This window comes from Halosimplex halophilum, from assembly GCF_004698125.1.
Lineage (GTDB): Archaea > Halobacteriota > Halobacteria > Halobacteriales > Haloarculaceae > Halosimplex > Halosimplex halophilum.
In genome coordinates this window covers 1,759,599-1,814,625 of record NZ_ML214297.1, presented here as the reverse complement: position 1 = coordinate 1,814,625, position 55,027 = coordinate 1,759,599, and the positions used below count along the sequence as shown (strand labels likewise).

The 55,027-nt window shown below is 70.8% G+C and carries 56 protein-coding genes (2 of these 56 only partly in view); 38 read left to right on the top strand and 18 right to left on the bottom strand.

The window, feature by feature from the left end; genetic code table 11:
- From E3328_RS09135 to E3328_RS09110, 6 genes are all read left to right on the top strand, one after another.
- A protein-coding gene (locus tag E3328_RS09135; RefSeq protein WP_135364259.1) for a HEAT repeat domain-containing protein crosses the window boundary here: on the top strand, window positions 1-613 show its 3' portion. It extends 422 nt beyond the left edge of the window; 613 of the gene's 1,035 nt are visible here — the last part of the coding sequence; its start codon lies off the left edge, out of view; it ends in the stop codon at window positions 611-613.
- 64 nt (window positions 614-677) lie between these two features.
- Entirely contained in the window at window positions 678-1,967 is a 1,290-nt protein-coding gene (locus E3328_RS09130; protein ID WP_135364258.1) for an ABC transporter substrate-binding protein, read from the top strand.
- 148 nt (window positions 1,968-2,115) lie between these two features.
- The gene (locus E3328_RS09125; RefSeq protein WP_135364257.1) at window positions 2,116-3,348 is read left to right on the top strand and encodes an ABC transporter substrate-binding protein; all 1,233 of its coding nucleotides are present in this window, start codon (window positions 2,116-2,118) and stop codon (window positions 3,346-3,348) included.
- Entirely contained in the window at window positions 3,345-4,586 is a 1,242-nt protein-coding gene (locus E3328_RS09120) for an ABC transporter substrate-binding protein (RefSeq protein WP_135364256.1), read from the top strand. The genes E3328_RS09125 and E3328_RS09120 overlap by 4 nt, the downstream gene beginning before the upstream one ends.
- Before the next feature lie 2 nt (window positions 4,587-4,588).
- Window positions 4,589-5,878, top strand: coding sequence for an ABC transporter substrate-binding protein (locus tag E3328_RS09115; RefSeq protein WP_135364255.1), 1,290 nt, complete (start codon window positions 4,589-4,591; stop codon window positions 5,876-5,878).
- A gap of 101 nt (window positions 5,879-5,979) precedes the next feature.
- Window positions 5,980-6,279, top strand: coding sequence for an amphi-Trp domain-containing protein (locus E3328_RS09110; RefSeq protein ID WP_135364254.1), 300 nt, complete (start codon window positions 5,980-5,982; stop codon window positions 6,277-6,279).
- 17 nt (window positions 6,280-6,296) lie between these two features.
- On the opposite strand, the gene E3328_RS09105 is transcribed toward E3328_RS09110, so the two are convergent.
- Window positions 6,297-7,667: a cytochrome P450 gene (locus tag E3328_RS09105; protein WP_135364253.1), complete on the bottom strand. Its 1,371-nt coding sequence runs from the start codon at window positions 7,665-7,667 to the stop codon at window positions 6,297-6,299.
- Between the two features lie 164 nt (window positions 7,668-7,831).
- Between E3328_RS09105 and E3328_RS09100 the strand changes: the two genes are divergently transcribed.
- From E3328_RS09100 to E3328_RS09090, 3 genes are all read left to right on the top strand, one after another.
- Window positions 7,832-8,521, top strand: coding sequence for an O-methyltransferase (locus E3328_RS09100; RefSeq protein ID WP_135364252.1), 690 nt, complete (start codon window positions 7,832-7,834; stop codon window positions 8,519-8,521).
- A 124-nt stretch (window positions 8,522-8,645) separates the two neighbouring features.
- Window positions 8,646-9,248, top strand: a complete 603-nt coding sequence (locus E3328_RS09095) for a chemotaxis protein CheC (protein ID WP_135364251.1) — start codon at window positions 8,646-8,648, stop codon at window positions 9,246-9,248.
- Between the two features lie 113 nt (window positions 9,249-9,361).
- Complete coding sequence (locus E3328_RS09090) at window positions 9,362-10,297, top strand: calcium/sodium antiporter (protein ID WP_135364250.1); 936 nt, start codon at window positions 9,362-9,364, stop codon at window positions 10,295-10,297.
- A gap of 59 nt (window positions 10,298-10,356) precedes the next feature.
- Here E3328_RS09090 and E3328_RS09085 read toward each other — a convergent pair whose 3' ends face one another.
- Window positions 10,357-11,313, bottom strand: coding sequence for a hypothetical protein (locus E3328_RS09085; RefSeq protein ID WP_135364249.1), 957 nt, complete (start codon window positions 11,311-11,313; stop codon window positions 10,357-10,359).
- A 157-nt stretch (window positions 11,314-11,470) separates the two neighbouring features.
- Here E3328_RS09085 and E3328_RS09080 point away from each other — a divergent pair, with 157 nt between their 5' ends.
- Complete coding sequence (locus E3328_RS09080) at window positions 11,471-12,625, top strand: acyl-CoA dehydrogenase family protein (protein WP_135364248.1); 1,155 nt, start codon at window positions 11,471-11,473, stop codon at window positions 12,623-12,625.
- Between the two features lie 48 nt (window positions 12,626-12,673).
- On the opposite strand, the gene E3328_RS09075 is transcribed toward E3328_RS09080, so the two are convergent.
- Complete coding sequence (locus tag E3328_RS09075) at window positions 12,674-13,807, bottom strand: sensor histidine kinase (RefSeq protein WP_167837348.1); 1,134 nt, start codon at window positions 13,805-13,807, stop codon at window positions 12,674-12,676.
- A 316-nt stretch (window positions 13,808-14,123) separates the two neighbouring features.
- Here E3328_RS09075 and E3328_RS09070 point away from each other — a divergent pair, with 316 nt between their 5' ends.
- The 5 genes from E3328_RS09070 to E3328_RS09050 all read left to right on the top strand — a co-directional run bounded on the left by E3328_RS09070 (window position 14,124) and on the right by E3328_RS09050 (window position 20,088).
- On the top strand, window positions 14,124-16,025 hold the full coding sequence (locus E3328_RS09070; RefSeq protein WP_135364246.1) for a 2-oxoacid:acceptor oxidoreductase subunit alpha: 1,902 nt from the start codon (window positions 14,124-14,126) through the stop codon (window positions 16,023-16,025).
- A gap of 3 nt (window positions 16,026-16,028) precedes the next feature.
- Window positions 16,029-16,967, top strand: coding sequence for a thiamine pyrophosphate-dependent enzyme (locus E3328_RS09065; protein WP_135364245.1), 939 nt, complete (start codon window positions 16,029-16,031; stop codon window positions 16,965-16,967).
- 125 nt (window positions 16,968-17,092) lie between these two features.
- Window positions 17,093-17,521 carry an HTH-type transcriptional regulator LrpA1 gene (gene lrpA1, locus E3328_RS09060; protein ID WP_135364244.1) on the top strand — a complete coding sequence of 143 codons (429 nt, stop codon included), beginning with the start codon at window positions 17,093-17,095 and terminating at the stop codon, window positions 17,519-17,521.
- A 127-nt stretch (window positions 17,522-17,648) separates the two neighbouring features.
- On the top strand, window positions 17,649-19,244 hold the full coding sequence (locus E3328_RS09055) for a DHH family phosphoesterase (protein ID WP_135364243.1): 1,596 nt from the start codon (window positions 17,649-17,651) through the stop codon (window positions 19,242-19,244).
- Between the two features lie 52 nt (window positions 19,245-19,296).
- A complete protein-coding gene (locus E3328_RS09050) occupies window positions 19,297-20,088 on the top strand; it encodes a CBS domain-containing protein (protein WP_135364242.1) in 792 nt (263 codons plus the stop codon).
- Window positions 20,089-20,105: 17 nt separating this feature from the next.
- Here the strand turns inward: E3328_RS09050 and E3328_RS09045 are convergent, their stop codons facing one another.
- Window positions 20,106-21,098 carry a winged helix-turn-helix domain-containing protein gene (locus E3328_RS09045; RefSeq protein WP_135364241.1) on the bottom strand — a complete coding sequence of 331 codons (993 nt, stop codon included), beginning with the start codon at window positions 21,096-21,098 and terminating at the stop codon, window positions 20,106-20,108.
- A gap of 108 nt (window positions 21,099-21,206) precedes the next feature.
- Here E3328_RS09045 and E3328_RS09040 point away from each other — a divergent pair, with 108 nt between their 5' ends.
- On the top strand, window positions 21,207-22,349 hold the full coding sequence (locus E3328_RS09040; protein ID WP_135364240.1) for an ABC transporter ATP-binding protein: 1,143 nt from the start codon (window positions 21,207-21,209) through the stop codon (window positions 22,347-22,349).
- Window positions 22,346-23,194, top strand: a complete 849-nt coding sequence (locus E3328_RS09035) for an ABC transporter permease (RefSeq protein ID WP_246022941.1) — start codon at window positions 22,346-22,348, stop codon at window positions 23,192-23,194. Before E3328_RS09040 ends, E3328_RS09035 begins: the two co-directional genes overlap by 4 nt.
- A 12-nt stretch (window positions 23,195-23,206) precedes the next feature.
- Here the strand turns inward: E3328_RS09035 and E3328_RS09030 are convergent, their stop codons facing one another.
- Window positions 23,207-23,980 carry a hypothetical protein gene (locus E3328_RS09030; RefSeq protein WP_135364239.1) on the bottom strand — a complete coding sequence of 258 codons (774 nt, stop codon included), beginning with the start codon at window positions 23,978-23,980 and terminating at the stop codon, window positions 23,207-23,209.
- Window positions 23,981-24,141: 161 nt separating this feature from the next.
- Between E3328_RS09030 and E3328_RS09025 the strand changes: the two genes are divergently transcribed.
- From E3328_RS09025 to E3328_RS08990, 8 genes are all read left to right on the top strand, one after another.
- Complete coding sequence (locus E3328_RS09025; RefSeq protein WP_135364238.1) at window positions 24,142-24,807, top strand: DsbA family oxidoreductase; 666 nt, start codon at window positions 24,142-24,144, stop codon at window positions 24,805-24,807.
- Window positions 24,808-24,903: 96 nt separating this feature from the next.
- The gene (locus E3328_RS09020; RefSeq protein ID WP_135364237.1) at window positions 24,904-25,938 is read left to right on the top strand and encodes a ferredoxin--NADP reductase; all 1,035 of its coding nucleotides are present in this window, start codon (window positions 24,904-24,906) and stop codon (window positions 25,936-25,938) included.
- Window positions 25,939-26,020: 82 nt separating this feature from the next.
- On the top strand, window positions 26,021-26,338 hold the full coding sequence (locus tag E3328_RS09015; RefSeq protein WP_135364236.1) for a hypothetical protein: 318 nt from the start codon (window positions 26,021-26,023) through the stop codon (window positions 26,336-26,338).
- 76 nt (window positions 26,339-26,414) lie between these two features.
- Window positions 26,415-26,774, top strand: a complete 360-nt coding sequence (locus E3328_RS09010) for a winged helix-turn-helix domain-containing protein (RefSeq protein ID WP_135364235.1) — start codon at window positions 26,415-26,417, stop codon at window positions 26,772-26,774.
- Window positions 26,771-27,133, top strand: coding sequence for a DUF7521 family protein (locus E3328_RS09005; RefSeq protein WP_135364234.1), 363 nt, complete (start codon window positions 26,771-26,773; stop codon window positions 27,131-27,133). The genes E3328_RS09010 and E3328_RS09005 overlap by 4 nt, the downstream gene beginning before the upstream one ends.
- Before the next feature lie 64 nt (window positions 27,134-27,197).
- The gene (locus tag E3328_RS09000; protein ID WP_246022940.1) at window positions 27,198-27,545 is read left to right on the top strand and encodes a DUF7521 family protein; all 348 of its coding nucleotides are present in this window, start codon (window positions 27,198-27,200) and stop codon (window positions 27,543-27,545) included.
- 109 nt (window positions 27,546-27,654) lie between these two features.
- Window positions 27,655-28,425, top strand: coding sequence for a sensor domain-containing protein (locus tag E3328_RS08995; protein WP_135364233.1), 771 nt, complete (start codon window positions 27,655-27,657; stop codon window positions 28,423-28,425).
- 83 nt (window positions 28,426-28,508) lie between these two features.
- Window positions 28,509-30,539: an ATP-binding protein gene (locus E3328_RS08990; RefSeq protein WP_135364232.1), complete on the top strand. Its 2,031-nt coding sequence runs from the start codon at window positions 28,509-28,511 to the stop codon at window positions 30,537-30,539.
- 51 nt (window positions 30,540-30,590) lie between these two features.
- Here E3328_RS08990 and E3328_RS08985 read toward each other — a convergent pair whose 3' ends face one another.
- Window positions 30,591-30,923 (bottom strand): thioredoxin family protein, encoded by a 333-nt coding sequence (locus tag E3328_RS08985; RefSeq protein ID WP_135364231.1) that lies wholly within the window; start codon window positions 30,921-30,923, stop codon window positions 30,591-30,593.
- Between the two features lie 542 nt (window positions 30,924-31,465).
- Between E3328_RS08985 and mutS the strand changes: the two genes are divergently transcribed.
- Window positions 31,466-34,252, top strand: coding sequence for a DNA mismatch repair protein MutS (gene mutS, locus E3328_RS08980; RefSeq protein ID WP_135364230.1), 2,787 nt, complete (start codon window positions 31,466-31,468; stop codon window positions 34,250-34,252).
- 54 nt (window positions 34,253-34,306) lie between these two features.
- Here mutS and nucS read toward each other — a convergent pair whose 3' ends face one another.
- The 7 genes from nucS to sucC form a co-directional block, all read right to left on the bottom strand.
- Window positions 34,307-35,065 (bottom strand): endonuclease NucS, encoded by a 759-nt coding sequence (nucS, locus tag E3328_RS08975; RefSeq protein ID WP_135364229.1) that lies wholly within the window; start codon window positions 35,063-35,065, stop codon window positions 34,307-34,309.
- Window positions 35,066-35,114: 49 nt separating this feature from the next.
- Window positions 35,115-35,672, bottom strand: coding sequence for a DUF6735 family protein (locus E3328_RS08970; protein ID WP_135364228.1), 558 nt, complete (start codon window positions 35,670-35,672; stop codon window positions 35,115-35,117).
- A gap of 96 nt (window positions 35,673-35,768) precedes the next feature.
- Window positions 35,769-35,951: a hypothetical protein gene (locus E3328_RS08965; protein ID WP_135364227.1), complete on the bottom strand. Its 183-nt coding sequence runs from the start codon at window positions 35,949-35,951 to the stop codon at window positions 35,769-35,771.
- 63 nt (window positions 35,952-36,014) lie between these two features.
- A complete protein-coding gene (locus tag E3328_RS08960) occupies window positions 36,015-36,872 on the bottom strand; it encodes a DUF3891 family protein (RefSeq protein WP_135364226.1) in 858 nt (285 codons plus the stop codon).
- Between the two features lie 85 nt (window positions 36,873-36,957).
- On the bottom strand, window positions 36,958-39,084 hold the full coding sequence (locus tag E3328_RS08955; RefSeq protein ID WP_135364225.1) for a CHAT domain-containing protein: 2,127 nt from the start codon (window positions 39,082-39,084) through the stop codon (window positions 36,958-36,960).
- A gap of 260 nt (window positions 39,085-39,344) precedes the next feature.
- Entirely contained in the window at window positions 39,345-40,217 is an 873-nt protein-coding gene (gene sucD / locus E3328_RS08950) for a succinate--CoA ligase subunit alpha (RefSeq protein ID WP_135364224.1), read from the bottom strand.
- Window positions 40,214-41,365: an ADP-forming succinate--CoA ligase subunit beta gene (gene sucC / locus E3328_RS08945; RefSeq protein ID WP_135364223.1), complete on the bottom strand. Its 1,152-nt coding sequence runs from the start codon at window positions 41,363-41,365 to the stop codon at window positions 40,214-40,216. The genes sucD and sucC overlap by 4 nt, the downstream gene beginning before the upstream one ends.
- 333 nt (window positions 41,366-41,698) lie before the next feature.
- Between sucC and E3328_RS08940 the strand changes: the two genes are divergently transcribed.
- Window positions 41,699-42,529, top strand: a complete 831-nt coding sequence (locus E3328_RS08940; protein WP_135364222.1) for an SIR2 family NAD-dependent protein deacylase — start codon at window positions 41,699-41,701, stop codon at window positions 42,527-42,529.
- Between the two features lie 63 nt (window positions 42,530-42,592).
- Here the strand turns inward: E3328_RS08940 and E3328_RS08935 are convergent, their stop codons facing one another.
- On the bottom strand, window positions 42,593-43,048 hold the full coding sequence (locus tag E3328_RS08935; protein ID WP_135364221.1) for a DUF5793 family protein: 456 nt from the start codon (window positions 43,046-43,048) through the stop codon (window positions 42,593-42,595).
- A gap of 150 nt (window positions 43,049-43,198) precedes the next feature.
- Between E3328_RS08935 and E3328_RS08930 the strand changes: the two genes are divergently transcribed.
- The 3 genes from E3328_RS08930 (at window position 43,199) to E3328_RS08920 (ending at window position 45,353) form a co-directional block, all read left to right on the top strand.
- Window positions 43,199-43,795, top strand: coding sequence for a DUF7549 family protein (locus E3328_RS08930; RefSeq protein WP_135364220.1), 597 nt, complete (start codon window positions 43,199-43,201; stop codon window positions 43,793-43,795).
- Between the two features lie 286 nt (window positions 43,796-44,081).
- Entirely contained in the window at window positions 44,082-45,056 is a 975-nt protein-coding gene (locus tag E3328_RS08925) for a transcription initiation factor IIB (RefSeq protein WP_135364219.1), read from the top strand.
- Window positions 45,057-45,173: 117 nt separating this feature from the next.
- The gene (locus E3328_RS08920) at window positions 45,174-45,353 is read left to right on the top strand and encodes a DUF7836 family putative zinc-binding protein (RefSeq protein ID WP_135364218.1); all 180 of its coding nucleotides are present in this window, start codon (window positions 45,174-45,176) and stop codon (window positions 45,351-45,353) included.
- Here E3328_RS08920 and E3328_RS08915 read toward each other — a convergent pair.
- A complete protein-coding gene (locus E3328_RS08915) occupies window positions 45,350-45,754 on the bottom strand; it encodes a translation initiation factor IF-2 subunit beta (protein ID WP_135364217.1) in 405 nt (134 codons plus the stop codon). The genes E3328_RS08920 and E3328_RS08915 overlap by 4 nt on opposite strands.
- A gap of 256 nt (window positions 45,755-46,010) precedes the next feature.
- Here E3328_RS08915 and E3328_RS08910 point away from each other — a divergent pair, with 256 nt between their 5' ends.
- Window positions 46,011-46,247 (top strand): UPF0058 family protein, encoded by a 237-nt coding sequence (locus tag E3328_RS08910; protein WP_135364216.1) that lies wholly within the window; start codon window positions 46,011-46,013, stop codon window positions 46,245-46,247.
- Window positions 46,248-46,382: 135 nt separating this feature from the next.
- On the opposite strand, the gene E3328_RS08905 is transcribed toward E3328_RS08910, so the two are convergent.
- Window positions 46,383-46,898, bottom strand: coding sequence for a DUF555 domain-containing protein (locus E3328_RS08905; protein ID WP_135364215.1), 516 nt, complete (start codon window positions 46,896-46,898; stop codon window positions 46,383-46,385).
- Window positions 46,899-47,137: 239 nt separating this feature from the next.
- On the opposite strand from E3328_RS08905, the gene E3328_RS08900 reads away from it, so the two are divergent.
- Complete coding sequence (locus tag E3328_RS08900; protein ID WP_135364214.1) at window positions 47,138-48,034, top strand: DNA-3-methyladenine glycosylase family protein; 897 nt, start codon at window positions 47,138-47,140, stop codon at window positions 48,032-48,034.
- A gap of 42 nt (window positions 48,035-48,076) precedes the next feature.
- Here E3328_RS08900 and E3328_RS08895 read toward each other — a convergent pair whose 3' ends face one another.
- Window positions 48,077-49,210 (bottom strand): citrate synthase/methylcitrate synthase, encoded by a 1,134-nt coding sequence (locus E3328_RS08895; protein WP_135364213.1) that lies wholly within the window; start codon window positions 49,208-49,210, stop codon window positions 48,077-48,079.
- A gap of 243 nt (window positions 49,211-49,453) precedes the next feature.
- Between E3328_RS08895 and E3328_RS08890 the strand changes: the two genes are divergently transcribed.
- The 6 genes from E3328_RS08890 to E3328_RS08865 all read left to right on the top strand — a co-directional run bounded on the left by E3328_RS08890 (window position 49,454) and on the right by E3328_RS08865 (window position 54,179).
- Entirely contained in the window at window positions 49,454-49,732 is a 279-nt protein-coding gene (locus E3328_RS08890; protein WP_135364212.1) for an acylphosphatase, read from the top strand.
- Window positions 49,733-49,820: 88 nt separating this feature from the next.
- Window positions 49,821-51,269, top strand: coding sequence for an NAD(P)H-hydrate dehydratase (locus E3328_RS08885; protein WP_135364211.1), 1,449 nt, complete (start codon window positions 49,821-49,823; stop codon window positions 51,267-51,269).
- Window positions 51,270-51,340: 71 nt separating this feature from the next.
- Window positions 51,341-51,775 (top strand): cyclic pyranopterin monophosphate synthase MoaC, encoded by a 435-nt coding sequence (gene moaC, locus E3328_RS08880; RefSeq protein ID WP_246022992.1) that lies wholly within the window; start codon window positions 51,341-51,343, stop codon window positions 51,773-51,775.
- A gap of 238 nt (window positions 51,776-52,013) precedes the next feature.
- Complete coding sequence (locus tag E3328_RS08875) at window positions 52,014-53,060, top strand: zinc-dependent alcohol dehydrogenase family protein (protein WP_135364209.1); 1,047 nt, start codon at window positions 52,014-52,016, stop codon at window positions 53,058-53,060.
- Between the two features lie 74 nt (window positions 53,061-53,134).
- Window positions 53,135-53,638 carry a hypothetical protein gene (locus tag E3328_RS08870; RefSeq protein ID WP_209452145.1) on the top strand — a complete coding sequence of 168 codons (504 nt, stop codon included), beginning with the start codon at window positions 53,135-53,137 and terminating at the stop codon, window positions 53,636-53,638.
- Window positions 53,639-53,729: 91 nt separating this feature from the next.
- Window positions 53,730-54,179, top strand: coding sequence for an acyl-CoA thioesterase (locus E3328_RS08865; protein ID WP_135364208.1), 450 nt, complete (start codon window positions 53,730-53,732; stop codon window positions 54,177-54,179).
- 30 nt (window positions 54,180-54,209) lie between these two features.
- Here the strand turns inward: E3328_RS08865 and hflX are convergent, their stop codons facing one another.
- Window positions 54,210-55,027 carry the 3' portion of a GTPase HflX gene (hflX, locus tag E3328_RS08860; protein ID WP_135364207.1) on the bottom strand. It continues 493 nt past the right edge of the window, so only the last 818 of its 1,311 coding nucleotides appear in the window; the start codon falls outside the window, past its right edge — the gene reads right to left on this strand; its stop codon occupies window positions 54,210-54,212.

Below are 55,027 nucleotides of genomic sequence, written 5' to 3'. Positions count from 1 at the left end.
GCGGGTCGGCCTGACCTTCGACGAGCCGGAGGTCTCCGAGAAACTCGCGAAGGCGCTGGCGTTCGTGGCGCTGGGCGACCCCGACCGGCTCCGCCACCTGGTCGACCGACTGGCCGAACACCTCGACGACGACAGCGAGTTCGTCAGGTTCCACGTCTGTACGGCACTGGCCGCCGTCGGCTCGGCTCACCCGGGACGGCTGGCCGAGGCGGTCGACCCCCTCGTCGCGCGACTCGACGACGGGAACCCGCACGTTCGCGGGCGGGCGGCCGAGGCGCTGGCCGCCCCGGCGCGAGCGGGTCCCGACCCGGCCCTCCCCGTCGACCGCGTCGCCGAACTGACCGACAGCGACGAGGCGTTCGTCGCCGACCGCGCCCGCCTCCTCTCGGCCCGTCTCGACGGCGACGGGTCACGGACGGACGACGGCGACCGTTCGACCGAGGACGAGGCCGAACGCGCGCCGCTCGGTTCGCTCGAATCGATCCGGCGGTCGACCGAGCGGGCGGTCGAGGCGATGCGGTCGCCGGACGCCGAGGGCGAGTGCCCCCACTGCGGGCTCGCTCTCCGCGATACCGGGCCGCCGATGTGCCCGCGCTGTGGTGCCCCGCGATGAGTGTCACCGTCCTGCCAACCTGCGATCCGGAATCCATAAATGTGGTTTTGGCTAGCCTAAAACCATGGTGAACGACGCGGACGACGCGGACGCACCGACGCGGCGCGAGTACGTGAAGTACGGCGGAGCGATCATCGGCGGCGGCCTGCTCGCCGGCTGTTCGAGCGACGGCGAGGACTCGACCGCGACGCCCGAGGCGGCGGGCGCGGACACCGCGACGGCGACTCCGACACCCGAGGCTGCGGGGACGGAATCGGCCGCGCCGACGGAGACCGAGACCGCCACGCCGGACGGGCCCTACACCGTCTCGATGGCGCCGGTCGGCGAGGTCGAGCTCGCGAGCGTGCCGACGGACGTGATGGTCTACAGCCTGCTGTACGCGGACATGGCGGTCGCCTACGGCCACGGCGACGCGGTGAACTCGCTGGGCTTCGACGCCGAGGCGGGCGGGAACACACTGGACGCCTACTACGAACGGCTCGACGGCGTCGCGTTCGACCGCGAGGGCCTCGCCCAGCTCAACACGGGCTCGGGCAGCCTCACGGTCGACACGGAGCTGTTCTACGAGCTCGACTCGGACCTGCACCTGGTCGACCCGGCGCTGGTGGCGTCGTTCGACGGGTGGAACCAGCCCGACATCGAGGAGATCGCCGAGACGATCGCACCGTGGTTCGGCAACGCCTTCAGCCGCAACCACGGCCAGCCGCCGGAGGCCTACCGGGACGACTACGAGTACTACACGCTCTGGGAGATCGCCGAGCGAGTCGCCGCGGTCTTCCGGGAGCGCGAGCGCTACGAGCGGCTGGCCGCGGTCCACGCGGACCTGCGCGAGCGGATCCACTCGGACCTGCCGCCCGAGTCCGAGCGCCCGCGGGTCGGCGCGGTCATCTTCGTGGACGGCACGTTCTACCCGTCGACGATCAACACGCCGGGCTTCGCCAACGCGCACGTCCGGCCGCTGGGTGCGACCGACGCCTTCGCCGACGGCGACGTGACCTACGAGAGCACCTACGACTACGAGGAGCTGCTGGAGGTCGACCCCGACGTGTTGCTCCACCAGTTCGGGATCGCCTCCTACTACGACGTGGGGCAGGTCCGGGAGACGCTGGCCGACCACCCCGTCGGGAGCCGGCTGACGGCGGTCGAGGACGACGCCGTCTACCCGAGCGCCAACCCGGTCCAGGGGCCGCTGATGAACCTCTTCCAGCTGGAGATGACCGCCAAACAGCTCTACCCCGGGCGGTTCGGCGAGTGGCCGGGCTACAGCGCCGGCGACCCCTACCCCGAGATCCCCGAGGGCGAACGGCTGTTCGACCGCGAACGCGTCGCCGACATCGTGGCCGGGGACTTCTGAGCGCGAGCGGGACGGGTCGACTCGGGCACCCTCCGCGGTCCGGCGGCGTGACCGCGACCGACTCTCCCCGGTACCACACCGCAGTCGCAATGGTTTCGGCCGGCCTAAAACCGGAACGCTTTTAGATTTTAGGCTGGCCTAAAACAATATGGCAGACGAGACGGAGCGTGAAGCGCCGACGCGGCGCGAGTACGTGAAGTACGGCGGAGCGATCGTGGGTGGCGGCCTGTTCGCCGGCTGTTCCGGCGGGGAGTCGACGCCGACCGACGACGGCGGCGGCGAGCCGACCGGGACGCCCGCCGGGACGCCGACAGCGCCCTCGAACGAGGGGTCGACGGAGAGCGACGCGGCGACGGCGACACCAGCGCGGTCGTATTCGGTGACGATGGAACCCGTCGGAACGGTGGAGTTCGACGAGGTCCCGAAGTCGATCGCGCCGTTCACGGCCGACTACATCGACATGCTGGTGGCGCTGGGGCACGGCGACGCCGTCGAGTCGATCTGGTATCGCGGTCGCTACAAGACCATCCACTACGAGGAACTCCCGGGTGTCTCCGTCGACGTGGAGGGGCTCACCCAGCTGTGGAACGACGGGGTATCGAAGGAACCGTTCTACGAGATGGACGCCGACCTGCACCTGATCGACCCCCACGCGCTGACCGACTGGTTCGGCGTCTGGGACGAGTCGGACCTGACGGAGGTCGGGGACAACGTCGCTCCCTTCCTCGGGAACGTCATCTTCCGGCGGACCGACGACTGGCACGACTACCGCTACTACACGCTGTACGACGCCTTCGAGAAGGTCGCCGAGGTAGTGCAGGAACGCGAGCGTTTCGAGGCGATCCGGTCGATGCACGACGAGCTGGTCGCGACGGTGCAGTCGCGGCTGCCCGCGCCCGACGACCGGCCGAACGCCGCGCTCGTGTTCGCCGGCGAGCAGCCCGAGGAGTTCACCCCCTACCGGCTGTCGGGCAACGGCGCCAACAAGGAGCACTTCCGGACGCTGGGCCTCGCCGACGCCTTCGCGGGGACCGGCGTCGACGGCCTCTCGACCACCGATACCGGCACGATCGACTACGAGACGCTGCTGGAGGTCGACCCCGACTCGCTGCTGTTGCGCTACCACCGGCGCGGCAAGAGCCGCGAGGAGTTCGAGACCTCGGTGCTGGAGTACATGCGCGACCACCCCGTCGGCAGCAAGCTGACCGCCGTCCAGGAGGGTCGGGTGTTCCGCGGCGGCCCCATCTACAGCGGCCCGCTGCACAACCTCTTCATGGTCGAGCGGTACGCGCAGGGCTATTTCCCCGAGGAGTTCGGTGAGGACGAGCTGTTCGACCGCGACCGCCTCGCGCGGATCGTCACCGAGGGGGTCGACGCATGAGCGACGGGAGCGACGGGGCCGGCGACGGCCCGTCGGCCGACGAGCCGACCCGTCGCGATTACCTGAAGCGCGGCGCGGTCGTCGGCGGCGGCCTCCTGGCCGGCTGCGCCGGCGGTCCGGCGACGCCGACCGACGCCGCGAGCGACGGCGATACGGCGACTGCGACGGAGGCGCCGACCGAGCGCGAACCGGCCGCGACCGGGACGACGACCGCGACGGGCGGGGGGTCGTACTCGGTGACGATGGCGCCGGTCGGCGAAGTGACCTTCGACGCGGTGCCCGAAACGTGGCTGCCCTACTGCGGCGAGTACGCCGACATGGGCGTCGCGCTCGGGCGAGGGGACGGGATGGCCGGTATCGGCGGCGCCGACCGGTACTACACGTACGTCTACGACGAGTTGCCCGGCGTGAGTGTCGACACGGAGCCGCTGGAGCAGTACCCGACGGTCCAGACCAGGGAGGCGTTCTACGAGCTGGACAGCGACGTGCACTTCTACGACCCCGGGATGCTGATCAACTGGTTCGACTGGGACCGGTCCGACGTCGAGGAGGTCGCCGAGAACGTCGCGCCGTTCGTCGGCAACCTGATCTTCCGCCGGTCGGACGCCTGGCACGACTACCGCTACTACTCGCTGTACGAGGCCTTCGAGAAGGTCGCCGCCGTGTTCCGGGAGCGCGAGCGCTTCGAGACGATGAAGTCGCTTCACGACGAGTTCCTGGCCCGGATCCAGGCCCGGCTCCCCCCGGCGGGCGAGCGCCCGAACGTGATGCTCACCTTCGAGGGGACGGACGAACCGGAGACGTTCTCGCCGTACCGGCTGACGGACAAGGGGACCAGCAAGAAGCAGTGGCGCGACCTGGGCGTCGGCGACGCGCTCGCGGGCACCGGCATCGAGAACCTCAGCACGGAGAACCGCGGCGAACTCGACTACGAGAACCTGCTCTCGGTCGACCCGGACGTGCTCCTGGTCCGGGGCCACGAGCGCAAGTCGGCGGCGGAGTTCCGCGACACCGTCCTCGCGTACATGGAGGACCACCCCGTCGGCAGCCGGCTGACCGCCGTGCAGAACGGGCGGGTCTATCGCGGCGGCTACCTCCACCAGGGACCGATCCACAACCTGTTCCTGACCGAGCGGGCCGCGAAACAGCTGTTCCCCGACGAGTTCGGGGACGTGACCGGTGACCGGGAGCTGTTCGACCGCCAGCGAGTCGCCGACATCGTCAACGGAGAGATCTGAGTATGGGCGACGACGACACCGAGATGACCGGCGAAACGAGTCGACGAACGTATCTGCGATACGGCGGGGCGCTCGTGGGCGGCGGCCTGCTCGCGGGCTGTTCGAGCGGGGAGGCGACGCCGACCGACGACGGGGAGAGCGGTGCCACCGCAACGGCGACCGAGACGCCGACGGCGACTCCCGGAACCGGCGCCGACACGGCGACGGCGTCGCCGAGCGCGGAGCGGTCGACGGCCACGGCGGCCGGGACGTACGAGGCCTGTATCGAGCCGGTGGGGTGTCTGGCCTTCGACGAGGTGCCGGAGACGTACATCGTCAACAACGGCGAGTGGGCCGACATGGCGTTCGCGCTCGGGCAGCGCGACGGGTTCCTGACGGCCACGAACATGATCCCCGGCTTCCTGTTCGAGCCGTTCGACCTCGACGTGCCCCCCGAGTCCGAGGCGACGGGGCTCTCGGCGACCGACTGGGACAAGGAGGTGTTCTACGAGCAGGACCCGGACGTGATCCTCATGGACCCCAACTACATGCACAAGACGGGGTGGGACGACGCCTGGGACCGGGCGGACACCGCGGAGATCCGCGAGAACGTCGCGCCCTTCTTCGGGAACAACATCCTCCGGCGCCGGGAGTTTCACGACTACAGGCTCTACTCGCTGTACGAGGCGTTCGAGCGGCTGGCCGACCTGTTCCGGGAGCGCGAGCGCTACGAGGCGCTCGCCGCCGTCCACGACGGCCTGCAGGCGGAGATCGACTCGCGGCTGCCGCCCGCGGCGGAACGCCCGGAGATCGGACTCCTCAACAGCGCGTCGAACCCCAGCGAGGGGACGTTCTACCCGATGGACACCCGGGTCGAAGGCGTCGAGATGAAGCCCTACCGCGACCTCGGCGTCGGGAGCGCGTTCCCGGCGGATCTGGTCGAGGCCGGCACCATCGACTACGAGCAACTGCTGGAGGTCGACCCGGAGATCCTCGTCTTCCACTGGGGGATCGGGACGACCGGGGACGGCGAGGGGTTCTCGGCCGAGGCGTTCCGCGAGCGGTACGTCGCGCCGCTGGAGGCGGACTCGGTCGGGCGTCGGCTGACCGCGGTCCGGGAGGGCAACGTCTACCCCGGCGCGTTCGGCTCGCAGGGCCCGCTCGTCAACCTGCTGCAGACGGAGATGGTAGCCCAGCAACTCTACCCCGGGGAGTTCGGCGTGTTCGACGCCGACCGGTTCCCCGACGTTCCCGACGAGCAGCGACTGTTCGACCGCGAGCGGGTCGCCGATATCGTGGCCGGGAACGTCTGAGCGCGCCCGGCGACCGCCCGGCGCGGTCCCGCATCTCGCTCGCCGCCCGCGCCCGGCCGGGATCGCACTGCTTTTTTCGGACGGCCTAAAACAGGTGATCGATGACCGACGACACCGAAGCGACCGACGCCGACGAGCGGACGACCATCAGGACCGGCCGCGACTTCGAGCAGAGCTACCGGCTGGACGCGAGCGAGGCCGGCGCGTTCCTGGTCGACCTGGGCGAACAGCTGCAGGACGGCGACGAGCTGACGATCGCGACCGACGAGTGGGAACTCCCCTTCGCGTTCGGCGAACCCGTCGAGCTGGAGGTCGACTTCGACGGCGTCGACGACCCCGAACTGGAGATCGAGCTGGAGCTGCCGGGCCGTCCCGACGAGGAAGCGCCGGCCGTCGAGTAGGACCGGCGGGGCGGACGCTACCGCTCGACGAGTTTCATCTCCATCGTCTGGCGGGGGTGCATCGTCAGCGAGGGCATGAGTTCCAGCGGCGTCTCCCCCTGGAAGTCGAGTTCGTACTCGGAGACGACGGTGGCGACGATGAGCTTCGCCTCCAGCAGCGAGAGGTGTTTGCCGATACAGTGGCGCGGGCCGCCGCCGAAGGGGAAAAACGAGAAGCGCGGGCGGTCGGCGCGCCGGTCGGGGCTGAACCGCTCGGGGTCGAACGTCTCGGGGTCGTCCCAGTAGCGGGCCGAGCGGTGGACGCCCCACTGCGGGAGCATCAGCGTCGCCCCCGCGGGCACGCGGTAGCCGCCGAGCTCGACCGGCTCGGTCGGCTCGCGGAAGATGGTGAAGACGGGCGGGTACAGCCGCATCGCCTCGTTGATCACCCACTCCAGGTACTCGAACTCCCGGACGTGGTCCATCGCCGGGCGGTCGTCGCCGACCACCTCGTCGACCTCCGCCTGGACGCGCCGCTCGGCCTCCGGGTGTTCCGACAGCAGGAACCACGTGTAGGTCAGCGTCAGCGCCGTGGTGTCGTGGCCGGCCAGCAGCATCGTCATCATCTCGTCGCGCAGCTGCTCGGCCGACTGCTCGCCGCGGTCGCGTGCGCGCAGGAGGACCGACAGGAAGTCCATCGGCGGGTCCGCCCCCTCGGCGGGCGCGTCGACGACCGTCGAGACGCCGCTGACCTCACGACCCCGGCGGGCCGCGACGATGTCGTCGAGGACGGCGTCGAGTTCGGCGACCGCGGACTCGAACTCCTCGTCGCCGGGCATCGGCACCCAGTCGGGCATCGCGAACCTGAGCGGGTCGGGCTCGAAGCGCCGCCCGAGCGGGTCGAGTTGCGCCTGCACGGTGTCGACCCGCGACTCCGAGAGTTCGACGCCCATCATCAGGTCGAGGATGACGTGGAGCGTCACGCGGGCCATCTCCGTCTCCGCGTCGATCGTTTGCCCAGGCTCCCACGAGTCGACCATCGACTCGGCGTGGCCGGCCACCCGGTCGGCCATCCCCATCAGCCGCGACATGCGGAACGCGGGGTTGGCGAGGTCGCGCTGGCGCTCCCAGGTGTCGCCCTCGCTCAGGAGCAGGCCGTCGCCGAGCAGGTCGCCCAGCGCGTCGTTCTGGAAGTCCGGTTTCCGGAAGGCGTCGGCCTCGGAGACGAGGACCCGCTCGATATCCGCGGGGTCGGTGACCATGTACGTCTCCATCGGCCCCATGTCGAAGGTGACCACGTCGTCGTAGGTCGTTTCGAGCGCCGAGATGAACGAGAAGGGGTCCCGGGCGTAGCGCCGGCTGCTCCCGAACAGCGGCTCGCCCTTGGGCCCCGGCGGGGTGTCCGACATGTCCGGAGTTACGGCCGGACCGGCATGAATCTCTCGACGGTCGGGGTCAGCGACGGGGCGATGTCGGGGCCGCGAACCCGGCGATTTGGCGGCGACGACCGCCCGATCCCGGAACGCCTGGCCGGTGCGGCGCAGTTTATCCCGACGGCCGCCGAACCCCGACCATGGCCGACTACGAGGTATCCGAGTTCCTCGAATCGTACGCGACCGCGCTGGGGCCCGAGCCCGACGAGATACTCACGGAGATGGGCGCGCAGGCCCGCGAGGAGGGATTCCCCTACGTCGGGCCGGCCGTGGGCGGGTGGCTGGCGATGCTCGCCCGCCTGACCGACGCCGAGCGGGTCTTCGAGTTCGGGTCGGGGTTCGGCTACTCGGCGTACTGGTTCGCCCGCGAACTCCCCGCCGACGGCGAGGTCGTCCTCACGGAGATCGACGCGGGCGAACTCGACCAGGCCCGCGAGTACATGCGCCGGGGCGGCCTCGCGGACCGGGCGGCGTTCGAACACGGCGACGCCATCGAGACGGTCGACGACTACGAGGGGCCGTTCGACGCGGTGCTGGTCGACTGCCAGAAGGAGCGCTACGCCGAGGCGTTCGAGGCGGTCCGCGACAAGGTCGCGCCGGGCGGGGTCGTGGTCGCGGACAACGTCGTCGCCGGCGGCTCGATCGACGCCGGCGACCTGCGTGCGTACTTCGAGGACGGCGGGCGGGCCGGCGGCGCGGACCGCTCGGGGATGGACGGGATGACTGAAGGGATCGCGGACTACCTCGACGCCGTCGCCGCGGCCGACGCCTTCGAGACGGCGCTGTTGCCGCTCGGCGAGGGCGTCTCGGTCAGCCAGCGGGAGCGGTAAGCGCCCGCCCCGCTCGTCGGGCCGAAGTCGCGGCCCGGCGGCCGCCGAGTCTCGCTCGCGAAAATCGGGGGGGACCGCTTATGTGGGTCGGGTCGAAACGCCTCCCCACCTCGCAGGGTCACCGATGAGTCTGAAGATAGATATCCGGAAGCTCGGGTTGTTCAACAGGATGGCGAAGGAGGGCGGGAACACGGTCGCGGACCACCTCAGCCAGATGACGGGGATGGAGACGGAGATGGAGATCACCAAGATCAACTTCATCGATATCCCGGACATCAAGACCCACGTCGGCCACGCCGAGCAGATCGGCATCAGCATCGAGATGGTCGAACCCCCCCACGGCCACATCCTCTTTCTCCTCGAAGCGGGCAGCGCGAAGGAGCTCGCCCGCGGGATGATCGGCGACATGGGCGAGACCGACCCCAACGCCCGCGGGTTCACGGACATGGAGCGGTCGGCGATCCAGGAGATCGGCAACATCATGACCTCCGGGTTCATCGACGGCTGGGCGAACGTCCTCGACACGACCATCGACATCGGCCCGCCGTCGTTCATCTTCGGCCCCGGGTCCGGGATGGTCGACGACCTCGTCGGCGACCGCGAGAGCGACATGGCGCTGATGTTCGACTCGCACGTCCAGGCGCCCGACTCCAACGTCGACGTGAAGGTCTACACCTTCCCCGAACTGGAGGAGCTGGTCGCGCTCATGCAGCAGATCGAGGTCTGAGTTCTCGACGCCCTCCCTGGTCGAGCCCCGTCGTTTCCCCTCCCGTCGCCCCCGACTCGCAGACCGCACCGGACCACCGGCGTTATCCCGGAGCACTCCGAACCGGCGAGCGGATGGTCGCGGCACTCCTGCGCGACGTCGCCCTGGTAGCGGTCGGCGTGGCCGGCCTGTGGGTCGGCGCCGGCCAGTTCGTCACGGGCGCGAGCCGGCTCGCCGGCCGGCTCGGCGTCTCCGGGCTCGTCATCGGGCTCACCGTGGTCTCGTTCGGGACCTCGGCGCCGGAGCTGGCGGTCACCGTCGACGCGGCGCTGACCGGCGAGGCCGACATCTCGGTCGGCAACGTCGTCGGCTCGAACGTCGTCAACCTCGGCGTCGTCCTCGGCGGGACGGCGCTGGTCCGCCGGCTGCCCGTCGACGCCGACCTGGTGCGCCGGGACGGCGTCCTGATGGTCCTGACGGTGGTCGCCCTGCTCGCGGTCCTCCGCGACCTGACCGTCACCCGGGCCGAGGGCGCCCTGCTGGTCGCCGGGCTCGCCGGCTACGTGCTCCTGCTCGCCCGGACCGACGGGGACGCGGCCGGCCCGGCCGTCGAGCCGGACCCGTTCCGGCGGTCCGACGTGGCGCGACTGCTCGGCGGCCTCGCCGTCGTGGTCGTCGCCGCGCACCTCCTCGTGGTCGGGGCGGTGAGTACCGCGGCGGACCTGGGCGTCTCGGAGTGGGCCATCGGCGCGACGGTGGTCGCGCTTGGCACGTCGACGCCGGAGCTTGTCACCTCCGTCGCGGCCGCCGCCCGCGGGGAGGCGGACCTGGCGGCCGGCAACGTCGTCGGCAGCTGCGTCTTCAACGTGCTCGGGGTGCTCGGAGCGGCGAGCGTCCTCCAGCCGCTGACCGTCGGCCCGGCGGCGTTCACGGGGGCGCTCTGGCTGCTGAGCGTCTCCGTCGTCGCGACCGGCCTGCTGTGGTCGCGCCGCGCCCTCTCCCGGCCGGAGGGCGCCCTGCTGGTCGCGCTGAACGCCGTCGACTGGGTGGTCGCGTTCCTCGGCCGGTGAGCGGGACCCGCGGCCGGCCGATCCCCGACGTGGCCGGCGGTGCCCGACCGCGGTCGCCCTCACCAGAGGGGGACGGCGCGGAACCAGAGGGTCGCCGCCAGCCCGGTCGCGAGGGCGAGACACGCCGCGTAGGTCGCGTAGCCGAGGACGACGGCGGCGACCACGCCGCCGTCGAGGCGCTCGTCGCGGCGGCGGCCGCGGAGCCAGGCGGCACCTACCGTCGCGGCGACCGCGGGGAGGACGTACAGCGCGACCGAGGGGACGCCGAACCGGAACCAGGTGATCGGGCCGAACGGGAAGCCGCCGCGGCCGGTCGCCCGGCCCACCTCCCAGAGCAGCCGGGGGTAGCCGAACCCGAAGACGGTCCCCGCGGCGACGAACAGCGCCGACGCCTCGCCCTCGCGCCCGACCACGCGCCGGACCGCGGCGCGGTAGCGGTCCGTCCCACCGTCCGGGCGGCTCCACTGGTAGGCGCCGAAGCCGAGGACCGATCCCGCGAGCCCGCCGGCCGTCGCGAGGCCGGTGATCGGGTGGGCGGGCCGGCCGACCGCGAGCGAGGCGGCCGCGACCGCCAGCAGGGCCGCGACGATCGCGCCGGCGAGCGGCGTCGGGACGCGCTCGGTCCGCAGGTCGGGGCGCTCCTCGACCGCTCGCCCCAGGAGGCCGAGGCCGAGCACCTGGGCGAGGAAGACGCCGGCCAGGAAGTACCACGGCTTGAACCGGACGTGCCGGCAGGCGGCGAAGCTCTCCCGGCACAGCACCGTCTCGAAGGCGCCGAACGTGAACAGCAACACCCCGAGCGTCGCCGCCAGCGCCGTCCGGGGGCGGCCGCTGGTCGACACCGTCGCGAGGATCCCGCCGACGAACGCCCCGAGCACGAACGCGTGGACCTCCAGCGGTCCGCTGAACATCGTCCCGAACCAGTCCCCGAGGCTCCACGACTGAGCCGGCCACCCGTTCGGGGCCACCTGCGCGGAGGAGTCGACGGCGACGGCGGGACCGGGGCGCGGAGTCACGCCCGGAGGTTTTCGGCCCCTCGCCAAAAGTTCCCGGGGACGGTGTCGCCGTCGGCCCGTCCCGGCGGGCCGCGAGCGCCCCGGCGTCGCCCGGAAACTCCCGGGGCGTTTCCCGCCGTGCCAGGGGGTATATGGGCTCGCGGTCCGTGACGCGGGTATGGAACTGCTGGACGACCGTCCGGTCCCCGAGGAAGCGCACGACGTGAAGCGACAGGCCCGCGAGTTCGCCGCCGAGCACATCGCGCCGAACGCCCAGGCGTACTTCGAGTCGGGCGAGTACCCGCGGGAGGTGCTGGAGGCGGGGATGGACGCCGGGCTGGTCGCCCAGGACATCGGCGAGGAGTACGGCGGCGAGGGGTTCTCGCTGCAGCAGGTGCTGGCCATCGCCGAGGAGTTCTACCGCGCCGACGCCGGGATCGCGCTGACGCTGCAGCTGGCCAGTTTCGGCGCCGAGATCCTCGAAGAGCACGGCGACGAGGAGCTGAAAGAGGAGTTCCTCCGGCCGGTCGCCGAGAACGAACAGATCACCGGCCTCGCCGTCTCCGAGCCCGACACCGGGAGCGACCTCGCCGGGATGACGACGACCGCCGAGAAAGAGGGCGACGAGTACGTCCTGAACGGCGAGAAGTACTGGATCGGCAACGGCGTCGAGGCCGACTGGGTGACCGTCTACGCGAAGACGGGCGACGACGAGAACAACCGGTACGGCAACTACTCGCTGTTCGTCGTCCCCACCGACGCCGACGGCTACGAGGCCGAGCACATCCCGGAGAAGATGGCCTTCCGGGCGTCGAAACAGGCCCACCTCACGCTAGAGGACTGCCGGGTGCCGGAGGAGTACCTGATCGGCGTCGAGGGCGCGGGCTTCTACATGCTCGCGGAGTTCTTCAACCACGGCCGCGTCGTGGTCGGCGGCCACGGCATCGGGATGGCGGCGGCGGCCATCGAGGAGGCGTGGGAATTCGTCCACGACCGGGAGGCGTTCGGCCGCTCGGTCGACGAGTTCCAGGCCGTCCAGCACAAGCTGGCGGACATGCGGACCGAGTTCGAGGCCGCCCGCGCGCTGACCTGGCGGGCCGCAGACCAGGTGGCCGAGAGCGACGACGCCGGCTTCTGGGCGGCGATGGCGAAGCTCAAGGCCACCGAGACGGCCAACGACTGCGCCCAGAAGGCGATGCAACTGCACGGCGGCCGCTCGGTGCTCCACGACCGCCGGATCGCCCGCGTCTACCGCGACGTGCGCGTGCCGGTCATCTACGAGGGGGCCAACGACATCCAGCGCAACCTCGTGTACAACCAGGCGCCGAAGTAGTTCCGTTCGACGATACCGAACGAGTCTGCACCTGGGGCGGACACCTCGTCACGCCGCCCGGACACCGAGCGAGACCGTCGCGCCGCGGTCGCCGTTCTCGACGGCGAGGTCGCCGCCGTACCGCTCCGCGACCGTCTTCGCGACCCACAGGCCCAGCCCGGAGCCGTGTTCGAGCTGTGAGATGTCCCGGTCGCCGTCGAGGACGGCGACCTCGTCGGCCGGGACGCCCGGACCGCGGTCGGAGACCCGGATCTCGGCGCTGTCGCCGTCGGTCTCGGCGGCGACCCGGACGTACGGCGACCCGGAGTCGCCGTGCTCGACGGCCTCCTCGGGAGCGCCAGCGACCGAAGGCTCGCCGGAGCTCGCTCCGTCGGCGTCCTCGGGAGCCCGCGAATCAGGGCTCGCGGAACCGTGTTCCACGGCGTTCTCGACGAGGTGTTCGACCGCGGTCCGCAGTTGTTCGTCGCCGTAGACGGTGAACCCGTCGGGCACGTCGGACTCGAACGTGCCGTCGGGGTGGGCCTCGCGGTAGGGGTCGAGCACCTCCTCGACGAGCGCGGAGAGATCGACCGACCGGTCCGGCGAGTCGCGGTTGAGCGCGGTCTGGATGGTCTCGAGCTCCCCGTCGATCTCCGCGAGGTCGCGGGCGGTGTCGCGGACGGTCTCGGCGGCGGTCCGGTGGTCGGGGTCGTCCAGCTCCTCGGCGAGCAGCGACGCGTGGCCGGTGAGGACCTGGGTGCGGTTGCGGAGGTTGTGGCGGGTGAGCCGGTTGACGACGGCGAGGGTGCGGCGCTGGCGGGCGAGCTCCTCGGCGCGGATGCGGCGCACGTCGTTGTACCCGATGAGCAGGTGCGCGACGGAGCTCACGCCGAGCACGTCGACGACGACGTAGGCCGGAATCGAGGCTCCGGGCGCCGCCCGGGCGAGCGCCAGGATGACGCCCAGCAGCGCGACCCCGAGGAGGTTCCAGCCGGCGATACGCGCCGTGTGTACCGTGGCCACGTCGCTGCGGTAGAGGTACGCCGCCCCGGCGACGATGGCGGTGCCGAGCACCGCCCCCAGCGCCACGAGGGCGAGGCCGATGCCGTCGCCGCCCGCACCGGCGGCGCTGGAGGCCGCCCCGGCGACCAGCGCCAGCCCCGTCAGGGCCACGCTCCCGACCGCGAGAGTCCGTCGGATCATACCCGGCCGTTGGTGGACTGCCACAAAAGCCTGGCCGCCCGAGAATCGTCGCTGAGACCGTCCGAAAAACTGATCGGGAGCTTTCAGGTCCGGCGATCGAGGATATAGAGAACTACGTTCTGTCTTCGAGAACAGATGCGAGGCACGCGAGCGAGACGCGCTGTGCATGCCGTTGTCACCCCCGGCCGAGTTCAGGCGCGAGACGGGCCGTACCCAACCTTCACGATTATTCAGCGGTATCGGAGTGAAAACGCTTTAGTCGGGTCCAGTCCTCGTTTCGTTCACGGCACCCGAACCGGGGCCGACGGATGTATCCATGACAGATCAGGAACTAATATGGCGGATTGCGGGTGGTTCCGGCGACGGTATCGACAGCAACAGTCGGTACTTCGCCAAGGCCCTCATGCGGTCGGGGCTCGACGTATTCACACACCGACACTATCCGTCCCGGATTCGGGGCGGCCACACGTACGTGGAGGTGCGGGCGACCCCGGACGGGGCGGCCTCGCGCGGGGACGGCTACAACTTCCTCCTCGCGCTCGGTGACAGTTTCGCGCGGAACCCCTCGGAAGACGCCTACTACGGCAACGAGGAACTGAAACCGCTCACGGAGAACTTAGACGACCTCCGCGAGGGCGGCATCATCGTCTACGACTCGGGGCTCATCGACGACGAGCAGGTCGAGGAGATCAACCTCGAAGAGCGCGCCGAGGAGAACGGCTGGCACGTCTATCCCGTCGACCTGCGCGGCATCGCGAAGGAACACGGCCGCGAGATCATGCGCAACAACGCGGGGATCGGCGTCACCGCGGCGCTGCTCGACATGGACACCTCGGAGTACGAGGGAATCATGGAGGAGATGTGGGAGGAAGACATCCTCGAGGCCAACCTCGCGGTCATCCAGGACGGCTACGAGCAGGCCCAGGAGTTCGACCAGACCCACGACCTCTCCATCCCGGACCACGACGGGCCCGACGAGGAGCAGGCGCTGGTCTCGGGGTCGGACGCCATCGCCTACGGGGCCCTGGACGCCGGCTGTCGGTTCATCTCGGGGTACCCCATGACGCCGTGGACGGACGTGTTCACGATCATGTCCCAGAACCTGCCGAAGTTCGGCGGGATCTCCGAGCAGGTCGAGGACGAGATCGCCGCCGCGTCGCTGGCGCTCGGTGCCAGCCACGCCGGCGTCAAGGCGATGTCCGGCTCGTCCGGCGGCGGGTTCGCGCTGATGAGCGAGCCGCTCGGCCTCGCGGAGATGTCCGAGACGCCGGTCGTGCTCGTCGAGGCGATGCGCGCCGGGCCCTCGACCGGGATGCCGACCAAGCCCGAGCAGGCCGACCTCGAACACGTCCTCTACACGAGCCAGGGCGACTCCAGCCGCGTCGTGCTGGCGCCCGGCGACCAGCAGGAGTGTTACGAGCAGATCCGGACCGCCTTCGAGCTGGCCTACGACTACCAGATCCCGGCGATCCTCGTCTACGACCAGAAGCTCCAGGGCGAACTGCGCAACGTCGACGCGAGCTTCTTCGACCGCGAGCCCGACGCGGACCCGGGCTCGGTCATCACGGAGGAGGAGATCGCCGAGGCCGCCGAGCACCACGCGGGCAAGTTCAAGCGCTTCCAGTACGACGCCGACGACGGCAAGGAGGGCGTCAGCCCCCGCTCGGTGCCCGGCCAGAAGGGCGGGCGCTTCCTCGCGACCGGCAACGAGCACAACGAGGCCGGCCACATCAGCGAGGACCCGACGAACCGCGTCCTGCAGATGGACCGTCGCCTGGGCAAGCTCGCGTCCATCCGCGAGGAGCTCGACGAGAAGGGCAACCAGACCCACCACGGTCCCGAGGAGGCGGAGTACGGGATCATGTGCTGGGGCAGCCACCAGGGCACGGTCTTCGAGGCCGTCGACCGGCTCAACGACGCCGGCCACTCGGTCAAGGCCATCGGCGTCAGCGACCTGATGCCCTACCCCAAGGAGGAGGTCAGCGCGTTCCTCGAATCGGTCGAGGAGTGTCTCGTCGTCGAGATGAACGCGACCGCGCAGTTCCGCGGGCTGACCCAGAAGGAGCTCGGTCGCTTCGGGCCGAAGCTCTCCAGCCTGCTGAAGTACAACGGCAACCCGTTCGAGCCCGCGGAGATCGTCGAGGGCTTCGAGTCCAGCATCGAGGGCGAGGAACTCGCGGTGAGCAACATGAAGTACGTACCAGCGGCAGGTGACTAACCAATGAGTGCATTCAGCGCCATCGGCGAACAGCGAGAGGCCGAGGAAGACGAGTTCACACCCGGGATCGAGCCCCAGCCCACGTGGTGTCCGGGCTGTGGCGACTTCGCGGTGAACAACGCCCTGAAGAAGGCGATGGCCCGGCTCGGGAAGAACCCCGACGAGGTCCTGCTGTGTACGGGCATCGGCTGTTCGGGCAAGCTGAACAGCTACTTCGAGAGCTACGGCTTCCACACCATCCACGGGCGGTCGCTGCCCGTGGCGCGGGCGGCCAAGCTCGCCAACCCCGGCGTCGAGGTCGTCGCGGCCGGCGGCGACGGCGACGGCTACGGGATCGGCGGGAACCACTTCATGCACACCGCCCGCGAGAACCACGACATGACCTACATCGTGTTCAACAACGAGATCTTCGGCCTCACCAAGGGCCAGACCTCGCCGACGAGCCCGAAGGGTCACAAGTCCAAGACCCAGCCCAGCGGGTCGGCCAAGGACCCGGTCCGGCCGCTCAGCCTGTCGCTGGCCTCCGGGGCCTCCTACGTTGCCCGCACGGCGGCGGTCAACCCCAACCAGGCCGCGGACATCATCGCCGAGGCCGTCGAACACGACGGGTTCGCCCACGTCGACTTCCTGACCCAGTGTCCGACCTGGAACAAGGACGCCCGCCAGTACGTCCCCTACACGGACGTGCAGGACTCCGACGACTACGACTTCGACGTGACCGACCGCCAGGAGGCCGGCGAGATGATGTACGAGGTCGAGTCGAAGCTCTACGAGGGCGAGGTGCTGACCGGTCGCTTCTACCGCGACGAGGACCGCCGCTCCTACGGCGAGGAGAAGCGCGCGACGGGCGAGATGCCCGAGGAGCCGCTGGCCGAGCGCTACTACGACGAGGACGCCGAGTGGGAGCGCTGCGCCGAGCAGCTCATCGACAAGCATACATAGGCCCACCCTACCGACCGGACGACTGGGTAACCCGCCTGTACGGCCGCTGGCGGCCGTTTCCGGTCCGTTCGGGGACGGTTTGTGGTTTCGGAAGATATTTTTCGCGGCGCGGCAAATCAATGTGTATGAGCGCCGAATCGACGGAGGAACGCATCCTCTCCGTGCTGGAGGAGGACGCCCAGGCCTCCTACGCCGAGATCGCGGACCGGGTGGACGTGTCCAAGCCCACCGTCCGCAAGTACATCCAGCGCCTCGAGGAGGAGGAGGTCATCGTCGGCTACTCCGCGGACGTGGACCCGAAGAAACTGCCGGGCCAGTCGATCGCCCTCGTGGGGATGGACGTCGACAGCGGCCGCTACGTCGAGGCCGTCCGCGAGCTGAAGGGGATCCCCGAGATCGAGAAGCTGTACACCTCCAGCGGCGACCACATGCTGATGGCCGAGGTGCGCGGTCCCGACGGCGACGCCGTCGGGGACGTGATCGAGTCGACGATCAAGGACATCGAGGGCGTCACGGCCGCCCACCCCTCCTTTCTCCAGGAACGGCTGAAGTAAGCGGCGACCGGCCGGGCGACGGACGGTGGGCCGGCCCGGGCACCGACGCGACGGGGCGTCCGGGGGTGTTTGCGACGACTGAAACGAGTGTGATAGATTTTTACGCGCACTCGCCCGACGGGCAACCATGACCGCCCGCCTGGTGCTGGGGACCGGATCGCTGGCGGGGTCGCTCGTCGGGGAGTTGCGCGAGCGGCGGGGCCGGGTGACCGTGCTCGCGAGCGACGAGAACGCGGTCCGGACGCTGCGCGAGGAGGGCGTCGCCGCCGAGGCCGGCGACCCGACCGACGAGGCGGCGCTGCGGGCGTGTCCCCGGCCGGACACGGTCGCCGTGGCGACCGAGGACGCGGCGACGAACGTCGCGGCCGCGGCGGCCGTCGACTCGGTCTACCCCGACGCGTTCCTGCTGGCGTACGCGCCCGCGGAAGCGACCGACGACCAGCGGGCGGCGCTGTCGGCGACCGCGGACGAGGTGGTCGACGCGCTGGCGGCCACGACCGACTGGCTGGACGAGCGGGTGGGCGACGACGGGCTCCGGACGCGGAAGCTGACGGCGACGCTGCGGGACATCGACGGCGAGCTGGCGATCGTCGCCCACGACAACCCGGACCCGGACGCGATCGCCAGTGCCGTCGCGCTGGCGCGGGTCGCCGAGGGCGCGGGCGTCGACGCCGACGTGTGTTACTTCGGGAGCATCACCCACCAGGAGAACCGCGCGTTCGTCAACCTGCTGGAGTACGACCTGCGCGAGCTCGAACCGGGGGCGGACCTGTCGGAGTACGGCGGCGTGGCGCTGGTCGACCACTCCCGGCCGGGCGTCAACGACGGGCTGCCCGAGGACACGCCGGTCGACATCGTGGTCGACCACCACCCGCCGCGCTACCCCGTCGAGGCGCGGTTCGTCGACCTGCGCAGCGAGGTCGGCGCGACGAGCACGCTGCTGGTCGACTACCTGCGGACGCTCGACATCACGCCGAGCCGCGAGGTGGCGACCGGGCTGCTGTTCGGCATCCGGGTCGACACCGACGAGTACACGCGGGAGGTGAGCGCCGCGGACTTCGAGGCGACGGCGTATCTCGTCCCCCACGCCGACGCGGGGACGCTCGACCGCATCGAGTCGCCGAGCATGAACCCGGAGACGCTGGACACCATCGCGCGGGCTATCAGCGGCCGCGAGCGGCACGGGTCGGCGCTGCTGTCCGGCGTCGGCGAGCTCACCGACCGCGACGCGCTCGCGCAGGCGGCCGACCGCCTGCTCGACCTCGAGGACGTGACGACGACGCTCGTCTACGGGATCATGAACGGGACCATCTACGTCTCCGCGCGGGCCCGCGGGACGGACCTGGACCTCGGGGAGACGCTCCGGGACGCCTTCGGCCAGATCGGCAGCGCCGGCGGCCACGCCGACATGGCGGGCGCGCAGATCTCGCTGGGCCTGCTGGACGCCATCGACGCCGACGACGAGTCCCTCTCGGAGATCCTCGACGCCATCGTCACCGACCGCTTCCTCGACGCCATGGGCTCGCGGGACCACCGGGTCCTGACCGGCGTCTACCCCGACGACTACCACGGCACCGGGGCCGGCGGACCGACGGCGCTCGACCGCATCTCCGGCGCCGGTGGGAGCGGCGACGAGGTGGGCGACCGCGACGGCGCGGGCGACCGGGGCCGGACGAGCGACCGCGACGACGCAGCCGACGGCGGCGAGGACGACGAGCGCTGACCGCGGGGCGGAGCCGGTGTGTTTTTGCGTGGGCGACGCGGATCGGTAGCCGATGGTCGAGGAGGGCGCGCTGACGGTGAAAGACTACATGACTCGCGAGGTCGACACCGTCTCGCCGGACGACACGGTCGAGGACGTGGCGACGCTGATCGCCGAGAGCACCGAACACAGCGGGTTCCCGGTCACCGACGGCCGCCACGTCGAGGGGTTCGTCAGCGCCCGGGACCTCCTCCAGGAGCCCGACCACGAGCCCATCTTCAAGGTGATGAGCGACGACCTGCTGGTCGCCCACCCCGAGATGGACATCGACGACGCCGCCCGGGTGATCCTCCGGTCGGGCATCCAGAAGCTACCGGTCGTCGACGACGCCGGCAACCTCGTGGGCATCATCTCCAACGCCGACGTGATCCGCTCGCAGATCGAGCGGGCCACGCCGGGGAAGGTGGACAACCTGATGCAGACGCTGGAGAACATCCACGGCGTCGCCGTCTCCCAGGAGCGCCGGGAGGTCCCGCTCGCCGAGCTGACGCCGACCCAGGCGAAGGTCTACGCCGACGAACTGGAGGGCCGTCGCTACGAGCTCGACCGCGGGCTGGCCGAACCGCTCGTCGTCATCGACAACGACGGCGACCTGCTGCTGGCGGACGGCCACCACCGCGTCAAGGCCGCCGCCCGGCTGGACATCGAGGCGATGGACGCCTACGTCATCGTCCTCTCCGAGCCGGTCGACCTCGGGATGGCCAGGACCGCCGAGAAGGAGGACCTGCACTCGATCGACGACATCGCGGTCGTCGACTACGCCCACCACCCGCTCGTCCAGAAGACCAAGCGACTGCAGGAGTGAGCGCGGGTCGGCGCCGGTCACTCCGCCGCGCGGTCGACCTCGCCGACGTTCGCCTCGCGGTCGTACGCCACCACGTCCGTCTCCCCGTCGAGCCACAGGTGGAGCGCGTCGCCGTCGAGTCGCACGTCCACCCTGACGCGGACCGGGTCCTCGGATTCGAGGGCGGCGCGACCGATCCCGCAGAACGGGAGGGCGACGTAGGGGCGGCCGCGGATGTCCTCGCCGTGGTCGTGGTGGAAGGCGACGACGGCGGGGTGGTCGACGACGCAGGCGCCGGGCGGCATCTCGAAGGAGAGCCCGCACTGCCGGCAGTCGAACGTCGCGAGGAGCGCGTCGTCGGGCAGGTCCGGTTCGATCTGGGAGGCCAGCGTCGGGTCTTCGGCGGGGAGCGCCACATCGACGGGGCCCCAGCAGTTGGGGCAGACGCCCGCGCGGGCCCGCTGGACCTCCTGTCGGGTGTCGACCGTCATGATCTCGACGAGTTCGTCGGGCGAGTGGGCGACGGCGACGGTCGGCGGGAGGATCGTCGCGGCGAACCGGTGGTGGTCGGGACAGCGCAGGCGGAAGTACTGGTCCTCGTAGATGCCTTCGAGCGCGCGCTCGCAGTCCGGGTACGGACAGTCGTAGCTCGTCGCCCCGCGGACCACCTCGCTCGCGTCGCTGTAGCGCCCCGATTCGACGGCGCCGACGATCTGGAGGCCGTGGTTGAGCAGGTAGTACTCGTCCCCCTCCTTGACGACCAGCCGCCCCCTCAGCTTCTCCAGGTGATAGCTGAAGTTGCCGGCGTCTTCGACCCCGACCGCCCGGCGCAGCTCCGCGAACGTCTTCCCGGACCACCGCCAGTTCGAGTAGCGCTCGACGGCCAGCTCTCTGACGATCGAGAGCCGCGTCTCGTCGGCGAGCAGCTCGAAGACCGCGGTCGGATCGACCCCCGCGCCGCTCGACCCGTCCCCGGCACCGGCCACCCCCTGCTGCCCGTCCGTTTCCCCGGACCCGCTTCCCTCGACCATACCACCGCTTCCCCGGCCGGTCGAAAAACGGTTACGTCGTATCAGATCTCAAACTGAACGGCCGTACAGGAAATGGTTATACGCTGACACCCGCTACCCGTTCCCATCATGACGACGGCACCCGAACGGGTCCCCGAGGACGGCGATCCGGTTCCCGAACGCGACGGCGCGTCGACGGACGCGGCGCCCGCCCTCTCGGTCCGCGGTCTCTCGAAGACGTTCGGCGACGGCGACGAAGCCGTCCGGGCGGTCGACGGCGTGAGCCTCGACGTGGACCCCGGGACGGTCGTGGGCGTCCTCGGGCCGAACGGCGCCGGGAAGACGACGCTCATCAAGTCGATCCTGGGGCTGGTCGTCGCCGACGAGGGCGACGTGCGGGTCGCGGGGACGGACGTGTACGGCGACCCGCAGTCGGCCTACGCCCGGGTCGGCGCGATGCTGGAAGGCGCGCGCAACGTCTACTGGCGGCTCACCGTCCGGGAGAACCTGGAGTACTTCGCGGCCATCGGCGGGGAGTCGCCGGCCGCGGTCCGGGACCGCCACGGCGCCCTCCTCGACCAGCTCTCGCTCGCGGAGAAGGCCGACACGCCGGTCAACGACCTCTCGCGGGGGCAGAAACAGAAGGTGTCGCTGGCCTGCGCGCTGGCGCGGGACGTCGAGGTGGCCTTTCTCGACGAGCCGACGCTCGGGCTGGACGTGGCGTCGTCGGTCGACCTCCGGCGGGAGATCCGGCGGCTCGCCGACCAGGAGGAGACGACTATCGTCCTCTCCAGCCACGACATGGACGTGGTCCAGGAGATCTGCGACCGCGTCGTCATCATGGCGGACGGCGAAGTCGTCGCCGACGACGCGGTCGAGGACCTCATCGACGTGTTCCGCACGTTCGCGTACCGCGTCGTCGCCGGCCGGGCCGGGGCCGCCGCGGGAGCCGACGCGTCCATCCACGAGGGGACGGACCCACAACTCGCGGACGACACCCGCGAGCGACTCCGGGAGGTCTACGGCGTCGACGAGTTCGAGCGTCTCGGCGACCGGACGGCCTTCGAGGTGTCGCTGGGCGACCCCGAGCGGCTCTACGACCTCATGGACGAGTTGCGGGCGGCGGACCTGACTGTCTACGAGGTCGAGTCGGTCGACCCCGACCTGGAGGAGGTGTTCCTCGAACTGACCAGCGGCGAAGGGGCCGGTCCCGCGAGCGACCCCGGCGGGCCTGAGCGAGCGGCCCGCGTCGACGGAGGTGACCGCCCGTGAGCACCGACACCGCCGCGCCCGACGGGCCGGCTCACGGGTCCGAAGCGACCGGACGCGACGGCGAGCGCGGCACCGCGACCCTGCTGACGCTCCTGTGGGCGCAGGCGAAAAAGCGGCTGCTGCTGATGTACCGCTACCCGCTGAACACGCTGAGCGGGCTGGCGATGAACTTCATCTTCTTCGGGATGGTCTTCTTCGGCGGCCGCGCGGTGGCGGGGCAGGCGCTGACCGACAGCCTCGGCGGCATCATCGTCGGCTACTTCCTCTGGAGCATGGCGCTGGGGGCGTTCTCCGGCGTGGCCCGGAGCGTCACCAAGGAGTCCGAGTGGGGGACGCTGGAACAGCTGTACATGTCGGCGTTCGGCTACGGCAGGGTGATGGTCGCGGGCGTCGCCGTCGCCCTCCTCGAGACGCTCGTCTGGGGCGGCGCGACGCTCGCCTTCATGCTCGCGGTCACCGGCGAGTCGCTGCACCTGCCGGTGGCCACCGTCCTCGTCCTGACGGTGTTCGCCGTCGCGCCGGCCGTTGGCCTCGGCTTCTTCTTCGGCGGCCTCGCGCTCGTGTACAAGCGCGTCGAGAACATCTTCAACATCATGCAGTTCGCCCTCATCGGACTCATCGCCGCGCCGACCGTCGGCGTGTTCTGGGCCCGGCTGCTCCCCATCTCCCAGGGGAGCTACCTGCTCACCCGGTCGATGGCCGAGGGGATCCGCCTCTGGCAGATCCCGCCGGCGGACCTCGCGCTGCTGGTCGGGACCGCGGTCGGCTACTTCGCCCTCGGCTACGCCGCCTTCCAGTGGTTCGGGGCGCGCGCCCGCCGGCAGGGCCTGATGGGTCACTACTGACCCCGCCCCCGGTCAGCCGGGGAACGGGACCCAGGGGATGGTCCCCCGTGTCATGTACACCATGTCGAGGATGAGCAGGAGCTGGAAGGCGCCCTGGACGGCGCCGAGCATGGCGTTCTGCTTGCCGATGGACGCGATGACCGACGGGTCGGGGTCGGCGGAGACCATCTCCAGGTACATCCGGACCTCGCCGGGCATCAGGAAGCCGAAGCCCTGGACGGTGAGGATCGTGACGATGACCAGCGCGACCACGACCGTCGGCTCGGTCATCCGGAACTCGCCGATGGTGGTCGCGACCCACGCCAGCGATCCGACGGCCGCGACGGCGAAGAGGGCCTGCCAGCGGCGGTCGCGGTAGCAGTCCAGCCGCTTGCCGATCAGCAGCAACACCGGGATCAGGTTCGCGGCGGTAAAGAGCGCCAGCCACGGCTCGGCGTGGGTGAACACCCCGATCCGCTGGGCCAGCGCCAGCCCGGAGGCGATGGTGACGGTGGCCATCGACGGGAGGAAGAAGGCGGTCTTGGGCGTCAGCCGCCGGAAGACGGCGGCGCTCTGCTCGTCGTCGAGCCCGCCGACGACCGGGCCGAGGACGGCCCCGATGAAGATGTCCGTGCCCGTCCACAGCACGCCCGCCATGACGTGGACGTAGGTGTGTCCCTGGACCGACGCGACCGTCAGCGCGTAGCCGAGGGCGGCCAGCGGCAGGACGACCACCGCGACCGCGAACGCGGGGTTCGCTCGCCGCCCGAGGCCGCCCACCGTGCCCCTGATCGTCGTCGTCGACATATCACCCACAAGACTGGATCTCCCTGTTAAATCTGTCCGTGGCCGCAACGTCGGCCGGTGCCGGGGATCGGTGTCGCCGGCCGGTGACGGCGGTCAGGGTCGACGGCCGGTGACACCCGTGTTACCGGGCGCTTTTCCCCGTGCGACCGCAATCGGGAGGTATGAGCGACACCGAAACCGGTGCCGGCACCGACGGGGGCGCCGACGCCGACCAGCCCATCGGGATCTACTCCGACTACGTCTGTCCGTTCTGTTACCTCGGCCGCGAGTCGCTGGCGCAGTACCAGGCCGAACGCGACGAGCGCCTGCGGATCGACTGGTACCCCTTCGACCTGCGGGCGGACAAGCGCCGACCCGACGGGTCGATCGACCACTCCGTCGACGACGGCAAGGACGAGGACTACTTCGAGCAGGCGAAGCAGAACGTCGAGCGCCTGCAGGAGGAGTACGGCGTCGAGATGAGTCTCGACCTCTCCCGGGAGGTCGACTCGCTGCCCGCGCAGGTCGCCTCGTTCTACGTCAAGGAGACCTACCCCTACGAGCAGTGGCTCGCCTTCGACGAGGCGATCCTCGACGCGCTCTGGCAGGACGAGCGGGACATCGGCGACGCGGACGTGCTCGCGGACCTGGCGAGCGACGTGGACCTCGACCCCGCGGAGATCCGGGAGACCGTCGACGACGAGGCGTGGCACGAACGGGTCACCGAGCGGTTCGACGCCGCCCGGCGCGAGGGCGTGACGGGCGTCCCCACCTTCACTTACGGCGAGTACGCCGCCCGCGGCGCCGTCCCGCCGGAGCACCTCCGGCGGCTGGTCGAAGGGCGCTGAGCGGGCGGCTGGTCGAAAGGCGCTGACAGGACTGGGGAGACCGACACGTCGAACGGCCCGCCAGTACTTACTACCGCGGGCCCGGAGGACTGAGTAATGCCCGTCAGGGAGCACGCGTCGAGACACGACCGGATCGCCGACTTGCCGCTGGTGACCGAGTCGGCGACGGTCGTCGAGCGGGAGGCGATGGACCGCGACCGGACCGAGGAGGTCCGCCGAACCGTCGACCACTGGTTCGAGCGGGAGGGGCTGGCCGACCGCTACGAGAGCGTCACCGACTACGACGACTGGGGACAGCTCGTCGCGGAACTGCGCGCGGACGGCTACGCGCGGTTCGCGCGCCGGTGTGCGACGCTGCGGGAGCGCTACGAGCGGCCCCACCCGATGCTCGTCCGCATCGCCTTGGAACCCGACGACACCTTCGAGTACCTCGCCGGCCAGTACGTCGGGCTGCGCTACTGCGGGGAGTCGCGGGCCTACTCGCTGGCGAGTTCGCCCACCCGCGACACCGTCGAGATCTGCGTCCGTCGCGTCCCCGGCGGGGACCTGTCGCCGCGGCTCTGCCGCGACCTCGACGTGGGCGACGAGGTGACGATGCGCGGCCCGCGGGGGGAACTCGTCCTCGACGGCCCCTCGGCGCGGGACCTGGTCTTCATGGCGACCGGGACCGGCGTCGCGCCGCTGAAGGGGATGATCGACTACGTCTTCGACACCGGCGCCGACGTGGTCGACGGCGACCGCCGCGACGTGTGGCTGTTCCTCGGCGCAGCCTGGGAGGACGACCTGCCCTACCGCGAGGCGTTCCGCGCGTACGACCGCGACCACGAGGGCTTTCACTTCGTCCCCTGTCTGAGCCGCGAGTCCTACCTCAGCGAGTGGACGGGCGAGACCGACTACGTCCAGCACGCGTTCGTCAAACACGTCGACGAGAGCGCCGTGACCGCACCGCTCGGCCGGGAGCTGGAGGGGTGGCTCGACGAGGCGCCCGCCTCCGGCGTCGACGCGCGCATCGACCCCGGGAACGCCGAGGTGTACGCCTGCGGGATCAACGTGATGGTCAACAGCCTCGTCGACGCCGCAGAGTCCGTCGGCGTTCCCGGCCAGTATATCGAAGCCGAGGGGTTCGGGTAACACCGGGCCGGCGGGCGATGCCGGGCGGACCGTGTCCTGGCCGCACCGAAACGTTCCTGTGGCTGAGCGGAGACGATCCGGTATGGCGACCGCCCTCTCGAGCCCTCCGAGCGAGCGGGTCCGGCGCGTCGACGTGATCGCGTACGTTTTCGGCCTCTTGGGCGCCGTGTACGTCGGTGAGTTCGCGGCCGCGGCCCTCTCCGCCAGCGCGACGACCTACGAGGCCGGTATGGCCGCCCTCGGCGGGTTCGCGCTCCTCGGGGCCGTCCGGATGTATCGGAACCCGGATCACCTCCGGAACGGCGTCGAACCGGCACCGGCCTACCTGTACCTCCTGCCCGTGATCTCCACCGGCGCCGCCCTCCTGTTGGCCGTCGGCTGGATCGCGACCCTCGCGTAGCCCGGCCCGGGTCACAGTTTCCGGGTCGGAAAGCGTGTGGCCCCTTTTATGTGACCGCCGGGAAAACGGTCGGGTGATGGCAGCCGGGCAGGATCCCGAGGAGGCGGACGTGATCTCGTTGCTCGACGACGAGTACGCCCGCGCGATCCTGGTCGAGTCGAGCCGCGAGGCGCTGTCGGCCTCGGCGCTGGCCGAGCGCTGCGACGCCTCCGAGCCGACGATCTACCGGCGCATCGAACAGCTCCGCGAGTACGACCTCATCGTCGAACAGCAGCAGCTGGACCCGGACGGCCACCACTACAAGACGTATCAGACGCGCGTCGAGCGCGTCACCGTCGAGATCGAGGACGGCGAGTGCACCATCGACGTGTCTCGCCGCGAGGTGGACGCCGCCGACCGGTTCACGCGGCTGTTCGAGGGACTCACAGAACCATGATACCCGCGACATCCGCTCCCGCGATCGGCCACGCTCCCGCCCCGGGGCCCGCCCTGCAGGTCTCCGCGACCGGCGGGTCCGCCCTGCTCGCGGCGCTGGCCCTGCTGGGGCTGGCCGTCGCGGCCGGCCTGTCGCTGCTCATCGCCTACGAGGCGCTGAAGGGCTACCGGGGCACCCGCGACCGGGCGATGCTGTTCCTGGCGGTCGGGATCGTCCTCCTGACCGGCGGCCCCATCGCCCTCCGCATCGCCCTCCCGACGCTCACCGACGCGCCGGAGTCCGTCCGCCTGCTGTCGACGACCGTCAGCGAACTGCTCGGCCTCGGCTGTATCCTCTACGCCGTCTACGGACGACCATGACCGCACGCACCCCACACCCCCACGAACGCGACCCGGACGCCGGTCCCCGCCGGGAGGTGGCGCCGTGAGCGACCCGCTCGCGGGCGCCGCGTCACCCGCGGTGCCCTTCCCCGCCGGGACTGCACCGCTCCAGGGCGGCCCGGCGGTTACGCCGGCGACGCTCACCGGGGCGCTGACCGCCGCAGTCGGGCTGTTCGTCGCCTACCAGGCCTACCGCGGGTACCGCCGCAACGACAGCCGCCCGATGCTGTTTCTCGGCGTCGGTATCTTCCTCGTGACCGCGGCCCCGTTCGTCGTCACGACGCTGCTGGTCTCCGTGTTGCTCGCCAGCGACGCCGCGGGCGTCCTCGCCTGGGCGCTCCTGGAGATCCTCGGCCTCGGGTCGATCCTCTACGCGCTGACCGGCGCGTGACCGGGACTCGCCGCTCGTCGTTCGTCGACCCGGGGCCGGAGCCGCCGGTAGCGGCCGTCCTCGCGCCTGTACGAACAGTTTTACTACGCCGGCGGGCGAGCAGTCGACAATGAGCCGACTGGTCCCCGCGCTCCGGATACCCGGCCGGCCGGGCGCCCTCCTCCGGCGGTTCGTCGGCGTGCCCTTCCGGCTCCGGACGTACGCGAACCTGCTGTACCTCTCGGCGCTGTTCCCGCTGGGAATGGCGTACTCGATACTGCTCCCGCTGGGCTTCGGGCTCGGCGTCGGGCTGGCGGTGATACTCGTCGGCCTCCCCGTGCTCGCCGGGACGATACTGCTGGTCCGGGAACTGACCGCGCTCGAACGGTACGCGGCCGACCGGCTGCTCGCCGTCGACGCCCCCGCCGGCGAGGCCGAGGTGCCCCCGCTCACCGACCCGGTCGCCCACCTGAAACACGCGCTCACGAGCCTCTCGACGTGGCGGGGGGTCGTCTTCCTCCTGAGCAAGGTCCTCGTCGGGACCGCGGCGTTCACGCTGCTGGTCTTGCTGGGGACGGTGTCGCTGTCGCTGTTGCTCGTGCCGCTGTACTACCGGTCGGTCAACGTCGGCGTCCGGCCGGTCTCCGGGGAGATGAACGTCCAGCCGTCCGTCGAGGTCGCGCTCCGGACCTGGGAGGTCGGGCTCACGGTCCCGTTCCGGCTGACGACGTGGTACGTCACCACGCTGCCGGAGGCGCTGGCCGTCTCGGCGTTCGGGCTGGTGGCGACGCTCGCGTCGCTGCACGTCTGTAACTTCGCTGCGCGGGCGGCCGGCTGGTACACGTCGCTGCTCGTCGGCGGAACCGACCCCTCGGCGATCCGTCGTGCCGTCGACACGTAGGCCGGTACACACCAGCGACCGGACCGTTCACCGGCCCCCCCGGGCCTTATTTACCTGCATCGCATACGGTGTCGGTAATCCCGATGAGTCACCTCCTGGCGGACCCGACTGTCGCCCTCGTCGTCGGCGGATCGACCGACGACCGGGACCGCGTCCGCGGGGCGCTCCCGGACGCGATCGAGGCCGTCGCCGTCGCGGACCGCGACGACCTGACCGAGCGGCTCTCCGCACGGAACGACGTCGGCTGTATCGTCGCCGTGGGCGTCGACGAGGCCGGGTTCGACGACGCCGTCGAGGCCGCCAGAGCGGTCAGCGACCACCTGCCGGTCGTCGCCTACGCCGACGACGAGGCGGTCGCCGCGGCCGTCGCGGGGCGGGCCGACTGCCGGTACCTCCCGCGGTCGGCCTCCGTCGAGACGCTCGGCGCGGTCGTCGACGACGCGGTGGCGACCTTCCGGGAGCGGCGCCAGGCCGCCGCCGACAGCGGCATCCTCCGGACGCTGCTCGAAGAGGGACAGATGACGATGTTCGCCAAGGACGAGGCGGGCCGGTACGTCCGGATGGCCGACGTGCCGTACACGCCGGACCCCGAGGAGTTCGTCGGGAAGACCGACCCGGAGGTGTTCGACCACGGTTCGGACGCCGACCGGGAGGCCTACGAGGACGACCTCCGCGTCGCCGAGACCGGCGAGCCGATCCGTCGCCAGATCGAGCACTTCGAGACGCAGGGCGGCGACCACTGGTCGGAGGTGACGAAGGTCCCCTGGCGCGACGGGGACGGCCGCGTTGTCGGGGTGGTCGGCTACGCGCTCGACGTCACCGAGCGGATGCAGCTCAAGCGACGCCTGGAGGAACAGCAGCGCCGGTTCGACGAGTTCGCCAGCTACGTCTCCCACGACCTGCGGACGCCGCTGCAGGTCTCCGTCGGCGCCCTCGAACGGGCCCGCGAGGGCCACGAGGAGGCGTTCGACCGGATCGAGCGGGCCAACGAGCGCATCGAGGAGATCCTCGCGGACCTCAGCGCCCTCTCGAAGGGCGACCGGACGGTCGACCTCTCCGAGGAGGTGCTCGACGTGCTCGACGTGGGCGTCTCCTCGACGGAGCTCGCGCCGCTGGTCGAACAGGTCTGGAGCGTCCACGGCACCGACGACGCGACGCTGGAGGTGGCCGTTCCCGAGGGCACCGAGGTCATCGCCGAGACCGAGGCCGTCCGGCCGCTGGTCGAGAACCTCCTGAAGAACGCCCTCGACCACGCCGGTCCGGACGTGACCGTCCGCGTGGGGACGACCGACCGCGGCTTCTACGTCGAGGACGACGGCCCCGGCATCCCCGAGGCCGAGCGCGAGCAGGTCCTCGAAGCCGGCTACACGACCACCGAGGACGGCACCGGGACGGGGCTGGCGATCGTCGCCGAGACCGTCGACCAGCAGGGCTGGGAGGTCGACATCCGCGAGAGCGAGACCGGCGACGCCCCGGGCGCGCGCTTCGAGTTCACCGAGTGCCCGGTCGTGGTCCCCGAACCCGCCGAGCCGACCGGCGAGCCGGTGGCGCTCACCGGGAACGTCGACGTGGGCGACGTGTCCGTCGCCGGCTCGGCGACCCCCGGCGCGGCGGACGGGTCCTGGCGGGTCGTCGGCGACGGCCGGGACATCTGGCACGACATCGACGAGTTCCACTTCGCCTACGTCGAACTCGACGGGCCCGTCCGGATCGAGGGGCGGCTGGACGAACTGGAGGCCGTCCACGAGTACAGCAAGGCCGGGCTGATGGTCAGGGACACCCTCGCCGAGGACGCCGCGTTCGCGTTCGTCGGCGCGACGGGCGACCACGGCACCGAGACGATGTGGCGCCACGAGGCCGGCGCCGCCGCGGGGAGCGACCAGCTCGAGGAGCCCTACGACGCCTACCCGTGGTACCGCCTCGACGCCGTCGACGGCACGGTGACGCTGTCGTGGTCCACCGACGGCGAGGACTGGCACCCCATCGACCAGCGACGGATCGATCTCGCCGACCCGGTGGTCGTCGGCCTCGCCGTCTGCAGCCACAGCGCCGACGAGACCAGCGAAGCCGTCTTCGAGAACGTGACAGTGACCGAACTCGACCCGCTCGACTGAGGCCGGGACTGCCGGCGGCGGCCCGTCCGGCTGCGCCACTCGACCGGAGCGTCAGCCGCTTTCCGCGACGAACTCCTGTACTTCCCCGACGGAGAGGACCCCGTCCTCGCGGGTCCCGGCGAGGTCGCCGTCGACGAACAGGAGGAGTTTCGGGACGCTCCGCACGTCGTACTCGTCGATCAGCTGGGGGTCGTCCCGCGGGTTCATCGTCGCGACGACGGCGTCGGTCGAGCGGGCGACCCCGCTCAGGACCGGCTCCATCGCCGCGCACTTCCCGCAGCCCTCCGTGTGGAACTCGACGAGCACCCGGTCGTGACTCGCGACGAGGTCGTCGAGTTCGGCCCGGGTCGACAGCGAGACGGGACGGTCGTGTGTCGCGGCCATGCCCGGGTGTACGTCCCCGACGCGTGTAAGCCCTCTGCGGCTCGGCTCGTGTGTGAGTCGGTGGATGGACGATACTAGCGGGATTCGATGCGGGACGGCGTGGCAACGAATGCGGTCGGCGTGCGCTGGAGCGCGCGTTCATGCGCGCGACCGTAGCCGCGCGAGGGATGAGCGGAGGAACGGAGTGACGGAGCGAATCGGCTGGGGAGGTTCGTGGCCGTCTGCGGTGCTGTGCAGGGCGGTTGCGGTGCCGTTCCTGGTGGACTGAAAGGGCGAGGCGCGCTTGCGTGCAGTTCAGTCGCCTGAGCGACCGCTATCCGCGCGGGCGGTGCGGAGAGCGCGGATATGCCGCTCAGCGACCGCGAGCGCGGCGAGGGCTTTCATCGCTCGCTGTATCCTGCGGTCACAGTCACTGCTAGCGAGCGCGGCGAGGGCTTTCACCGCTCGCTGTCGACGGTGGTATCGACCCGGCCGACTGCTCGAACCAACTCGGAGACGGGGAGCCGATGGATATAACCCGGGGGACCCGCTCCCACACACCCATGGACGCGGCACTGGGGGCGCCGGCGAAGATGGCCGAGCGGGAGGAGGACCTGACGCCGATGATGGCCCAGTACTTCGAGCTCTGTCGGGAGTACGACGACTCGCTGGTGCTCTTTCAGGTGGGTGACTTCTACGAGGCGTTCTGCGAGGCGGCCGAGCGGGTGGCCCGCATCTGCGAGATCACGCTGACCAAACGCGAGGACTCGACCGGCGAGTACGCGATGGCGGGCATCCCCATCGACAACGCCGAGTCGTACATCGAACGGCTGCTGGAGGCGGGCTACCGCGTGGCGGTCGCCGACCAGGTCGAGGACCCCGACGAGGTCAGCGGCGTGGTCGACCGGGCGGTCACCCGGGTCGTCACGCCGGGGACGCTCACCGAGGACGAACTCCTGCGCAGCGCCGACAACAACTTCGTCGCCTGCCTCACCGCGGACGGTCCGGGCGGCGATACGTCGACCCGGGACACGAAGCGGGCGGGCGGCGGTGCAGGGGCCGGCGGCGACGAGAACGGCCCGTACGGGCTCGCCCTGCTGGACGTGTCGACCGGCGACTGCTACGCGACGAGCGCCGACCGGCTGGACTCGGTCGCGGACGAACTCGGGCGGTTCGCGCCCGCCGAAGCGATCGTCGGCCCCGACGCGCCGGCCGACGTGTTCGACGGCGACTGCATGGTCTCGCCCTACGAGCGGACGGCCTTCGACGCCGAGCGCGCCCGCGAGCGCGTCGAGGCGTACTTCGGGGACCTCGGGCTGGCCGACGAGGCGGAGGTCCGGGCCATCGGCGCCCTGCTCGCCTACGCCGAGTACACCCGCGGCGGCAACCCCGACGCCGGCGACATCGGCGACGACGCGACGGCCGAAGTGGCCGGGCCCGGCGCGACCGCGAACGACGACGGCATCGACGACACCGCGACGCTCGACTACATCAACACCCTCACGCGGTACGACCCGCGGGAGTACATGCTGCTGGACCGGGTCGCGCTGGAAAGTTTAGAGCTGTTCGACCGCCGGGCGGTCCACGGCGACCGGGCGCTCACGCTCGTCGACGCGCTCGACGAGACCGCCTGCGCGCTCGGCCGCCGGAAGCTCGACGACTGGCTGCGCCGCCCCCTGCTGGACGAGGACCGCATCGCCGCCCGCCACGACGCCGTCGCGGAACTGACCGGCGACGTGGGACTGCGCGAGGACCTGCACGACTTGCTCGACGACGTGTACGACATCGAGCGGCTCATCTCCAGGGTCGCCCGCGGCCGCGCGACGGCGCGGGACCTGCGCTCGCTGCACGACACGCTCGCGGTCGTCCCCGACGTGGAAGCCGCCCTGTCGGACGCCGACTCCGCGACGCTGGTCGAGTTGCGCGAACACCTCGACCCCCTCGCCGACGTGCGCGAACTGATCGACGAGGCCATCCAGGAGGACCCGGACGCCGACCTCACGGAGGGCGGCATCGTCAAGCCCGGGTTCGACGACGAACTCGCGGACCTCCGGAGCACGGAACGGGAGGGCAAAGCGTGGATCGACGACCTCGAAGCGAGCGAGCGCGAGCGCACCGGCATCGACTCGCTGAAGGTCGGCCACACCTCCGTCCACGGCTACTACATCGAGGTGACCGACCCGAACCTCGATCGGGTGCCCGACGACTACCAGCGCCGGCAGACCCTGAAGAACTCCGAGCGGTTCGTCACGCCCGAACTCAGGGAACGGGAGGACGAGATCATCCGCGCCGAGGACCGCGCGGACGACCTCGAGTACGAGCTGTTCTGCGAGGTGCGCCGGGACGTGGCCGACGAGTCGGAGCGGGTGCAGGCGCTGGCTGACCGGCTCGCGCGGCTGGACGTGTTCGTCTCCTTCGCGAGCGTGGCGGCGAAGTTCGACTACACCCGCCCCTGCGTGGGCGCCGAGGAGTTCGCCGTCGAGGCCGGGCGCCACCCCGTCGTCGAGCGCGCCGAGGAGCGGTTCGTCCCCAACGACGCCCACTTCGACGACGAGCACTTCTTCGCCGTGATCACCGGCCCGAACATGAGCGGCAAGTCGACGTACATGCGCCAGGTGGCGCTCACCTCCGTGCTCGCCCAGGCCGGGAGTTTCGTCCCCGCCGCCGAGGCCCGGCTCCCGGTCGTCGACCGAGTCTTTACCCGCGTCGGCGCCAGCGACGACATCGCCGGCGGTCGCTCTACCTTCATGGTCGAGATGACCGAACTCGCCGACATCCTGAACAACGCCACCGGCGAGTCGCTGGTCCTGCTCGACGAGGTCGGCCGCGGCACCAGCACCGCCGACGGCCTCGCCATCGCCCGCGCGGTCACCGAGCACATCCACGACGAGATCGGCGCCACCACCCTCTTCGCCACCCACCACCACGAGCTGACCGCCATCGCCGACGAGCTGTCGGGCGTGTTCAACCTCCACTTCGAGACGGAGCGCACGGACGGCGAGGTGGCCTTCGAACACGAGGTCGCGCCCGGCGCCGCCGCCGCCTCCTACGGCATCGAGGTGGCGAAGCTGGCCGGCGTGCCCGACGCGGTGGTCGACCGCTCGCGCGAGCTGCTCGACGAGAGCGAGTCCGGGTCGGACGGTCCGGGGACGGTCGAGTCTAACGGCCACGACCTCGACGAGAACGTCCGCGTGAGCAGCACCGCCGACGAGGGCGACAGCGCCGGCGGCGACGATAGCGGTCCCGACTCGGAGCTCGAACGGAGACTCGCCGACCTCGACGTGGCGACGATGACGCCGCTGGAGGCGATGAACGCTCTCGCCGAGCTGAAGGAGTCGCTGGACGACTGAGGCTCGGGCGGACAAGCGGACGGGATCCGCTCAGTTCTCCGCGTCGATCCGCGGTCAGCCGTCGACGCCGTCGGGCCCGGTCGGCGTTAGCGGCACGAACTCCAGCCCGCGCTCGGCGAGCAGCCGGCGCGCGCGGTCGGTGACCGACGGCGCGACGAGGATGCCGCGGATCTGTCGGTCGGCGTGGAGGTCTCGCTCCAGCGCGTCGACGTACCGGCCCAGTTGCCCCACGGCGTCGGGCCCCACCCGCCGGCGCTTGAGTTCGACGGCGACCGCCCGCTCCTCGGCGTCCTCGCCGTAGATGTCGACGGCGCCGGCGGGCGTCGACCGCTCGGTCGCAAGTGGAATGAACCCTTCCTCGACCAGCGACGGTTCGTCGAGGATCCGCTGGCGCAGGTCCTCCTCGGTGCCCTCCAGCGAGAGGTCCCGTTCGTCGGTCAGCCCGTAGGCCGACACCTCCAGCACGGCCTCGAAGTCGACCCGGAGGTGTTCCTCGGGCGTCTCGCGGTGGCTCTCGACGACGAGGTGGCCCTCGTCCAGGCGGGCCTCGTGGTCGCAGTCCGGGGGCTGCCAGTTGACCGGCTGCTGGCCCTCGTCGGTGTGGACCAGCGCGGCGCCGTCTGGCTTGAGCATCACCAGCCGCTCGCCGGGGCCGAGCGTGCTCGACGCGCGGCCCTCGTAGTCGACGGTGCAGCGGCCGACGACGGTCACCAGGGCGCCGGCGTCGATGGCCTCGGCCACGAGGTCCCGTGCGGTCTCGTGGCCCGGGCGCTCGCGCGTCTCCAGCCGGAGTCCCTCCTCGACGGCAGTCACGCCTCGGGGTTGGGCGTCGGGGGCTAAAAACCGCGCGACACGGGACGGGTCAGCCGCTGCTCGCGCGCTCACCTCCGTCGATCCACAGGATCGCGTCGGGGTCGAGCGTATCGGGGTGGCGAGCGACCCGGACGGCGAGGTACCGCGTCGCCGCGGGCGCGGGCACGAGGCCGGCGTCGACCGCGTCGCCGAGCACGTCTTTCGCGGTGCGCAGGAACCGCCGGATCCGCTCGGCGGCGGCCTCGCCGGGCCAGGGGACGAGCGCCGACGGTTCGGCGTCGGTGGAAGGAGTCTCCCGGTCGGTGGCCGCACCGGATGCGGTCCCGTACCGCCGGCCGGTCTCGATGGCCAGCCGGGGGACGAGGAACGCCTCGGTCCGGTCGCCGGCGACGACCAGAACCTCGAACTCCCGGGGGTCGAGCGAGTCGAGGAGTTCTTCGACGGACGCGCCCGAGCGGAACGGCTCCGGGTCGACGAGGTCGGGGGGCGCCTCGTCGGCCCGAACCAGGGCGACCAGCCGGTCGACGTGCTCGCCGCCCCACTGTGAGCGGTGCAGGTCGTACCCGTCGGCGTCGCGTTCGACCGCGACCAGCGTGCGCGCTCCCACGGCGAGCGGGAGTGGTCCCGGACTCCCTCATAAAGTATCGCACGCGTCGGCCGGCCGAACCCGGTCGACGGCGACCGGCCGGCGGTGGCCGCCGACTCAGCCGTCGAGTTCGACCAGGCTCTTGAGCGGCACGAGTCGGTGCTGCATCTCGGGTTTCGTGTAGCCCGAGGACTCCTCGGTGACGCCCGCGGTGTAGACGCTGACCTTCTGCTGGAGGACGTGCGGTTCGCCCTTGTTGTTCCGGACGACTTCGACCGAACGCCAGGCCTCGTCTTCCATACCACGTCACGAGGGGAGCCGTCGATAAATCGCTTTGGTGAGGGGCGGTCGTCGCCCGGCCCGTCACTCCGGCGGCGGGCGGAGCGTGACCCGCCGAAGCTCCCGACCGGCGTCGTAGAACGCTCGCGCGAGCGTCGCCTCGTCGGCGAGGGCGTCCTCCCCGACGGTCCGAACTGGGACCGTCGCCTCCAGCGGCGCCGTCTCGAACGGGTAGGGATCGACCCGGTAGGTGCCGTCGTCGAGCGCGGTGACCGAGAGCGTCGCGTCGTCCCCGCCGGTCGCGGGAACGGCGTCGATCTCGCCGTAGCCGGGCGGCGAGTCGGTGATACAGAAGGATAGCGAGAGAGCGTCCCACGCCTGGAGGCGGCGGTAGTCGGCCCACAGCCGCCCGTCGTACCCACCGGGGACGCGCTTCGCGTCATGGAGCGACCGCAGGAGGTCACGGTCGGCGGCCGTGACGGGCGCCGGCCCGTCGCGCTCGCCGTCGCGGAGCGCGTCGAGCAGGCGGCGCTGGCGACGGTGTTCGCGGTCGACGAACTCCCGGAACGCCGCGGGCGTCTCCGGCCACGCCGGCGAGAGGCCGTATCGCTGGTTCCGCAGCCCGGCGCCGTGCATCGAGACGAGCAGGCCGGCGTAGGCGTCCATCCCGGCGACGGCCTCGATCCCCTCGTCGTAGAGGTCGACCCACGTCCCGGCGGGCATCTCGCGGAAGTCGACCGGCTCGCCGTCCGCGAGGTGCGGCCGGCGGTCGTAGGTCCGCCAGCCCGTGTCGTGGGCGTACGCCGCGAGTGCGAGCGAGCCGAAGGGGTCCGGGCGGTCGAAGTCGTCGTTCCCCCAGGCGTCGGCGAACTGGCCCGCGAGGGCGGCGTGGTCGGGCTGGGTGACGAACTGGTAGCCCTCCGCCGTCTCGGCGACTATCACGCATCGGCGTTGGGGCGGCGCGGTCAAAGGGGCGTCGGCCGGTCACACGTGACAGGGATTTGGCAGCGGTACGCGCGAACCGGGGTCACTCGTTCGAGTCGGCATCGACTAGACCCGCGATATCGTCCCTCGTGAGGTCCGGGGACCAGTACAGGTCGCCGTCGACCAGAAGCGGGATCGGTTCGGACCGGATGGTCTCGGCGAAAGCGTCGAGTGTGGCGTCGATCGGGAACCCTTCGCCGGCAGCGAGGAAGTGGCGATCGTTCTCGTTCCCGAACGGCACGACGGTTGTCCCGAGTCCGATCCCCCTCGCCGGGAAGGCCACGGGCGTCACGATCAACCCCTCGTCCCACGTAACGCGGTACACGAGCGGAACCCCCGTCTCGTTCTGCGTCACCCGGACGCCGCCGTCGGCGACGACGAGGTACTCCCCGGTCGGGAACCCCGTGGTCCGCTTGCAGATCTCCAGCGCCGCGGCCAGCGAGAACCCCTGCCCGAGTAGTCGGGCGACCGTCTCGCCGACGCGTTCGGCCGTGCTGTCGAACACGTCGGCGACGGTGACGATACCGCCCGTCGCGCCGTTCTCGACCAGCGCTCGGCCCTGTTCGTACGACGTGCAGGCGTTGAGGAAGAACGCCTCGGCGCCGACCGACGCGACGGACCGCGCGTCGAGAAAGCCGTCGGCACACTCGAACCCCCTGTCGTCGACGTGACCGATGTAGTGCAAGAGGTCTGTCTCGGTCGCCAGCGCGTCCGCGAGTTCCGACCGTGACAGCCCCTCCAGCATCCTCACGTCGAACGACGCTAGTTCGTTCAGGTCGTAGATGGCCGCGACCGTGTCGCCCTCGATCATGTCGGTGTCGTTGGTGACGACCGTGACGCTGGTCTCGACATCCTCGACTGGATCCCGCCGCAGACTGCGCTCGTACGCGGAGACGGACAGTTCGCTCGCACCCACCGGAACGCCGGGTCCGCGGTAGGCGTGCTCGATGCTCGTCGCGGTCTCCGGGTACACGAAGTTCTGGTTCCACGCCTCATCTGCCCCCCGAGCGAGCGCCGCCTGCTCCGACCGGTCTCGTCCGAAGACCGGTCGACCGACGCCACCGACGCCCGGATCGTCGATGTCTCCCGGGGTCGGACAGCGGATCGCGGCGAGTTCGTGGGCCAGGTGCGGGAGCGCTTCGACGGCGTCCGGCTCGGGGACCAGATCGGCGGTGAGTCGCCAGCGGGGGGCCGCTCCGTCGACCGCAGTCGGCGCAACATCCATGTAGGCTGCCACGCGGGCGGCGAGCGGCCACTCGTACGCCTCACCGGGGTCGAACGGGAGCAAGTCGGCGAGCAGGTCACGTTCGAAGAGGTCGAAGTCGTAGTATCCCGTCGTTCTGACGACGCAGTCGAGCGTGAACTGCCGTCGAAGCACGTTCGCGACGGTCGTCTCGATGTCGCCGTCCTCGGTCAGTGACCACTCCCGTCCGTCCGCGCGCAGACGAGGGGGCATCCCGATGCGAACGGTCGCGTCGAGGTAGAACGCCAGTGAAGCGACCGGAAGGAGGGCATCGAGCCGCGGTGGTACCACGATCGACACGCCGGAGTCGGGCGAGGAGAGCCCGTCCGGTACGTGCAGTGCGTCACCGAACTCGACGAGCGGTGGATACCCCCGGAGCGTCGGCCACGAGCGTTCGGGCGAGCGCGTCTTCAGTGCCGATCCGAGACGCGAGAGCGCCGACGCCACGTCCGTCGGGTCCTCGGTGGTCGTGATCGTCCCCGCCGGGCTGGAGTGATAGCTCCGAGCGCCGAGACGGACTCCCTTACCGTTCTCGGTCCGAACCACCGCGGAGTTTCCGGATATCCGGACGGTGAGTTCGCCCTCGACGGCGAGGTAGACCTTCACGGGCGTCTTGCTCAGTTCGACCGTGTATCGTCGGCCGGAAAACCGCTGTTCCCCGTCCTCGAACAGGTCACATCGGTGAGTTCCGTCGGCGTCTCTCACCGTGAGGATAGCTCGGTAGGGGAACTCGATCTCCGTCGCTTCGAACTCGACAGTGGCGTCGACCGGGAAGCGAAACGGCTCGTCGGCGACCGGGATCGGATCCACCGGTCGGTCCGTCCCGACGGCGAACTCGACCGACTCGATCGGGTCGACGATCCTGACGCCCGTCGGGTCCATCGTCGGCTCGAACCGCGGGCTCGCGTCCTCGTTCGTGTCCGTCACGGTCGTTACCCACCGTCTCGAATGAGTGTGCAAATAGCTTCCGGCTGTGGCGGTCCCCGGACCGCAGTGGACCCGAAAGCCCCGACCGGTCCCGGACGGCTGCTCTTCCCCCGCGGTGGCGCAGTAGGCGACCGACCACAGGGGGATCGCGGCCAGCGCCGTGAGAGCGTCGTGCGGACCGCCCGGGATCGAACCGGCGGATGCCTCTCGTGTTCGGAACGGTCGCGAAAAGGGAGAATCCCGAGAGAAGAACGGCGCCGCTACAGCAGGTCTTCGACGTTGTCGACGACTTCCTCGGGGGTGTCGCCGACGGGGACGCCCGCGGATTCGAGCGCGTCGATCTTCGACTGGGCGGTGCCGGTGCCGGAGCCGGAGACGATGGCGCCGGCGTGGCCCATGCGCTTGCCCGGCGGGGCGGTGCGGCCGGCGATGAAGCCGGCGACGGGCGTGGTCATGTACTCGTCGATGTACTCGGCGGCCTCTTCCTCGTCCTCGCCGCCGATCTCGCCGCACATGACGACGGCGTCGGTCTTGCTGTCCTGCTCGAACAGCGCGAGCGCCTCGATGAACGAGGTGCCGATGATCGGGTCGCCGCCGATGCCGATGGCGGTCGACTGCCCGATGCCGCGCTGGGTGAGGCTGTCGACGACCTGGTAGGTCAGGGTGCCCGAGCGGGAGACGAGGCCGACGCGGCCGGCCTCGAAGATGTTGCCCGGCAGGATGCCGAGCTTGGCCTCGCCCGGCGTGATGACGCCGGGGCAGTTCGGGCCGACGAGGTAGGCGTCGGTCTCCTGCAGGCGGCGGTAGACCCGCGACACGTCCTGGGTCGGGATGCCCTCGGTGATGGTGACGACCAGGTCGAGCTCGTCGACGCCCAGCGCCTCGAAACAGGCGTCGCCGGCGAACGCCGGCGGGACGAAGACGACGGAGGTGTCGGCGTCCTCCTCTTCGGCGGCCTCGGCGACGGTGTCGTAGACGGGGACGCCCGCGACCTCCTGGCCGCCCTTGCCGGGGACGGCGCCGGCGACGACGTTCGTCCCGTACTCGATCATCTGCTCGGTGTGGAACTTGCCCTCACCGCCGGTGATACCCTGCACGATGACGCGGCTGTCTTCGTCGACGAGAACACTCATGCTTCCACCTCCTCGGCGTAGTCGACCGCACGCTGGACGGCGTCCTCCAGCGTCTTCTCGACGGTCACGAGATCCTCGTTGAGGATCTCCATGCCCTCCTCCCAGTTCGTCCCGGCGAGCCGGACGACGACGGGCTTGGGGATCTCGTCGAACTGTTCGAGCGCCTGGTTGATCCCCCGGGCGACCTCGTCGCCGCGGGTGATCCCGCCGAAGATGTTGAAGACGACCGAATCGACGTTGTCGTCGGAGAAGACCATGTCCAGGGCGTTGGCGATGCGGTCGGCCTTGGCGCCGCCGCCCACGTCGAGGAAGTTGGCGGGCTCGCCGCCGTAGTGGTCGACCAGATCCAGCGTCGTCATGACGAGACCGGCGCCGTTGCCGATGATGCCGACGTTCCCGGAGAGACGGACGTAGTCGAAGCCGTACTCGTCGGCCTTGCGGTCGAGCTCGCTCTCGGCGAACTCGCCTTCCTCCTCCATCTCCTGGAGCTCGGGCTGGCGAAAGAGGGCGTCCTCGTCGACGTTGAAGACGGCGTCGGCGGCGATGACTTCCTTGTCGGCGGTGACCATGAGGGGGTTGATCTCGGCGTCGGAGCCGTCGCGGTCGTCCCAGAGCTCGTAGAGCGTCGTCAGGACCGAGGCCACGTCGCGGGCGATCTCGCGGTCGACGCCGGCGTCGTAGACGGCCTTGCGGGCCTGGTAGGGGTGCATGCCGAACGCGGGGTCGATGTGCTCGCGGGCGATGGCGTCGGGGTCCTCCTCGGCGACCTCCTCGATGTTGACGCCGCCGCGGGTCGAGACCATCGCGACGGGCTTGCCCTCGCCGCGGTCCATCGTGACGCCGACGTACAGCTCGTTCTCGAAGTCGACGGCCTCCTCGACGAGGACGCGGTCGACGGTGTAGCCCTTGAGGTCCATGCCGAGGATGTCCTCGGCGGCCTCGCGGGCCTCGCTCTCGTCGTCGGCGAGCTTGATGCCGCCGGCTTTCCCGCGTCCGCCGACGTGTACCTGTGCCTTGACGGCGACCGGATAGCCGATCTCCTCCGCGGCGGCGACCGCCTCGTCGACGGTCCCGGCCAGGTCCGAGGCCGGTGTCGGGATCCCGGCGTCGGAGAAGACCTGCTTGGCCTGATATTCGTGCAGTCGCATGTCACTCGAACCCGCGGCCGGCGAGCGCTTAAATCCCGACGGTATCGACCGGCTCCCGGTTAAGTACACCGGCAGGTATCGTTCACGAAAATTGGGCCACAAGGCACTTATTGCCGACGAAACCGATCACGCGTGTCGGCGCCCGACGGCGCCGCACCCCACCCACCCCACCGATTCCACCCCACCCTTTCCGCCGTTCCACCCACCCTCTCTTTCCACCGTTCGCTCGCCACCAGGGAGCGACCGCACCGCGTAGCGACCGCCGACCTCCGTCCGCTCCCGTCCGCGTAGCGCGACGAGTGACTTTTCCCGGTCTCACCCGTCCTCACGGATATGGACGGCGACGACGCCGAGAGCGGGGGCGACCCGGCAGGAGTGACAGACGCCAGCGGCGCGGACGGGGCGGCGGTGTCGGCGCTCGCGAGCGAGATCGAAGCGGCCGAGCGGGTCGTCGCGCTCACCGGCGCGGGCGTGAGCGTCCCGTCGGGGATCCCGCCGTTCCGCGGCGAGTCGAGCGACGACGGGCCAGACCCGGTCTGGGAGACCCACGACCCCGCGGACTTCCACCGGCGGCGCTTCGACGCCGACCCCGAGGGGTTCTGGACCGACCGGCTGGCCCTCCGGGAGACGCTGTACGGCGACGGGGTCGAGCCGAACGCGGCCCACGAGGCGCTGGCGACGCTCGAATCGCGGGGCTACCTCGACACGCTGCTGACCCAGAACGTCGACGGGCTCCACGCGGCCGCGGGCTCGGAGTCGGTGGTCGAACTCCACGGGACGAGCGCCCGCGTGGTCTGTGACCGCTGTGGCGCGACCGGACCGGCCGACCCGGTCTTCGAGCGCGTCAGCGAGGGCGAGCGGCCGCCGACTTGCGACTGCGGGGGCGTCCTCAAACCGGACGTGGTGCTGTTCGGCGAGGCGCTGCCGGACGAGGCGTTCGACCGGGCCCAGACCGCCGCGCGGCGCTGCGACGTGTTCCTCGCGGTCGGGTCGTCGCTGACGGTGCGGCCGGCGGCGCTGCTGCCCGAGATCGCCGCCGAGTCGGGCGCGACGCTGGCCGTCGTGAACCTCGACGAGACGGACTACTCCGAACGAGCGGCCTACGATCTCCGGGCGGACGCGACGGCGGCGCTGCCGGCGCTGGTCGCGGCGCTCGACGGGTAGGACGGCGACGGGCGGCCGACGGGCGAATCGGCGACGGGCACACGGGGCCCGGGGACGGCCGGGCTACAGCTCGACGCCGCTGGGGATGAGACTGTGCTGGCGGAGGAGACTCCCCTCGTCGTCGTAGACGAGCAGGGTGCGTTTCTCGAAGTCGGCGACCGTCTCGCCGTCGCGCTCGACGACGACGCGGTAGCAGCCGTCGGCGTCGTCGGGGTCGTCCTCGCGGCGGGCGGCGTCGACGAGTTCCCGCACCGACCCGGCGTCGGCGTTGACCTCGACGACGAACTCCCCGGTCACCCGGTTGGTGAGGCTGAAGACGCCGGCGGCGTCGTCGTCGCCGGCCGTCCGGAAGCGGAAGGCGACGTCGACGCGGTCGCGGTCCAGCCGGTCGCCCCCGGCGTCCGTGAGGCGCTCCTCGAGGAGGTCCGACGGGCCGTCGTAGCGCAACGCGGCCGTCGGCAGGCGGTCGCCGTCCCGGTCGACGTGACGGAGTTCCAGCGTGACGTAATCGCGCCTCATTCGACACCCCCCACTAGGGAACGGGCGTGCATGAACGTAACGCCGATGCCGGCCGTGGCTGGGCCGACCGCGCTGGGCCCGAGCGCGTCTGGACGACCGTCGCCCCGGGAGCCGGTAGCTTTTATACGGGCGGCGACGGCGAGTCTGGCCATGTGGGTCCGCTCGGAGTACGCCGGTGAACTGGCCGTTCTCGCGACGTGGCTGACCGCCCTCCTGCCGTGGTCGGTGTCGGTGCTGCGCGAGTCGCCCTCCTGGCTCGACGGCACCTTCACCGTCGTCAACATCCGGTTCGTCTTCCTCCAGTTCCACTACCTGTTCGGGGTCGCGCTGGGCCGGCAGTCGCTGGACGGGCTCGTCCAGTTCGTCCCCGAGATCCCCGGGTTCGTCCCCCCGAACCAGGTGCCCGAGGGACAGCTCTGGCTCGCCACCGCCGGGTTCTTCGGGTGCATGCTCCTGCTGAGTCTCGTCTACTACGCGCGCGACGAGCAGCTCGAAGCGGCCGCCGAGCGAGCCGAGACACGGATCGCCGGCGGGGCGCCCGACGCGCTCGCCGACGCCGTCCCCGGAGCCGCCGCGGCCAGGCTGACGCTCGACCCCGTCCGCGTGTTCGGCGCCTGCTTCGCGGTCCTCGCGGTCGCCTTCTCGGTCGCCACGGCGATGTTCTTCCAGCACCAGCCGACCGTCCCCGTCGGCGCGGTCTTCATGTGGGTCTTCGCGGTCGTGCTCCTGCGGGTGGAACGCACCTGACCGACGGGCCGGCCGACGGCCGTCCCCGACCGACGACGCCCTCTTGTCGAGCCCCTCCTGTCACCGGTCACAGACGGTTCGAACCCGCGACAGCCCCCCGCGTCGCGCCGAACTTCGAAACCGCCGGAACCGGAGGTGACGGCCCCGCTACACCGACATTTGGGACCAGTTGTCACGCCGCGATCATCGAAACATTTAAGAGCTTTTCGGACTTACGTAGTGTTAGGAAGCGCGGCATCGGATTCTTATGGCTTTCGCCACCGGTGAGCCGCTCCGGAGACCAATCATGAGCGACACGACAATTCGAACCGGCGCCGAGGAACAGACGAGCGAACGGCTGCGGGCGGAGCAGGAGGAGTCGACCACCGAGCACGAGTGCCCCGAGTGCGGCGGTCGGCTCGACGCCGACACCGAGCACGGCGAGACCGTGTGTTCGGAGTGCGGCCTGGTCGTCGAGGAGGACGAGATCGACCACGGCCCCGAGTGGCGGGCGTTCAACCCCTCGGAGAAGGACGAGAAGTCCCGCGTCGGCGCGCCGACGACGAACATGATGCACGACAAGGGCCTCTCGACCAACATCGGCTGGCAGAACAAGGACGCCTACGGCAACTCGCTGTCGTCGAACCAGCGCCAGAAGATGCAGCGGCTGCGCACCTGGAACGAGCGGTTCCGGACCCGCGACTCGAAGGAGCGCAACCTCAAGCAGGCGCTCGGCGAGATCGACCGCATGGCCTCCGCGCTCGGCCTCCCGAAGACCGTCCGGGAGACGGCCTCGGTCATCTACCGCCGCGCGCTGGAGGAGAACCTCCTGCCCGGCCGCTCCATCGAGGGCGTGGCCACGTCGGCGCTGTACGCCGCCGCCCGGCAGGCCAACACGCCGCGCAGCCTCGACGAGATGACCGCCGTCTCCCGCGTCGACAAGATGGAGCTCACGCGGACCTACCGCTACGTCGTCCGCGAGCTGAACCTGGAGATCAGGCCGGCCGACCCCGAGAGCTACCTCCCGCGGTTCGTCTCGGACCTGGCGCTGGGCGACGACACCGAGCGCCGGGCGCGCGAGCTCATCGAGAGCGCGCGCGACCAGGGCATCCTCAGCGGGAAGAGCCCGGTCGGCCTCGCCGCCGCCGCGGTGTACGCCGCCGCCCTGCTGACCAACGAGAAGGTCACCCAGTCGGAGGTCAGCGAGGTCGCCAACATCTCCGAGGTCACCATCCGCAACCGCTACAAGGAACTGCTCGAATCCGTCGACGCCCCGGCCTGATCGTCCGGTAGCCGGCCCACCACGGACCCGTCGGTGTGTGCCGGCCGCGCCCGGCCGCCGGTCCCGTCGCTCGCCGCACAAGCCTTTTTGTATTCGTCGTGCGTGTGGATATCACGCATGGAGGAAGCGTACGTCCGACTGCTCTGCCCCGAGTGTACCAAAGACTGGGAGTCGACGCCGACGGACCTGCCGGAACACACCGACCTCTTTCACTGCCCCAACTGCCACGCGAGCCGCCGGCTCGCGGAGTTCACGCGGACCGACCGGGACCTGCAGACGCTGAAGCGACTGAGCTAGCCGCTCGTCGCGGACCGCGCGCCGCAGGCCTCACAGCGGAGGAGCAACACGCCGCCCTCGCGCTCGAAGTGGGTGTCCGGCAGGCCACACTCCGGGCAGAGGACGAACTCGTCGGCGTACTCGTCGACGGCGTTGCTGACGCGGCGTTCGCTGAACTCGCCGGTCAGCCGCGCGCGGCCGCTCTCGTCGATGTGGCCGCTGGTCCCCAGCTCGTTCTGGAGGAACTGCATGACGTGGTCGTCCTCGCGGCCCAGGCGGTCGCAGGTGTCCTGGAAGTTCTCGTAGACCGTCACGTTGCCCTCCTGGCGGATGTCCGGGTCCGGCACCGCGAACCGGTCGGAGCTCCCCTCGATCTCCGGCGTCTCCTCCATCGCCCGGTCGAGCATGTCGTCGTAGTCCATACCCGTGAGAAGCCCGTCCCCGCCTAAAAGTCTTTCAACCCCGCGGCCGCGCACCCGGCGTTCCGGTCCGCACCCACCGACCGTCGCTCGCGTCGCAACCGCCCGACTACTGCGCCCCTGTCGACGACCCCACCCCGATCGCCACCGCCCGCCGAAACCGATATCGAGAGGCTTTTGTACACGGTTTTTAAGCAGGTGTGTGTTAACGCGACTCAGGATACTACTATTAACCTCCAGTGGTTAGGACGGGACGACTATGAAAAAGCAGGAGCTCATTCACCTTCACGGCCTGCTTGCTCAGGTGGAGAACCACTACGAAATGGAGACAGGGGAAGAGGTGGAACACGACGAGTACACTTCTCTCGGCGTACGGCCGACCTCGATCCACAAGTCGAAGACCGACCACAAGAACGCCGTTTTCGCCCTGGCGAAGGGCATCACTTCGGAGATGGAGACCGAGACGCGCGAGCGCGTCCCGGCCTCCGCGGACTGAACGAATCGACTCGTCCCGTCCTCCCGACACCCGACCGCCCAGTGGCGTCGCTGTCCCGCCCGTCTGTGGGTCACACCGCTCGGCACCTCCGAATACGACCGCGAGAATCCCGTTACCGGCCGGCGTGGAGCGCCGCTACGACTCGTCGATGAGTTCCTCGAACTCGGGTAACACGTCGTCGCCGCGTTCGTCGCCCGACCCCCCGTCGCCCCGTTCGTCGCCCGACCGGTCCTCCCGGACCGGCTCCTCCCCCTCGTCGGCCGCGGGCTCGCTCTCGTCGTCTCCCGATTCCTCCTCGTCCTCGTCGCCGTCCTCGTCGACCTGCTCGATCTCGAGGACCTCGAGCGGGATGTTCTCGAGGCGCTGGCCGATCTCCTTGCGGGCGATCCGGGCGGCGTGCTCCTCGCGCTCGACGTTGAAGACGGTGATCTCCAGCTCGAGCGCGACGAGGCTCTCGTCGGCGGCGATGAAGGCCGGTTCGAGTTCCTCGCCGCAGTGGGGACAGGACCGCTCGCCCATGTTGATCTCGACGTAGTTGAGGTCCGGGTTGAGCATCTCCCCCGTCTTCGAGATGGCGATCCGGACCGCCTCGTCGGCCGTCTCCACGTCGTAGACGGGGACGGCCGCTTCGACGACAACTCTGCAGTTCATGTGCCCGCCTTCGCCGCGCAGCGACATGAAGGTTCGCCTCGATAGCACGGCACACACCCCTCCGCGGGGGCGGCCCTCGCCCGTCCGAACCGGCGGCGGACCGCCCGCGTCGATCCGGTGCCGTCGAAGCCGTCCGGCCGAACGGGCCCGGTCGATCCGGCGGCGTCGAACGGGCCCAGTCGGATTCCCCGCCGGGTCGCTCTCGAAAGGTCGAAGGCACCCCGACGCCTGGCCCGGGTATGACCGTCGAACGCGGCGTCCTCGCCCTCGATGAGTTTCCCGGTCCGTTCGACCTGCAGTCGACCGTCGAGAGCGGCCAGTCGTACCTCTGGGACCGCGCCGACGGCCGGATGTACGACGAGACGGGTGCCTTCGGCGGCGACGCCTGGTACGAGACCGTCGTCCGCGTCGACGGCGACCCGGCCGTCGTCCGCGTCCGCCAGGTCGACGACCGCCTGGAGTGGGAGTCGTCGGTCGACGCCGTCCCGATACTCCGCGAGCGGCTGCGACTGGGCGACGACCTCCCGGCGATCCGGGCGGCGACGCCCGACGACGAGGTGGTCGAGTCGGCCTTCGACGCCTACTGGGGGATGCGCCTCGTCGACGACCCCGCCGTCCCGTCGCTGATATCGTTCATCTGCTCGGCCCAGATGCGCGTCGCCCGCATCCACGGCATGCAGCGGGAACTCGAACGCGCGTTCGGCTCGACCGTCGAGTTCGACGGCCGGACCTACCACGCGTTCCCGACCGCCGAGCAACTCGCCGAGGCCAGCGAGGCCGAACTCCGCGACCTGGGGCTGGGCTACCGGGCGCCGTACGTCCGCGACACGGCGCGGATGGTCGCCGACGGCGAGGCCCACCCGGAGGAGGCGGCCGGGCTGGACTACGAGGACGCCCGCGAGTCGCTCACCCGCTTCGTCGGCGTCGGCGACAAGGTAGCCGACTGTGTCCTGCTGTTCGCGCTCGACTACCTGGAGGCCGTCCCGCTGGACACCTGGATCCGGACGACCATCGAGGAGTACTACCCCGACTGCGACCGCGGCAACTACGCCGACACCTCCCGCGCCATCCGCGAGGCCTTCGGCGGCGAGTACGCCGGCTACGCCCAGACCTACGTGTTCCACTACCTGCGGTAGCGCGGACGGGAGAACGACGGGGCGCGGAACGGGGCGGGCCGGCTACCGCTCGTCGACGGGCGTCCACGAGCGGTCGTGGTCGCCGACGTAGGCGGAGAGCGGGCGGATGAGGCGGTTGTCGTCCAGCTGTTCGAGCGCGTGGGCGGTCCAGCCGCCGACGCGGGAGACGGCGAAGCAGGTCGTGAACAGCTCCTTGGGGACGCCGACGCCGTCGAGCAGGGCGGCGGTGTAGAACTCGACGTTCGTCTCCAGGTCCCGGCCCGGCTTGTGCTCGGCGAGGGCCTCGACCGCGATGTCCTCGAACTCCTTGATCGTCTCGAAGAAGTCGGAGTCGCCGGCCTCCTCGTAGAACTCCGACGCCGCCGCTTCGAGGACGGCCGCCCGCGGGTCCCTGACGCGGTAGACCCGGTGGCCGAAGCCCATCAGCCGCTCGCCGGCCTCCAGCTTCTCGCGGACGTACCTCTCGGGGTCGCCCGACTCGTGGATGTCCTTGAGCATGTCGAGGACGGGTCCCGGTGCCCCGCCGTGGAGCGGTCCCTTGAGGGTGCCGACGGCCGCGGTCGCCGCCGAGACCACGTCGGACTCCGTCGAGACGACCGTACGGGCGGTGAACGTCGAGGCGTTCAGCCCGTGGTCGACGACCGTGTTGAGGTACGTCTCCAGTCCGCGGACCGCGGCCGCGTCGGGCTCCTCGCCGGTTAGCATGTAGAGGTAGTTCGCCGCGTGGCGCAGGTCCTCGCGGGGTTCGACCGGCTCCTCGCCGTCACGGTAGCGCCAGTAGGCCGCGACGATGGTCGGGAAGACGGCGACGACCCGCCGGGCGTCGGCCTCGGGGTCCTCCGCGCCGGTCCCGAGGTTCGCCGCCGCGGCGCCCATCCGGAGGGCGTCCATCGCCGGTCTCTCCTCCTCGGCGGCCCGCCGCAGGACCGCCTTCACTTCGTCGCCGATCCCGCGACGGGCCGCCAGGTCCGCCCGGAAGGCGTCGAGTTCGTCGGCCGTCGGGAGCCGGTCCTCGAACAGCAGGAAGACGCTCTCCTCGTAGGTGGCGTTGCGCGCGAGCTCGTCGACGGGGAACCCGCCGATCGTGAGCACGCCCGCCTCGCCGTCGATGTCGCTCAGCCGCGTCTCCGCGACCCTGATACCCTCCAGCCCGCGGTTCAGTTCCTCGTCACGCATGCCCACGCATCGGTGGGAGACCACCAAAGTACTGTTGGAACACGCCGGAGTTTTCCGCGATTTCGCTCGAACTTTCGGCATCGACCCGGCGAATCGATCCGCTATCGTCCAACTGTCGACGGCTGTATCGACAGGTGTACAACCCGGCCGTGCAAGCGACCGGGCCGGTCGGGGCACTTCCCGCCGAGCGCGAGCGAGGCGAGCCAGGACGGTTTTTTCACCGCGGGCGCGCTACCGGCGCGTATGACCGACCGAACGCGAGCACACGTGTACGTCTCCGGACGAGTGCAGGGCGTCTTCTACCGCGCGACGACTCGCGACGAGGCCCGCGAGCGGGGCGTCGACGGCTGGGTGAGGAACCTCGACGACGGCCGGGTCGAGGCGGTCTTCGAGGGCCCCGAGCCGGCGGTCGAGGCGATGGTCGAGTGGTGCCACGAGGGGAGCGACCGGGCGCGCGTCGAGGACGTGGAGGCGGAGTACGGCGAGCCCGAGGGACTCGACGGGTTCGAGATCCGGCGGTGACCGGCGTCCGGCCGCCGTCCGGTGAAACAGCCGGAACCGACGGCCGGTTGCCCCCACCCTTTTCCGGGGGGCGGGCGAACGCCCGTCCATGATTACGGGCACGGAGATGGCCGTGGTCGACGAGAACGCCGCGGCCATGGGGGTCCCGCGCAAGCAGTTGATGGAGTCCAGCGGGCACGCCGTCGCCCGCGCGGTCCGCGAGGCCGCCGACCCGGGCGCGAGCGTCCGCGTCGTCGCCGGCCGGGGGAACAACGGCGGCGACGCCTTCGTCGCGGTCCGCTTTCTCGACGACTACGACGTGACGACGAGCCTGCTCGGTCGCCCGGAGACGATCACGACCGACATCGCCCGCGAGAACTGGAGGGCCCTCGCGGCCGGCGAGTACGACACCGAGACGGTCCGCGACTCCACGGGTTTCGAACTTGACGATCCGGACGTGGTCGTCGACGCGATGCTCGGGACCGGTATCGCGGGCGACCTGCGCGAACCCGAGCGCACCGCCGCGGCGGCGATCAACGACAGCGACGCGACCGTCGTCTCGGTCGACGTGCCCTCCGGTCTGAACGCCGAGACGGGCGACCTCGCCGACACCGCGGTCGAGGCCGACCGCGTGGTCACGTTCCACGACACCAAGCCCGGCCTCGCCGAGCTGGACGCCGACGTGACCGTCGCGGACATCGGCATCCCCGCGGCCGCCGAGCGGTTCGTCGAGCGGGGCGACCTGATGCGGCTCGACGACCGCGACCCGGACAGCCACAAGGGACAGAACGGCGAGGTGCTCGTCGTCGGCGGCGGGCCCTACGCCGGCGCGCCGGCCCTGTCGGCGAAGGCCGCGCTCCGGGCCGGAGCGGACCTGGTCCGCGTGGCCTGTCCGATGGTGGTCGGCCGCGAGCTCCAGGGGTTCGGCGAGGACCTGATCGTCCGCCCCTACCAGGGCAAACAGCTCGAACCCAAGCAGGTCGGGTTCCTCCTCCAGATGGCCCGCCACCACGACACCGTGGTCATCGGTCCGGGCCTCGGCGACGAGGAGGAGACGCTCGAAGCGGTCGAGGGCATCCTCTCGGGGTACTCCGGGACGGCCGTCGTCGACGCCGACGCGCTCTCCCGCGTGCCGGAGGTCGACACGGACGCCGACCTGATCTGTACGCCCCACCAGGGCGAGTTCGCGGAGATGGGCGGACGCGTCACCGACGACTGGGAGGAACGGACCGACTACGTCGAGCACTTCGCCGCCGACCTGGGCCAGACGGTCCTCGTCAAGGGGAAGTACGACGTGATCTCCGACGGCGAGACCACGCGCGTCAACCGCACCGGCAACGCCGGCATGACCGTCGGCGGCACCGGCGACGTGCTCGCGGGGATCACCGGCGCGCTCGCGGCGACGCAGGAGCCGGTCCACGCCGCCGCGATGGCCGCCTACGCCAACGGCAGGGCGGGCGACCGCGTCTACGAGCGCCGCAACAACGGCCTCACCGCGACCGACCTGCACGACGAGATCCCCGCCGTCCTCTGGACCGACCGGGGTGGCGAGGCGTGAGCGGCGAGAACAACGGGAACGGGGAGACGGATACGGAGCTCACCCACACCGACGAGTCGGGCGAGGCGCAGATGGTCGACGTGGGCGACAAGCCCGACACCGCGCGGCGGGCCGTCGCCCGCGGGGTCATCCGCTTGCGCCCCGAGACGGTCGACGCCGTCCGCGGGAACGCGGTCGACAAGGGCGACGTGCTCGCGACCGCCCGGATCGGCGCGATCCAGGCGGTCAAACACACCTGGGAGACGATCCCGATGTGCCACCAGATCCCGGTCACGAACGTCGACACCGACTTCGCGCTCGGCGACGACGCCATTGAGCTTACCGTCGCCGTCGAGACGACCGGCAAGACCGGCTGCGAGATGGAGGCGCTGGAAGGGGTCACGACCGGGCTCAACGTCGTCTGGGACATGGTGAAGGCCGCCGAGAAGGGCGCCGACGGCGAGTACCCCGAGACCGGGATCGAGTCCGTCGAAGTCGTCGAGAAGACCAAGCGGCCGCTGGAGTGACCGCCGCGGCCGCGGAGCGGCCGCCCCCGCGGTCGCGCGCCTCGCGTTCGGGTCCGAGGCTTCAAGTACCGGAACGCGACCAGGGCCGTCCATGCGCTGAGACTCGCCGCGCGGCGGCCTGCGGTCGCGCGACGCGACCGCCGCGCGGAGCCATCGGCGCGTCGCCTGTTCGCCACACGAACCCCTCGCGTTCGCCGGGGTCGGCCGATTTTTGGTGGTCGTAGCCGTGGGTTCGCGCATGCGAGCAGCGATCTATCACGGCGAGCGGGACGTGCGCGTCGAGGACGTGGACCGACCGGAGATCGAGAGCCCCGGCGACGCGCTGGTCCGCGTGACCCACACGGCCATCTGCGGGTCGGACCTGTGGCCCTACCGGGGACGGAGCGACCGGGACACGCCCTCGCGGATCGGTCACGAGCCGATGGGGATCGTCGAGGAGGTCGGCGACGACGTGCGGAGCGTCCAGCCCGGGGACCGCGTGTTCGCGCCGTTCGTCGTCAGCTGCGGCGAGTGCGAGTTCTGCCGGCGGGGACTGCACACCTCCTGCGTGAACGGCGACGGCTGGGGCGGCGACAACGGCGGCGCTCAAGGCGAGTACGTCCGCGCGCCCCACGCCGACGGGACCCTGGTCCGGATCCCCGACCGCTACGCCGACGACGAGGACGCGTTGCAGGCCGCCCTGCCGCTGACCGACGTGATGGGCACTGGCCACCACGCCGCGGTCAGCGCCGGCGTCGAAGCCGGTGACACCTGCGTCGTCGTCGGTGACGGCGCCGTCGGCCTCTGCGGCGTCCTCGCTGCTCGCCGGCTGGGCGCCTCGCGGATCGTCGCCGTCGGCCACCACGCCGACCGCCTCGACCTCGCCGAGGAGTTCGGCGCGACCGACACCGTCCTCGGCGGCGAGGGCGGCGTCGACGACGAGGCCGAGCGCGTCCGGGAGTTGACCCACGGCGGCGCCGAGCACGTCCTGGAATGCGTCGGCGCGGCCGGCGCGATGGGGACGGCCGTCGGCGCCGCTCGCCCGGGCGGCACAGTCGGGTACGTTGGCGTCCCCCACGGCATGGGCGACGGGCTCGACCTGTTCCCCTTCTTCGGCGACAACGTGACCCTCTCGGGCGGCGTCGCGCCGGTCCGCGCCTACGCCGACGAGCTGCTCGCGGACGTGCTCGGCGGCACGCTCGACCCCTCCCCTATCTTCACCAAGACCGTCTCGCTGGACGACATCGCCGAGGGCTACCGCGCGATGGACGAGCGCGAGGCCATCAAGGTGCTCGTGAAACCCTGAGTCCGGCGCGAGCCCACGCAGTTGCGTACCGCGCTTTTTCCGGCCGCTCCCGTATCGCCCGCCGGTGATCGCCCGTGACAGCGATACTGACCCTCTCGTACGTCGTCCACGTCGTCTCGGCGGCGCTCTGGACGGGCAGCGTGCTCTACGCCGCCTACGCGGTACTGCCGGCGGCCGACGCCGGCCACCTCGGGGCGGAGGCGTTCGGCGCGACCGTCGACGGCGTGCTGCAGGTGACGCGCTGGACCGGCGTCGCGCTCCCGCTGACCGGCGCCTATCAGGTGTGGGTGCTCTATCCGCTGGACGCACTGGTCGCGACCGGCCGCGGCCACCTCGTGGTCGGGATGGCCGCGCTGTGGGGCCTGATGAACGGAGTCATCGAACTCGGCGTCTACCGTCTGCGAGCGGGGGGCACGATCGGACTCGTCCGTCACTTCGTCGTCCCGTTCGGGAGCGACGAGGTTACCGACGTGTCGCGGGCGGCGGACCAGTTCCGGCCGTACCTCCGCGCCTCGGCGGCGCTCGCCGCGCTGTTGCTGGTCGACGCCGCGCTGCTCGCCGCCGGCGTCCCCGGGTGAGCGGCCCGCAGCCTGAGCCCTCTGGTGAGCGACCCGCGGGCGACGCCTCGGCGCCGGTAGACCGACAAGCCTCCCGCCCCTCTGTCGGACCATGCCGAGGGTCAGCGACACCTACCTGGAGAACCGATGGCGCGTCCAGCCGAACCACGCCAACAACTACGGGACCGTCCACGGCGGCAACGTCATGAAGTGGATGGACGAACTCGGCGCGATGTCGGCGATGCGGTTCGCCGGCGAACCCTGCGTCACCGCCTCGATCGACCGCATGGACTTCCACCGCCCGGTCCCGACCGGCGAGGTGGTCGTCATCGAGGCGTTCGTCTACGACGAGGGCCGGTCCAGCGTCAGCGTCCACCTCCGGGCCGCCCGGGAGAACCCCCGGACGGGGGAGCAGGAGATGACCACCGAGTCGCAGTTCGTCTTCGTCGCCATCGACGAGGACGGCTCGCCCGTGCCGGTCCCGGATCTGACCGTCGAGGGCGAGCGCTGTCGGGAACTGCGCGAGCGGGCGCTGGCGTGGCGTCGGGACCGGGAGGAGTAGGCGGGGTCGGGAAGGCACCCGCGGGGCCTCTCAGGCCGACGCCTCGACGAGGTCGCCCGCCTTCGACCGCGACCGCTCGACGACCGCGGGGCGGGCCTCGAACTCGATGACGACCTGGTCGCCGTAGTCGACCGAGTCGACCTGGGCGTTGTCGTGGATCCACGAGACGAGCGACATCGTGTCGTCGGTCATCGGCAGGACGAGCCGCTCGCGCTCGTAGTCGGGCAGTTCCGCGTGGATCCGCTCGCGGAGGTCGTCGACGCTCTCGCCGGTCCGCGCCGACACCGCGACCGGATTGGGCGCCAGCGCCGACAGCGCCTCCCGCTTGCGCTGTACTTCCTCCGCGTCGACCTTGTCGACCTTGTTCAGCACCGTCACGATCGGCGCCTCGTTGCGCTCGGCGAGCGTGTCGTGACACGTGACGAGCTTCTCGCGGATCTCCTCGGTCGACTCGCTCACGTCGACGACCAGCAGTACGAGGTCCGCCCGGTAGACCGAGTCCAGCGTCGACTTGAACGACTCGACCAGCCAGTGGGGCAGGTCCGAGATGAACCCGACGGTGTCGGTCACGAGCACGTCCCGCCGGTCCATGTCCGCCCGCCGGGTCGTCGTCCCCAGGGTCGTGAACAGCCGGTCCTCGGACTCGGCGGTCGTGTCCAGGTCGGGGTGCAGATCCTCGTTCTCGTCCACTTCGACGTCCTCGGCGAGCCGCCGGAGCAGCGTCGACTTCCCGGCGTTCGTGTAGCCGGCCAGCGCCACCAGGTCGAACCCCGACTCGCGGCGCTGGGCCCGACGGTGTTCCTCGGTCTCCTCGATCTGCTCCAGTTCGTCGCGGATGCGGGATATCT

Bases quoted from the DNA above. Each gene is read 5' to 3' on its own strand.
- E3328_RS08885 (WP_135364211.1), top strand. From the start codon at position 49,821: ATGATTACGGGCACGGAGATGGCCGTGGTCGACGAGAACGCCGCGGCC.
- E3328_RS08905 (WP_135364215.1), bottom strand. From the start codon at position 46,898: ATGAACTGCAGAGTTGTCGTCGAAGCGGCCGTCCCCGTCTACGACGTG.
- sucD (WP_135364224.1), bottom strand. From the start codon at position 40,217: ATGAGTGTTCTCGTCGACGAAGACAGCCGCGTCATCGTGCAGGGTATC.
- E3328_RS09125 (WP_135364257.1), top strand. From the start codon at position 2,116: ATGGCAGACGAGACGGAGCGTGAAGCGCCGACGCGGCGCGAGTACGTG.
- E3328_RS08940 (WP_135364222.1), top strand. From the start codon at position 41,699: ATGGACGGCGACGACGCCGAGAGCGGGGGCGACCCGGCAGGAGTGACA.
- E3328_RS08965 (WP_135364227.1), bottom strand. From the start codon at position 35,951: ATGGAAGACGAGGCCTGGCGTTCGGTCGAAGTCGTCCGGAACAACAAG.
- E3328_RS08990 (WP_135364232.1), top strand. From the start codon at position 28,509: ATGAGTCACCTCCTGGCGGACCCGACTGTCGCCCTCGTCGTCGGCGGA.
- E3328_RS09075 (WP_167837348.1), bottom strand. From the start codon at position 13,807: ATGATCCGACGGACTCTCGCGGTCGGGAGCGTGGCCCTGACGGGGCTG.
- E3328_RS09100 (WP_135364252.1), top strand. From the start codon at position 7,832: ATGGCCGACTACGAGGTATCCGAGTTCCTCGAATCGTACGCGACCGCG.
- E3328_RS09010 (WP_135364235.1), top strand. From the start codon at position 26,415: ATGGCAGCCGGGCAGGATCCCGAGGAGGCGGACGTGATCTCGTTGCTC.
- E3328_RS09015 (WP_135364236.1), top strand. From the start codon at position 26,021: ATGGCGACCGCCCTCTCGAGCCCTCCGAGCGAGCGGGTCCGGCGCGTC.
- E3328_RS08995 (WP_135364233.1), top strand. From the start codon at position 27,655: ATGAGCCGACTGGTCCCCGCGCTCCGGATACCCGGCCGGCCGGGCGCC.
- E3328_RS08875 (WP_135364209.1), top strand. From the start codon at position 52,014: ATGCGAGCAGCGATCTATCACGGCGAGCGGGACGTGCGCGTCGAGGAC.
- E3328_RS08890 (WP_135364212.1), top strand. From the start codon at position 49,454: ATGACCGACCGAACGCGAGCACACGTGTACGTCTCCGGACGAGTGCAG.
- E3328_RS09110 (WP_135364254.1), top strand. From the start codon at position 5,980: ATGACCGACGACACCGAAGCGACCGACGCCGACGAGCGGACGACCATC.
- mutS (WP_135364230.1), top strand. From the start codon at position 31,466: ATGGACGCGGCACTGGGGGCGCCGGCGAAGATGGCCGAGCGGGAGGAG.
- E3328_RS08930 (WP_135364220.1), top strand. From the start codon at position 43,199: ATGTGGGTCCGCTCGGAGTACGCCGGTGAACTGGCCGTTCTCGCGACG.
- E3328_RS08925 (WP_135364219.1), top strand. From the start codon at position 44,082: ATGAGCGACACGACAATTCGAACCGGCGCCGAGGAACAGACGAGCGAA.
- E3328_RS09030 (WP_135364239.1), bottom strand. From the start codon at position 23,980: ATGTCGACGACGACGATCAGGGGCACGGTGGGCGGCCTCGGGCGGCGA.
- E3328_RS08915 (WP_135364217.1), bottom strand. From the start codon at position 45,754: ATGGACTACGACGACATGCTCGACCGGGCGATGGAGGAGACGCCGGAG.
- E3328_RS09055 (WP_135364243.1), top strand. From the start codon at position 17,649: ATGACCGCCCGCCTGGTGCTGGGGACCGGATCGCTGGCGGGGTCGCTC.
- E3328_RS09095 (WP_135364251.1), top strand. From the start codon at position 8,646: ATGAGTCTGAAGATAGATATCCGGAAGCTCGGGTTGTTCAACAGGATG.
- E3328_RS08920 (WP_135364218.1), top strand. From the start codon at position 45,174: ATGGAGGAAGCGTACGTCCGACTGCTCTGCCCCGAGTGTACCAAAGAC.
- E3328_RS08910 (WP_135364216.1), top strand. From the start codon at position 46,011: ATGAAAAAGCAGGAGCTCATTCACCTTCACGGCCTGCTTGCTCAGGTG.
- E3328_RS09020 (WP_135364237.1), top strand. From the start codon at position 24,904: ATGCCCGTCAGGGAGCACGCGTCGAGACACGACCGGATCGCCGACTTG.
- E3328_RS09120 (WP_135364256.1), top strand. From the start codon at position 3,345: ATGAGCGACGGGAGCGACGGGGCCGGCGACGGCCCGTCGGCCGACGAG.
- moaC (WP_246022992.1), top strand. From the start codon at position 51,341: ATGGTCGACGTGGGCGACAAGCCCGACACCGCGCGGCGGGCCGTCGCC.
- E3328_RS09090 (WP_135364250.1), top strand. From the start codon at position 9,362: ATGGTCGCGGCACTCCTGCGCGACGTCGCCCTGGTAGCGGTCGGCGTG.
- E3328_RS09050 (WP_135364242.1), top strand. From the start codon at position 19,297: ATGGTCGAGGAGGGCGCGCTGACGGTGAAAGACTACATGACTCGCGAG.
- E3328_RS09105 (WP_135364253.1), bottom strand. From the start codon at position 7,667: ATGTCGGACACCCCGCCGGGGCCCAAGGGCGAGCCGCTGTTCGGGAGC.
- sucC (WP_135364223.1), bottom strand. From the start codon at position 41,365: ATGCGACTGCACGAATATCAGGCCAAGCAGGTCTTCTCCGACGCCGGG.
- E3328_RS09080 (WP_135364248.1), top strand. From the start codon at position 11,471: ATGGAACTGCTGGACGACCGTCCGGTCCCCGAGGAAGCGCACGACGTG.
- E3328_RS09045 (WP_135364241.1), bottom strand. From the start codon at position 21,098: ATGGTCGAGGGAAGCGGGTCCGGGGAAACGGACGGGCAGCAGGGGGTG.
- E3328_RS08900 (WP_135364214.1), top strand. From the start codon at position 47,138: ATGACCGTCGAACGCGGCGTCCTCGCCCTCGATGAGTTTCCCGGTCCG.
- E3328_RS09005 (WP_135364234.1), top strand. From the start codon at position 26,771: ATGATACCCGCGACATCCGCTCCCGCGATCGGCCACGCTCCCGCCCCG.
- E3328_RS08895 (WP_135364213.1), bottom strand. From the start codon at position 49,210: ATGCGTGACGAGGAACTGAACCGCGGGCTGGAGGGTATCAGGGTCGCG.
- E3328_RS08935 (WP_135364221.1), bottom strand. From the start codon at position 43,048: ATGAGGCGCGATTACGTCACGCTGGAACTCCGTCACGTCGACCGGGAC.
- E3328_RS09130 (WP_135364258.1), top strand. From the start codon at position 678: ATGGTGAACGACGCGGACGACGCGGACGCACCGACGCGGCGCGAGTAC.
- E3328_RS09040 (WP_135364240.1), top strand. From the start codon at position 21,207: ATGACGACGGCACCCGAACGGGTCCCCGAGGACGGCGATCCGGTTCCC.
- E3328_RS09025 (WP_135364238.1), top strand. From the start codon at position 24,142: ATGAGCGACACCGAAACCGGTGCCGGCACCGACGGGGGCGCCGACGCC.
- E3328_RS09115 (WP_135364255.1), top strand. From the start codon at position 4,589: ATGGGCGACGACGACACCGAGATGACCGGCGAAACGAGTCGACGAACG.
- lrpA1 (WP_135364244.1), top strand. From the start codon at position 17,093: ATGAGCGCCGAATCGACGGAGGAACGCATCCTCTCCGTGCTGGAGGAG.
- E3328_RS08985 (WP_135364231.1), bottom strand. From the start codon at position 30,923: ATGGCCGCGACACACGACCGTCCCGTCTCGCTGTCGACCCGGGCCGAA.
- E3328_RS09070 (WP_135364246.1), top strand. From the start codon at position 14,124: ATGACAGATCAGGAACTAATATGGCGGATTGCGGGTGGTTCCGGCGAC.
- E3328_RS09065 (WP_135364245.1), top strand. From the start codon at position 16,029: ATGAGTGCATTCAGCGCCATCGGCGAACAGCGAGAGGCCGAGGAAGAC.
- E3328_RS08865 (WP_135364208.1), top strand. From the start codon at position 53,730: ATGCCGAGGGTCAGCGACACCTACCTGGAGAACCGATGGCGCGTCCAG.